Annotated in this window: 62 protein-coding genes, 1 tRNA gene, 1 pseudogene and 1 CRISPR repeat array (2 of these 65 cut by a window edge); of the genes and pseudogenes, 53 read left to right on the top strand and 11 right to left on the bottom strand. The window is 32.2% G+C overall.

What is annotated here, in order from left to right; genetic code table 11:
* From fusA to ES044_RS00410, 34 genes are all read left to right on the top strand, one after another.
* A protein-coding gene (fusA, locus tag ES044_RS00575) for an elongation factor G (protein ID WP_147117351.1) crosses the window boundary here: on the top strand, positions 1-1,597 show its 3' portion. 521 nt of this gene lie to the left of the window's left edge; only the last 1,597 of its 2,118 coding nucleotides appear in the window; its start codon lies beyond the left edge, outside the window; its stop codon occupies positions 1,595-1,597.
* Positions 1,598-1,615: 18 nt separating this feature from the next.
* A complete protein-coding gene (gene rpsJ, locus ES044_RS00570; RefSeq protein WP_004568745.1) occupies positions 1,616-1,921 on the top strand; it encodes a 30S ribosomal protein S10 in 306 nt (101 codons plus the stop codon).
* Between the two features lie 342 nt (positions 1,922-2,263).
* Entirely contained in the window at positions 2,264-2,881 is a 618-nt protein-coding gene (gene rplC / locus ES044_RS00565; protein ID WP_147117352.1) for a 50S ribosomal protein L3, read from the top strand.
* Complete coding sequence (gene rplD, locus ES044_RS00560; RefSeq protein WP_147117353.1) at positions 2,881-3,510, top strand: 50S ribosomal protein L4; 630 nt, start codon at positions 2,881-2,883, stop codon at positions 3,508-3,510. Before rplC ends, rplD begins: the two co-directional genes overlap by 1 nt.
* 9 nt (positions 3,511-3,519) lie before the next feature.
* Positions 3,520-3,810 (top strand): 50S ribosomal protein L23, encoded by a 291-nt coding sequence (gene rplW / locus ES044_RS00555; RefSeq protein ID WP_147117354.1) that lies wholly within the window; start codon positions 3,520-3,522, stop codon positions 3,808-3,810.
* Positions 3,811-3,821: 11 nt separating this feature from the next.
* A complete protein-coding gene (gene rplB / locus ES044_RS00550; RefSeq protein WP_147117355.1) occupies positions 3,822-4,646 on the top strand; it encodes a 50S ribosomal protein L2 in 825 nt (274 codons plus the stop codon).
* Between the two features lie 6 nt (positions 4,647-4,652).
* Positions 4,653-4,931 carry a 30S ribosomal protein S19 gene (rpsS, locus tag ES044_RS00545; RefSeq protein ID WP_015482224.1) on the top strand — a complete coding sequence of 93 codons (279 nt, stop codon included), beginning with the start codon at positions 4,653-4,655 and terminating at the stop codon, positions 4,929-4,931.
* 6 nt (positions 4,932-4,937) lie between these two features.
* A complete protein-coding gene (gene rplV / locus ES044_RS00540) occupies positions 4,938-5,342 on the top strand; it encodes a 50S ribosomal protein L22 (RefSeq protein ID WP_147117356.1) in 405 nt (134 codons plus the stop codon).
* Between the two features lie 11 nt (positions 5,343-5,353).
* The gene (gene rpsC, locus ES044_RS00535; protein ID WP_147117357.1) at positions 5,354-6,079 is read left to right on the top strand and encodes a 30S ribosomal protein S3; all 726 of its coding nucleotides are present in this window, start codon (positions 5,354-5,356) and stop codon (positions 6,077-6,079) included.
* Positions 6,080-6,101: 22 nt separating this feature from the next.
* Complete coding sequence (gene rplP / locus ES044_RS00530) at positions 6,102-6,533, top strand: 50S ribosomal protein L16 (RefSeq protein WP_147117358.1); 432 nt, start codon at positions 6,102-6,104, stop codon at positions 6,531-6,533.
* 11 nt (positions 6,534-6,544) lie between these two features.
* The gene (rpmC, locus tag ES044_RS00525) at positions 6,545-6,736 is read left to right on the top strand and encodes a 50S ribosomal protein L29 (RefSeq protein WP_147117359.1); all 192 of its coding nucleotides are present in this window, start codon (positions 6,545-6,547) and stop codon (positions 6,734-6,736) included.
* A 20-nt stretch (positions 6,737-6,756) separates the two neighbouring features.
* Entirely contained in the window at positions 6,757-7,014 is a 258-nt protein-coding gene (rpsQ, locus tag ES044_RS00520) for a 30S ribosomal protein S17 (RefSeq protein WP_018943599.1), read from the top strand.
* A gap of 1 nt (position 7,015) precedes the next feature.
* Entirely contained in the window at positions 7,016-7,384 is a 369-nt protein-coding gene (gene rplN, locus ES044_RS00515; RefSeq protein ID WP_018943600.1) for a 50S ribosomal protein L14, read from the top strand.
* 13 nt (positions 7,385-7,397) lie between these two features.
* Positions 7,398-7,700, top strand: coding sequence for a 50S ribosomal protein L24 (gene rplX, locus ES044_RS00510; protein ID WP_147117360.1), 303 nt, complete (start codon positions 7,398-7,400; stop codon positions 7,698-7,700).
* Between the two features lie 8 nt (positions 7,701-7,708).
* Positions 7,709-8,260: a 50S ribosomal protein L5 gene (gene rplE / locus ES044_RS00505; protein WP_147117361.1), complete on the top strand. Its 552-nt coding sequence runs from the start codon at positions 7,709-7,711 to the stop codon at positions 8,258-8,260.
* 3 nt (positions 8,261-8,263) lie between these two features.
* Positions 8,264-8,533 carry a 30S ribosomal protein S14 gene (gene rpsN / locus ES044_RS00500; RefSeq protein ID WP_018943603.1) on the top strand — a complete coding sequence of 90 codons (270 nt, stop codon included), beginning with the start codon at positions 8,264-8,266 and terminating at the stop codon, positions 8,531-8,533.
* Positions 8,534-8,693: 160 nt separating this feature from the next.
* A complete protein-coding gene (gene rpsH, locus ES044_RS00495; RefSeq protein ID WP_147117362.1) occupies positions 8,694-9,092 on the top strand; it encodes a 30S ribosomal protein S8 in 399 nt (132 codons plus the stop codon).
* 10 nt (positions 9,093-9,102) lie between these two features.
* Positions 9,103-9,648 carry a 50S ribosomal protein L6 gene (rplF, locus tag ES044_RS00490; RefSeq protein ID WP_147117363.1) on the top strand — a complete coding sequence of 182 codons (546 nt, stop codon included), beginning with the start codon at positions 9,103-9,105 and terminating at the stop codon, positions 9,646-9,648.
* An 11-nt stretch (positions 9,649-9,659) separates the two neighbouring features.
* Positions 9,660-10,010, top strand: coding sequence for a 50S ribosomal protein L18 (gene rplR, locus ES044_RS00485; RefSeq protein ID WP_147117364.1), 351 nt, complete (start codon positions 9,660-9,662; stop codon positions 10,008-10,010).
* A 6-nt stretch (positions 10,011-10,016) separates the two neighbouring features.
* The gene (rpsE, locus tag ES044_RS00480) at positions 10,017-10,538 is read left to right on the top strand and encodes a 30S ribosomal protein S5 (protein ID WP_147117365.1); all 522 of its coding nucleotides are present in this window, start codon (positions 10,017-10,019) and stop codon (positions 10,536-10,538) included.
* Between the two features lie 11 nt (positions 10,539-10,549).
* Entirely contained in the window at positions 10,550-10,732 is a 183-nt protein-coding gene (gene rpmD / locus ES044_RS00475) for a 50S ribosomal protein L30 (protein ID WP_147117366.1), read from the top strand.
* A gap of 13 nt (positions 10,733-10,745) precedes the next feature.
* Positions 10,746-11,195 carry a 50S ribosomal protein L15 gene (gene rplO / locus ES044_RS00470; RefSeq protein WP_147117367.1) on the top strand — a complete coding sequence of 150 codons (450 nt, stop codon included), beginning with the start codon at positions 10,746-10,748 and terminating at the stop codon, positions 11,193-11,195.
* Between the two features lie 11 nt (positions 11,196-11,206).
* The gene (secY, locus tag ES044_RS00465) at positions 11,207-12,529 is read left to right on the top strand and encodes a preprotein translocase subunit SecY (protein WP_147117514.1); all 1,323 of its coding nucleotides are present in this window, start codon (positions 11,207-11,209) and stop codon (positions 12,527-12,529) included.
* A 1-nt stretch (position 12,530) separates the two neighbouring features.
* Positions 12,531-12,746, top strand: coding sequence for a translation initiation factor IF-1 (infA, locus tag ES044_RS00460; RefSeq protein WP_004568721.1), 216 nt, complete (start codon positions 12,531-12,533; stop codon positions 12,744-12,746).
* A 16-nt stretch (positions 12,747-12,762) separates the two neighbouring features.
* On the top strand, positions 12,763-12,879 hold the full coding sequence (gene ykgO / locus ES044_RS00455; RefSeq protein ID WP_004568720.1) for a type B 50S ribosomal protein L36: 117 nt from the start codon (positions 12,763-12,765) through the stop codon (positions 12,877-12,879).
* Complete coding sequence (gene rpsM / locus ES044_RS00450) at positions 12,879-13,244, top strand: 30S ribosomal protein S13 (protein WP_147117368.1); 366 nt, start codon at positions 12,879-12,881, stop codon at positions 13,242-13,244. Before ykgO ends, rpsM begins: the two co-directional genes overlap by 1 nt.
* A gap of 76 nt (positions 13,245-13,320) precedes the next feature.
* Positions 13,321-13,704, top strand: coding sequence for a 30S ribosomal protein S11 (gene rpsK, locus ES044_RS00445; RefSeq protein WP_147117369.1), 384 nt, complete (start codon positions 13,321-13,323; stop codon positions 13,702-13,704).
* 102 nt (positions 13,705-13,806) lie between these two features.
* On the top strand, positions 13,807-14,412 hold the full coding sequence (gene rpsD, locus ES044_RS00440) for a 30S ribosomal protein S4 (RefSeq protein ID WP_147117370.1): 606 nt from the start codon (positions 13,807-13,809) through the stop codon (positions 14,410-14,412).
* A 16-nt stretch (positions 14,413-14,428) separates the two neighbouring features.
* Positions 14,429-15,421, top strand: coding sequence for a DNA-directed RNA polymerase subunit alpha (locus ES044_RS00435; RefSeq protein ID WP_147117371.1), 993 nt, complete (start codon positions 14,429-14,431; stop codon positions 15,419-15,421).
* A 60-nt stretch (positions 15,422-15,481) separates the two neighbouring features.
* On the top strand, positions 15,482-15,955 hold the full coding sequence (gene rplQ / locus ES044_RS00430) for a 50S ribosomal protein L17 (protein ID WP_147117372.1): 474 nt from the start codon (positions 15,482-15,484) through the stop codon (positions 15,953-15,955).
* 103 nt (positions 15,956-16,058) lie between these two features.
* Positions 16,059-17,171 carry a glutamine-hydrolyzing carbamoyl-phosphate synthase small subunit gene (carA, locus tag ES044_RS00425; RefSeq protein WP_147117373.1) on the top strand — a complete coding sequence of 371 codons (1,113 nt, stop codon included), beginning with the start codon at positions 16,059-16,061 and terminating at the stop codon, positions 17,169-17,171.
* Between the two features lie 273 nt (positions 17,172-17,444).
* Positions 17,445-18,734 carry a phosphopyruvate hydratase gene (gene eno, locus ES044_RS00420; protein ID WP_147186838.1) on the top strand — a complete coding sequence of 430 codons (1,290 nt, stop codon included), beginning with the start codon at positions 17,445-17,447 and terminating at the stop codon, positions 18,732-18,734.
* A 182-nt stretch (positions 18,735-18,916) separates the two neighbouring features.
* Complete coding sequence (locus ES044_RS00415) at positions 18,917-20,203, top strand: citrate synthase (RefSeq protein WP_147117375.1); 1,287 nt, start codon at positions 18,917-18,919, stop codon at positions 20,201-20,203.
* Positions 20,204-20,275: 72 nt separating this feature from the next.
* Complete coding sequence (locus ES044_RS00410; RefSeq protein WP_147117376.1) at positions 20,276-21,187, top strand: dimethylarginine dimethylaminohydrolase family protein; 912 nt, start codon at positions 20,276-20,278, stop codon at positions 21,185-21,187.
* Positions 21,188-21,632: 445 nt separating this feature from the next.
* Here the strand turns inward: ES044_RS00410 and ES044_RS00405 are convergent, their stop codons facing one another.
* Positions 21,633-22,580, bottom strand: a complete 948-nt coding sequence (locus ES044_RS00405) for a fasciclin domain-containing protein (protein ID WP_147117377.1) — start codon at positions 22,578-22,580, stop codon at positions 21,633-21,635.
* Between the two features lie 399 nt (positions 22,581-22,979).
* Between ES044_RS00405 and ctlX the strand changes: the two genes are divergently transcribed.
* Complete coding sequence (gene ctlX, locus ES044_RS00400; RefSeq protein ID WP_147117378.1) at positions 22,980-23,918, top strand: citrulline utilization hydrolase CtlX; 939 nt, start codon at positions 22,980-22,982, stop codon at positions 23,916-23,918.
* 151 nt (positions 23,919-24,069) lie between these two features.
* Here the strand turns inward: ctlX and ES044_RS00395 are convergent, their stop codons facing one another.
* Positions 24,070-25,227: a T9SS type A sorting domain-containing protein gene (locus ES044_RS00395; protein WP_147117379.1), complete on the bottom strand. Its 1,158-nt coding sequence runs from the start codon at positions 25,225-25,227 to the stop codon at positions 24,070-24,072.
* A 240-nt stretch (positions 25,228-25,467) separates the two neighbouring features.
* Positions 25,468-25,698: a hypothetical protein gene (locus ES044_RS00390; protein WP_147117380.1), complete on the bottom strand. Its 231-nt coding sequence runs from the start codon at positions 25,696-25,698 to the stop codon at positions 25,468-25,470.
* A 191-nt stretch (positions 25,699-25,889) separates the two neighbouring features.
* Between ES044_RS00390 and ES044_RS00385 the strand changes: the two genes are divergently transcribed.
* From ES044_RS00385 to ES044_RS00365, 5 genes are all read left to right on the top strand, one after another.
* Positions 25,890-26,630 carry an MlaE family ABC transporter permease gene (locus ES044_RS00385; RefSeq protein WP_147117381.1) on the top strand — a complete coding sequence of 247 codons (741 nt, stop codon included), beginning with the start codon at positions 25,890-25,892 and terminating at the stop codon, positions 26,628-26,630.
* Positions 26,631-27,398 carry an ABC transporter ATP-binding protein gene (locus ES044_RS00380; RefSeq protein WP_147117382.1) on the top strand — a complete coding sequence of 256 codons (768 nt, stop codon included), beginning with the start codon at positions 26,631-26,633 and terminating at the stop codon, positions 27,396-27,398.
* Positions 27,399-27,457: 59 nt separating this feature from the next.
* Positions 27,458-27,530 (top strand) — tRNA-Lys (locus ES044_RS00375).
* A gap of 140 nt (positions 27,531-27,670) precedes the next feature.
* Positions 27,671-28,168, top strand: coding sequence for a CIA30 family protein (locus ES044_RS00370; RefSeq protein ID WP_147117383.1), 498 nt, complete (start codon positions 27,671-27,673; stop codon positions 28,166-28,168).
* A 57-nt stretch (positions 28,169-28,225) separates the two neighbouring features.
* Complete coding sequence (locus tag ES044_RS00365; RefSeq protein WP_147117515.1) at positions 28,226-29,692, top strand: DUF389 domain-containing protein; 1,467 nt, start codon at positions 28,226-28,228, stop codon at positions 29,690-29,692.
* Between the two features lie 48 nt (positions 29,693-29,740).
* On the opposite strand, the gene ES044_RS00360 is transcribed toward ES044_RS00365, so the two are convergent.
* Entirely contained in the window at positions 29,741-30,307 is a 567-nt protein-coding gene (locus tag ES044_RS00360; RefSeq protein ID WP_147117384.1) for a SprT-like domain-containing protein, read from the bottom strand.
* Between the two features lie 157 nt (positions 30,308-30,464).
* The gene (locus ES044_RS00355) at positions 30,465-31,145 is read right to left on the bottom strand and encodes an SDR family NAD(P)-dependent oxidoreductase (RefSeq protein WP_147117385.1); all 681 of its coding nucleotides are present in this window, start codon (positions 31,143-31,145) and stop codon (positions 30,465-30,467) included.
* Between the two features lie 68 nt (positions 31,146-31,213).
* On the opposite strand from ES044_RS00355, the gene ES044_RS00350 reads away from it, so the two are divergent.
* Complete coding sequence (locus ES044_RS00350) at positions 31,214-32,488, top strand: metal-dependent hydrolase family protein (protein ID WP_147117386.1); 1,275 nt, start codon at positions 31,214-31,216, stop codon at positions 32,486-32,488.
* Positions 32,489-32,896: 408 nt separating this feature from the next.
* Here ES044_RS00350 and ES044_RS00345 read toward each other — a convergent pair whose 3' ends face one another.
* Positions 32,897-34,405: a hypothetical protein gene (locus ES044_RS00345; protein WP_147117387.1), complete on the bottom strand. Its 1,509-nt coding sequence runs from the start codon at positions 34,403-34,405 to the stop codon at positions 32,897-32,899.
* Between the two features lie 103 nt (positions 34,406-34,508).
* The gene (locus tag ES044_RS00340) at positions 34,509-35,546 is read right to left on the bottom strand and encodes a glutaminyl-peptide cyclotransferase (protein WP_147117388.1); all 1,038 of its coding nucleotides are present in this window, start codon (positions 35,544-35,546) and stop codon (positions 34,509-34,511) included.
* Positions 35,547-35,789: 243 nt separating this feature from the next.
* Here ES044_RS00340 and ES044_RS00335 point away from each other — a divergent pair, with 243 nt between their 5' ends.
* The 12 genes from ES044_RS00335 (at position 35,790) to cas2 (ending at position 45,794) form a co-directional block, all read left to right on the top strand.
* Positions 35,790-36,044 carry a type B 50S ribosomal protein L31 gene (locus tag ES044_RS00335; RefSeq protein ID WP_147117389.1) on the top strand — a complete coding sequence of 85 codons (255 nt, stop codon included), beginning with the start codon at positions 35,790-35,792 and terminating at the stop codon, positions 36,042-36,044.
* Positions 36,045-36,224: 180 nt separating this feature from the next.
* Complete coding sequence (locus ES044_RS00330) at positions 36,225-36,581, top strand: hypothetical protein (protein ID WP_147117390.1); 357 nt, start codon at positions 36,225-36,227, stop codon at positions 36,579-36,581.
* A 57-nt stretch (positions 36,582-36,638) separates the two neighbouring features.
* Positions 36,639-36,770: a hypothetical protein gene (locus ES044_RS19150; protein ID WP_262712356.1), complete on the top strand. Its 132-nt coding sequence runs from the start codon at positions 36,639-36,641 to the stop codon at positions 36,768-36,770.
* 48 nt (positions 36,771-36,818) lie between these two features.
* On the top strand, positions 36,819-36,956 hold the full coding sequence (locus ES044_RS00325; RefSeq protein WP_147117391.1) for a glutamate synthase-related protein: 138 nt from the start codon (positions 36,819-36,821) through the stop codon (positions 36,954-36,956).
* A gap of 363 nt (positions 36,957-37,319) precedes the next feature.
* Positions 37,320-37,442, top strand: a complete 123-nt coding sequence (locus ES044_RS19145; RefSeq protein WP_262712357.1) for a hypothetical protein — start codon at positions 37,320-37,322, stop codon at positions 37,440-37,442.
* 131 nt (positions 37,443-37,573) lie between these two features.
* Complete coding sequence (locus ES044_RS19405) at positions 37,574-37,672, top strand: glutamate synthase-related protein (RefSeq protein WP_147117392.1); 99 nt, start codon at positions 37,574-37,576, stop codon at positions 37,670-37,672.
* 59 nt (positions 37,673-37,731) lie between these two features.
* Positions 37,732-37,857: a hypothetical protein gene (locus tag ES044_RS19140; RefSeq protein WP_262712358.1), complete on the top strand. Its 126-nt coding sequence runs from the start codon at positions 37,732-37,734 to the stop codon at positions 37,855-37,857.
* Positions 37,858-37,865: 8 nt separating this feature from the next.
* The gene (locus ES044_RS00315; RefSeq protein ID WP_147117393.1) at positions 37,866-38,828 is read left to right on the top strand and encodes a YpdA family putative bacillithiol disulfide reductase; all 963 of its coding nucleotides are present in this window, start codon (positions 37,866-37,868) and stop codon (positions 38,826-38,828) included.
* 276 nt (positions 38,829-39,104) lie between these two features.
* Positions 39,105-39,773: a class I SAM-dependent methyltransferase gene (locus tag ES044_RS00310; RefSeq protein WP_147117394.1), complete on the top strand. Its 669-nt coding sequence runs from the start codon at positions 39,105-39,107 to the stop codon at positions 39,771-39,773.
* Positions 39,774-40,351: 578 nt separating this feature from the next.
* Positions 40,352-44,557 (top strand): type II CRISPR RNA-guided endonuclease Cas9, encoded by a 4,206-nt coding sequence (gene cas9 / locus ES044_RS00305; RefSeq protein WP_147117395.1) that lies wholly within the window; start codon positions 40,352-40,354, stop codon positions 44,555-44,557.
* An 11-nt stretch (positions 44,558-44,568) separates the two neighbouring features.
* Positions 44,569-45,456 (top strand): type II CRISPR-associated endonuclease Cas1, encoded by an 888-nt coding sequence (cas1, locus tag ES044_RS00300; protein ID WP_147117396.1) that lies wholly within the window; start codon positions 44,569-44,571, stop codon positions 45,454-45,456.
* Entirely contained in the window at positions 45,456-45,794 is a 339-nt protein-coding gene (gene cas2 / locus ES044_RS00295; RefSeq protein ID WP_147117397.1) for a CRISPR-associated endonuclease Cas2, read from the top strand. Before cas1 ends, cas2 begins: the two co-directional genes overlap by 1 nt.
* A gap of 123 nt (positions 45,795-45,917) precedes the next feature.
* A CRISPR array of direct repeats spans positions 45,918-51,662; the repeat unit is 46 nt; unit sequence CTTGTGAATTCTCACTAAAAATACAATTTTGAAATCAATTCACAAC.
* A 56-nt stretch (positions 51,663-51,718) separates the two neighbouring features.
* On the opposite strand, the pseudogene ES044_RS19315 reads toward cas2, so the two are convergent.
* The 4 genes and pseudogenes from ES044_RS19315 to gcvP all read right to left on the bottom strand — a co-directional run.
* Positions 51,719-52,447 (bottom strand): annotated as a pseudogene (locus ES044_RS19315) (type IIL restriction-modification enzyme MmeI); the annotation flags it as partial.
* Positions 52,447-53,250, bottom strand: coding sequence for a nucleotidyl transferase AbiEii/AbiGii toxin family protein (locus ES044_RS00285; protein WP_147117398.1), 804 nt, complete (start codon positions 53,248-53,250; stop codon positions 52,447-52,449). The gene ES044_RS00285 and the pseudogene ES044_RS19315, both read right to left, overlap by 1 nt.
* Positions 53,247-54,068: a type IV toxin-antitoxin system AbiEi family antitoxin gene (locus ES044_RS00280; protein ID WP_147117399.1), complete on the bottom strand. Its 822-nt coding sequence runs from the start codon at positions 54,066-54,068 to the stop codon at positions 53,247-53,249. Before ES044_RS00280 ends, ES044_RS00285 begins: the two co-directional genes overlap by 4 nt.
* Positions 54,069-55,104: 1,036 nt before the next feature.
* Positions 55,105-57,671, bottom strand: partial view of an aminomethyl-transferring glycine dehydrogenase gene (gene gcvP / locus ES044_RS00275; RefSeq protein WP_147117400.1) — the 3' portion only. It continues 277 nt past the right edge of the window; 2,567 of the gene's 2,844 nt are visible here — the last part of the coding sequence; the start codon falls outside the window, past its right edge; the stop codon is at positions 55,105-55,107.

Genomic DNA, 57,671 nt, shown 5'->3' with positions numbered 1-57,671 from the left:
ATTAAATATTGGTGATGAAGAGAATTTTAAAGGTATTGTAGATCTGGTTAAAAACAGGGCTATTATATGGCATGATGAAGGTATGGGAGCAACATTTGATGTTGTTGCGATTCCTGAAGAATTAAAAGAAGAAGCAAAAATTCTTCGTGGTAAACTTATTGAAGAGGTTGCTGCTTACGATGAAAATTTGTTAGAAAAATACATGGAGGATGAAGATTCTATAACAGAAGATGAAGTGCATGCTGCATTGAGAGCTGCTGTTATGGACATGTCTATAATTCCTATGATTTGTGGTTCTGCATTTAAAAATAAAGGGGTTCAGTTTCTTTTAGATGCTGTTTGTCGTTATTTACCTTCTCCTATGGATAAAGAGGGTATTATCGGTATAAATCCAGATACAGATGAAAAAGAATTACGTAAGCCAAGTGTAGATGAGCCGTTTGCTGCTTTAGCATTTAAGATTGCTACCGATCCTTTTGTTGGTCGTTTAGCGTTTTTTAGAGCATATTCTGGTCGTTTAGATGCTGGTTCTTATGTTTTAAATAATCGTTCTGGTAAAAAAGAACGTATTTCACGTATTTATCAAATGCATGCCAACAAGCAAAATGCTATCGATTTTATTGAAGCAGGAGATATTGGTGCGGCTGTAGGATTTAAGTCGATTAAGACAGGAGATACATTAACTGCAGAAAAATTTCCTTTGGTGTTAGAATCAATGGATTTTCCTGATCCAGTAATTGGTATCGCTGTTGAGCCTAAAACGAAAGCAGATGTTGATAAATTAGGGATTGGTTTAGCTAAATTAGCGGAAGAAGATCCTACATTTACAGTGCGTTCTGACGAAGCTTCAGGTCAAACTATTATTTCTGGAATGGGAGAATTGCATTTAGATGTAATTGTAGACCGTTTAAGACGTGAGTTTAATGTGGAAGTTAATCAAGGTCAACCACAAGTAGAATATAAAGAAGCTATTACAGCGGAAACAGATCACAGAGAAGTTTATAAAAAACAATCTGGTGGACGTGGTAAGTTTGCAGATATTGCATTTACCATCGGACCAGCTGATGAAGGTGTTCAAGGTTTACAGTTTGCATCCGTGATAAAAGGTGGTAATGTTCCTAGAGAATTTGTTCCTTCGGTAGAGAAGGGTTTCAAAGAAGCTATGAAGAATGGTCCTTTAGCCGGTTACGAAATGGATTCAATGAAAGTTACTTTAAGAGATGGATCTTTTCACGCAGTGGATTCTGATGCATTATCTTTTGAATTAGCGGCAAGAATGGGGTATAAAGCTTCTGCAAAATCTGCAAAAGCAAAAATTATGGAACCTTTAATGAAGGTAGAAGTAATTACTCCTGAAGCTAACATGGGTGATATTGTTGGAGATTTAAACAGAAGAAGGGGTCAGGTTAATGATATGTCAGATAGAGCAGGTTCTAAAGTTGTAAAAGCTATAGTACCATTATCAGAAATGTTTGGTTATGTTACAGCATTAAGAACAATGTCATCAGGTAGAGCAACTTCTACGATGGAATTTTCACATTATGCAGAAACTCCATCAAATATTTCAGAAGAAGTAATCGCAAAATCAAAAGGATAACCTACTAAATAATACAAGATGAGTCAAAAAATTAGAATTAAATTAAAGTCTTACGATTACAATTTAGTAGATAAATCTGCTGAAAAAATTGTAAAGACGGTAAAAAGTACTGGTGCTGTAGTAAATGGACCAATACCATTACCAACACATAAAAAGATTTTTACTGTATTGCGTTCACCACACGTAAATAAAAAGTCTAGAGAGCAATTTCAATTAGCTTCGTACAAAAGATTATTAGACATTTATAGTTCTTCTTCGAAAACTATTGATGCTTTAATGAAGCTTGAGTTACCAAGCGGTGTTGAAGTAGAAATAAAAGTTTAGTAAAATTTTTAGTGAATATCCTGAAATTGTTTTAGGATCTCTTAAAAATAAAGCAAATAGTATATTAACTTTCGGTTTAATTTTGTTAAACCGAAAGTTTTTAATACTTTTGCAACCCGAATTAGAGTAGGGTAAAGCTTTTTTGAAGTTATATTCAAGAATAGTAACATGTCCCAAGCGTTTCGCAAAGGAAAAACGGAAAAAACAAAATCAGCGTTGACTTTGTTTGCGCTGTTTTTTTTGGTCGGAATTCAAAGGAATAAACGAAACATTTGTTTCAAACACGTAATTATTAATAGACGCGCTGAATGCTATTATTTAATCGTCTAAAAAATTAACAAAATGTCTGGGTTAATAGGAAGAAAAATTGGAATGACCAGTTTATTTGATGAAAACGGGAAGAATATTCCTTGTACAGTAATCGAAGCGGGTCCTTGCGTTGTTACCCAAGTCAGAACCGAAGAGGTTGACGGCTACAATGCGTTGCAGCTTGGTTTCGATGACAAAAAAGCAAAGAGTTCTAACAAAGCGTTAGATGGTCACTTTAAAAAGGCTGGCTCTACTGCTAAAAAGAAAGTCGTTGAATTTCAAGGATTTGAACAAGAGTATAAATTAGGAGATTCAATTACAGTAAATCACTTTGCTGAAGGAGAATTTGTTGATGTATCTGGTGTTTCAAAAGGTAAAGGATTTCAAGGTGTTGTAAAACGTCATGGTTTTGCGGGTGTAGGTCAAGCTACTCACGGTCAACACAATCGTTTAAGAGCTCCTGGTTCTATTGGTGCTGCATCTTATCCAGCTAGAGTATTCAAAGGAATGCGAATGGCAGGTAGAATGGGTGGAGATAAAGTGAAAGTACAAAACTTAAAAGTGTTAAAAGTGGTTGCTGAAAAGAACTTACTTGTTGTTAAAGGAGCAATTCCTGGTCACAAAAATGCTTTTGTAACTATTCAGAAATAATGAAAGTAGCAGTTTTAGATATTACAGGAAAAGATACAGGAAGGGAAGTTGAACTTTCTAAAGATGTATTCGGAATAGAGCCTAATGACCACGCTATTTATTTAGATGTAAAGCAATACTTGGCTAATCAGCGTCAAGGGACTCATAAGTCTAAAGAAAGAGCAGAAATCTCTGGTTCTACAAGAAAAATAAAAAAACAAAAAGGAACTGGTACTGCAAGAGCAGGTTCTATCAAGTCTGGTGTTTTTAGAGGTGGAGGGCGTATGTTCGGACCAAGACCAAGAAGTTATTCTTTTAAGTTGAATAAAAACTTAAAACGTTTAGCACGTTTATCAGCTTTGAGTATTCAAGCAAATGATAAAAATTTAGTAGTAATAGAAGATTTTAATTTCGAGAGTCCAAAGACTAAAAACTTTGTAGATTTATTGAAGGCATTAGAATTAGATACTAGAAAATCTTTATTTGTTTTAGATAATGAAAACACTAATGTGTATTTGTCATCACGTAACTTGAAAAACTCGAGAGTAGTTAAAGCTTCAGAATTAAATACTTATGGCGTTTTAAACGCTAGTAAGATTGTAATTACTGAAAGCTCTTTACAAGGTATTAATACAAACTTAAGCAAATAGGGATTCAAAATGAGTATTTTAATAAAACCTATTATTACGGAAAAAGCTACAAACGATAGTGAATTATTTAATCGTTTTACATTCGTTGTAGATAAAAAAGCTAATAAGATAGAAATTAAATCTGCTGTAGAAGCGGCTTATGGGGTTTCTATCTTAAGTGTGAAAACTTTAAATTATCCAATTCAGAGAAATACAAAATTTACTAAAAAAGGTTTAGTAACGGGTATTAAAAGTGGGTATAAGAAGGCAATCGTACAAGTAGCCGAAGGAGAAAGTATTGATTTTTATAACAATCTTTAAGAAAAGACCAAATGTCAGTTAGAAAATTAAAACCAATAACACCAGGTCAGCGTTTTAGAGTTGTAAATGGGTTCGACGCCATTACAACTGATAAGCCGGAGAAAAGTTTACTTGCTCCGAAAAAAAGATCTGGAGGTCGAAATAGTCAAGGAAGAATGACCACCCGAAATATAGGGGGAGGTCATAAACAGAGATATCGTATTATCGATTTTAAAAGAGATAAAAGTGGTATTCCTGCAACAGTAAAAACTATAGAATACGATCCAAATCGTACTGCATTTATTGCACTATTAAGTTATGCTGATGGTGAGAAGCGTTATGTTATTGCACAAAACGGTTTAACAGTAGGTCAAACGGTTATGTCAGGAACAGGTATTGCTCCAGAGATTGGAAATACTATGGCTTTAAGCGAAATTCCTTTAGGAACAACAATTTCTTGTATTGAATTACGTCCAGGTCAAGGTGCTGTTATGGCTCGTTCAGCTGGTTCTTTTGCACAATTAATGGCAAGAGCAGGTAAATATGCAACAGTTAAAATGCCATCTGGTGAAACAAGATTAATTTTGTTAACATGTTTGGCTACTATTGGTGTTGTTTCTAATTCAGATCATCAACTTTTAGTTTCGGGTAAAGCCGGTAGAAGAAGATGGTTAGGTAGAAGACCTAGAGTAAATGCTGTAAGAATGAACCCTGTAGATCACCCAATGGGTGGTGGTGAAGGACGTGCTTCTGGTGGTCATCCAAGGTCTAGAAATGGTATTCCTGCTAAAGGATTTAAGACTAGATCTAAAACCAAAGCAAGTAATAAGTACATCATAGAACGCAGAAAGAAATAATAAGTTATGGCAAGATCACTAAAAAAAGGACCTTACGTTCACTATAAATTAGAGAAAAAAGTTTTAGCTAATGTAGAGGCTGGAAACAAAACTGTTATCAAAACTTGGTCAAGAGCAAGTATGATTACTCCAGATTTTGTTGGACAAACAATTGCTGTTCATAACGGACGTCAGTTTGTACCTGTTTACGTTACTGAAAACATGGTAGGGCATAAATTAGGCGAATTTTCACCAACTCGTTCTTTTAGAGGGCATGCTGGTGCAAAAAATAAAGGTAAAAAATAGTAGGCAATGGGAGTTCGTAAAAAAAATATGGCAGATCAGTTAAAAGCAGACAGAAAGCAACGTGCTTTCGCGAAGCTGACTAACTGTCCTACGTCACCGAGAAAAATGCGTTTAGTCGCGGATCAAATTAGAGGAGTGGAAGTTGAAAAAGCTTTACAAATCTTAAAGTTCAGTCCTAAAGAAGCATCTATAAATTTAGAAAAGTTATTGTTGTCTGCAATTGCAAACTGGCAAGCTAAAAATGAAGATGCATCTATTGAGGATGCTGGGTTATTCGTGAAGTCTATTTGTGTAGATAGCGCAGGAATGTTAAAAAGATTAAGACCAGCTCCGCAGGGGCGTGCTCACAGAATTCGCAAGCGTTCTAATCACGTTACTTTAGAGTTAGGTAGTAAAAATTTAAGTAATTAATCGAAGTAGAAATGGGACAAAAAACAAATCCAATAGGAAATCGTTTAGGAATCATCAGAGGTTGGGAATCTAACTGGTATGGTGGTAATGACTACGGAGATAAAATTGCCGAAGATTATAAGATAAGAGAATACATTCATGCAAGATTAACAAAAGCAAGTGTATCAAGAGTAATTATCGAGCGTACTTTAAAACTTGTAACTGTTACTATAACTACTGCTAGACCGGGTATAATTATCGGAAAAGGTGGTCAAGAAGTAGACAAGTTAAAAGAAGAGCTTAAGAAAATTACAGGGAAAGAGGTTCAAATTAATATTTTTGAAATTAAGCGTCCTGAATTGGATTCTAAATTAGTGGCAACAAGTGTTGCACGTCAAATTGAAAATAGAATTTCTTATAAGAGAGCTATTAAAATGGCTATTCAAGCTACAATGAGAATGAATGCTGAAGGGATTAAAATCCAAATTTCAGGTCGTTTAAATGGAGCAGAAATGGCGCGTTCAGAGCACTTTAAAGAAGGAAGAATTCCATTATCTACTTTCAGAGCAGATATTGATTATTCACTTGTTGAGGCTCATACTACCTATGGAAGATTAGGTATTAAAGTATGGATCATGAAAGGTGAGGTTTATGGCAAGAGAGAATTATCGCCATTAGTTGGTTTGTCTAAAAAACAATCGGGTAGTAAAGGTGGTAATGATAGAGCGAAACGTCCACAACCTCGTAGAAGAAAATAATTTTTAAACCAGAAAATTAAAAATGTTACAGCCAAAAAGAGTAAAATACCGTAAGGTACAGAAGTCGAAAGGAAATATGACAGGGATCTCTGGTAGGGGAAATCAACTTTCTAATGGAATGTTTGGTATCAAATCTATAGATCAAAACTTGTTGACTTCTCGTCAAATAGAAGCAGCTCGTATCGCGGCTACTCGTCACATGAAAAGAGAGGGGCAGCTTTGGATAAAAATATTTCCAGACAAACCTATCACCAAGAAACCTTTAGAGGTTCGTATGGGTAAAGGTAAAGGAGCACCAGATCATTTTGTTGCAGTTATTAAACCAGGTAGAATTCTGTTTGAAGTTGGTGGAGTACCCTTAAACGTTGCGAAAGAGGCTTTACGTTTAGCAGCACAAAAACTTCCAGTAAGAACGAAGTTTGTAGTAGCAAGAGATTTTGATATTAACGTATAATTCGATATAAAATGAAACAATCAGAGATTAAAGAATTATCTATTGCAGATCTTAATGAAAAGCATGGAGCGTTGCAAAAGAATTATACTGATCTTAAAATGGCTCATGCGATAACTCCTTTAGAGAATCCATTGCAATTGAGAGGTTTAAGAAGAACTGTAGCAAGAATTGCAACAGAATTAACAAAAAGAGAATTACAATAATTCTATAGTCAGTTTTAAAGATGGAAAAAAGAAATCTTAGAAAAGAGAGAATTGGTGTTGTATCTAGTAATAAAATGGAGAAATCTATTGTTGTTGCAGAAACTAAAAGAGTAAAGCACCCAATGTACGGAAAATTCGTATTAAAGACGAAAAAGTACGTTGCACACGACGAAAAGAATGATTGCAACGAAGGAGATACTGTTAGGATCATGGAAACAAGACCTATGAGTAAATCTAAACGTTGGAGATTAGTAGAAATCTTAGAAAGAGCTAAATAATATGTTACAGACAGAATCAAGATTAAAAGTCGCAGATAATACTGGAGCAAAAGAGGTTTTAGTAATTAGAGTTTTAGGAGGTACAAGAAAACGGTACGCAAGTATTGGTGATAAGATTGTTGTATCTATTAAATCTGCAACTCCTAACGGAACTGTAAAGAAAGGTCAAGTATCGAGAGCAGTTGTTGTAAGAACAAAGAAAGAAGTGAGACGGAAGGACGGATCTTATATTAGATTTGATGATAATGCATGTGTGCTTTTAAATCCTACAGAGGAAATGAGAGGAACACGTGTTTTTGGACCTGTAGCGCGTGAGCTTCGTGAGAAACAATTCATGAAAATAGTATCATTAGCACCTGAAGTGCTTTAAATCATTATAAAGGATGAAGAAGTTCAAAATTAAGGCAGGAGATACTGTAAAGGTAATTGCGGGTACAAGCAAAAATTCTGAAGGTAAAGTTTTACAAATCATTAAGGAAAAGGATAGAGTGTTGGTAGAAGGGGTGAATTTAGTTTCAAAACACACCAAACCAAGTGCTCAAAGTCCTCAAGGTGGTATTGTAAAGAAAGAAGCTTCGATTCATATCTCTAATGTTATGTTAGTAGAAGATGGTATCGCAGTAAGAGTAGGTTATAAAGTTGATGGAGACACTAAAACTAGGATCTCTAAAAAAACTAAAAAATAATAATAATCATGAGTTACGTACCAAGATTAAAATCGGAATACAAAGAAAGAGTGGTTAAAGCTCTTACGGAAGAATTCAGTTATAAAAATGTAATGCAGGTACCGAAGTTAGAAAAGATAGTTCTTTCTAAAGGTGTCGGTGCTGCAATAGCAGATAAGAAGTTAATAGATTACGCTTTAGAAGAGTTGACTAAAATTACAGGTCAAAAAGCTATTTCTACAATGTCTAAAAAAGATGTTGCAGCGTTTAAATTACGTAAGGGAATGCCGATTGGTGTTAAAGTTACTTTACGTGGCGATAAAATGTATGAGTTTTTAGATCGTTTAGTTACAGCTTCATTACCCCGTGTAAGAGATTTTAACGGAATTAAGGCTAATGGTTTTGATGGTAGAGGTAATTACAATTTAGGAATTACTGAACAAATCATATATCCAGAAATTAATATTGATCAAGTTAAAAAAATTAACGGTATGGACATTACATTTGTAACATCTGCAAATACTGATAAAGAAGCGAAGTCATTGTTAGGAGAATTAGGTTTACCATTCAAAAAAAATTAAGATATGGCTAAAGAATCAATGAAAGCGCGAGAGCGCAAAAGAGAACGTATTGTGGCAAAGTATGCTGATAAAAGAAAAGCTTTAAAAGAAGCTGGAGATTATGATGCTTTGCAAAAATTACCAAAAAATGCTTCACCAGTTAGGTTACATAATAGATGTAAATTAACAGGTCGTCCAAAAGGTTATATGCGTCAGTTCGGTTTGTCACGTGTTACTTTTCGCGAAATGGCTAATCAGGGATTGATTCCAGGGGTTAAAAAGGCAAGTTGGTAGTCTAAAATAATTTATGTAATTAATAAAAATAGAATGTGTATCTTTGCACGCTCTATTTTTTTGAATAGTAGAATTTTAACTGATTATAGGTTCAAGTATCACAGAAAAATCTGTAGGTAAATAGAGGTATTTGAAAACCATAATCGCAATATAAATAAATATGTATACAGATCCAATCGCCGATTATCTTACGAGAGTAAGAAATGCAATCGCAGCAGGACACAGAGTAGTGGAAATTCCAGCTTCAAACTTGAAGAAGGAAATGACTAAAATTTTGTTTGATCAGGGATATATTTTAAGTTATCAGTTCAATGACGATAAAGTTCAGGGAACTATTAAGATAGCCTTAAAGTACGATAGAGAAACAAAAGAATCAGTAATTAGAAAAATTCAACGGATTAGCACACCAGGTTTACGTAAATATGTGGGGTCTACAGAGATGCCTAGGGTATTAAACGGTCTTGGAATTGCTATTGTGTCTACATCAAGAGGTGTTATGACAAACAAAAAGGCTCGTCAAGAGAATGTTGGAGGAGAAGTTTTGTGTTACGTTTATTAAATCTTAAGAAATGAGTAGAATAGGAAAAAATCCCGTTAGCATTTCACAAGGTGTAGATGTAAACGTAAAAGACAATGTTGTAACTGTTAAAGGTAAGTTGGGTGAATTAACTCAAACTATTTCAAACGGAATTACAGTTGAAATTAAAGATGGCATTATCACATTAGATAGAGCATCAGAAAGTAAAGACCATAAAGCACAACATGGTTTAATGAGAGCTTTAATCGCTAATATGATTGAAGGTGTAAGTAAAGGTTGGACGAAAGATTTAGAATTAGTTGGTGTTGGTTATAGAGCATCTAATCAAGGACAAAAACTAGACTTAGCTTTAGGTTTCTCTCATAATATTGTTTTGGAAATTGCTCCAGAAGTAAAAGTTGAAACAGTATCAGAGAAAGGGAAAAACCCGATCATTAAATTATCTTCATTTGACAAGCAGTTAGTTGGTCAAATTGCTGCAAAGATTCGTTCTTTCAGAGCCCCAGAGCCTTATAAAGGTAAAGGTGTTAAGTTTGTTGGTGAAATATTAAGAAGAAAAGCAGGTAAATCTGCATAATATATAGTATTATGGCATTATCAAGGCTACAAAGAAGAACAAGAATTAAGCGTAGAATTAGAAAAATTATTTCTGGTACTGCTACCAAACCAAGGTTATCGGTTTTTAGAAGTAATAAAGAAATATACGCTCAATTAGTTGATGACGTTACAGGAGTAACATTAGCTTCAGTTTCATCAAGAGATAAAGATATAAAAGCAGCTACAAACTTAGAGGCAGCAGCAGCAGTTGGAAAATCAATTGCAGAAAAAGCTGTTAAAGCGGGTGTAGAAGTAATTGCTTTCGATAGAAATGGTTATTTATACCATGGTAGAGTTAAAGTATTAGCAGAGGCTGCAAGAGAAGCTGGTTTAAAATTTTAAGAAGTTATGCAAGGTTATAAAAACGTAGAAAGAGTTAAACCAAGTGGGTTAGAGCTTGTCGACAAATTAGTAGGTGTACAACGTGTTACAAAAGTAACAAAAGGTGGTAGAGCATTTGGTTTCTCTGCTATTGTAGTTGTTGGAGATGGTAATGGTGTTGTAGGTCATGGTTTAGGAAAATCTAAAGATGTATCATCAGCAATTGCAAAAGCTGTTGAAGATGCGAAGAAAAATTTGGTCAGAATTCCAATTTTGGATGGTACTTTACCTCACGAGCAAAAAGGGAAATTTGGTGGTGCTAAAATATTCATCAAGCCTGCATCTGCTGGTACTGGAGTTATTGCCGGTGGGGCAGTTCGTGTGGTATTAGAGTCTGTTGGTATACATGATGTATTATCAAAATCACAAGGTTCTTCGAATCCTCACAACGCAGTAAAGGCTACATTTAATGCATTATTACAATTACGTAGTGCAGCTTCAATAGCGAAGCAAAGAGGTGTGTCTTTAGAAAAAGTTTTTAACGGATAAATCTAAAAACGATGGCAAAAATTAAAGTTACACAGGTAAAGAGTCAAATCGGACGTCTTCAAAGTCAAAAAAGAACTTTAGAAGCATTGGGTTTACGTAAAATGAACCAAACCGTAGAGCATGAGGCAACTCCTGCAATTATTGGGATGGTAAATACAATTAAACACTTAGTTTCTTTCGAAGAAGTTAAATAAGATATTTAGAAAAATGAGTTTACATAATTTAACACCAGCAGAAGGTTCCATTAAAAAGGGAAAAAGAATTGCACGTGGTGAAGGTTCTGGGAAAGGTGGTACTGCTACAAGAGGTCACAACGGACAGAAGTCTCGTTCAGGATATTCAAAGAAAATTGGTTTTGAAGGGGGTCAAATGCCACTTCAAAGACGTGTACCAAAATTTGGTTTCACAAACATCAATCGTAAAGAATATCAAGGCATCAATTTAGATAAATTACAATCTTTAGTTGACAGCGGAAAAATAACGGATACAGTTAGTTTAGACATTTTGGTTGCTAATAGATTAGCAGGTAAAAACGATCTAGTTAAGATTTTAGGTAACGGAGAGTTAAAGGCTAAGTTAAATATAACTGTACATAAATTTACTGCAACTGCAAAAGCGGCTATTGAAGCTGTTGGTGGAGAGGTAGTTACTTTATAAGAACGTAAATGATGAAGTTAATTAATAAGTTAAAAGAGGTTTTTAGCATAGAAGAATTGAAAAATAAAATTCTTCTTACTATCGGTTTAATTGCTGTATATCGATTTATGGCGGCTGTTCCTTTACCTGGAATAGATCCATTAGAGTTAGCAGCTTTAAAAGAAAGTACGGGGACTGGTATTTTAGCATTATTAAACGCATTTACAGGAGGAGCATTTTCTAGAGCGTCAGTAATGGCACTTGGGATTATGCCATATATTTCTGCATCTATTGTGGTTCAGTTAATGGGAATTGCGGTTCCTTATTTACAAAAATTACAAAAGGATGGAGAAAGTGGACGAAAGAAAATTACTCAAATCACAAGATGGTTAACTATTGGTATTACTTTGGTGCAGGCACCAACATATATCACAGCTATTAAAACGCAATTTGGTTTAGGACCAGAGGCTTTTTTAGTGAGTGGACCAACATTTTGGATTTCATCAATCATTATTTTAACTGCAGGTACAATTTTTGCAATGTGGTTAGGAGAGCGTATTACAGATAAAGGTGTTGGTAATGGTATCTCATTATTAATTACTGTAGGTATTATCGCTAATTTTCCATCAGCTTTTTTACAAGAGTTTCTTGCAAAAACAACAAATGCTGGTGCTGGAGGTTTGATGATGGTTTTAATTGAAATTATTGTTTGGTTTGTCGTAATTTTATTAACTGTGTTATTAGTTACTGCTGTTCGAAAGATAGCAGTACAATATGCCAGAAGAACGGTTGCAGGAAATGTGCAAAATGTTGCGGGTTCAAGAGATTATATACCTTTGAAATTAAATGCAGCAGGAGTAATGCCAATCATTTTTGCGCAAGCAATTATGTTTTTACCAGTGGCGTTAGCGCAAAAATTTCCAGTGATTGCAGGTTTACAAGACATTAATGGTTTAGGTTATAATGTTATTTTTGCATTGCTTATTATTGTTTTTAGTTTTTTCTACACCGCAATTACCATTCCTACTAATAAAATGGCCGATGATCTTAAAAGAAGCGGTGGCTTTATTCCAGGAATTAGACCAGGAAAAGATACAGCAGATAGGTTAGATTCTGTGCTATCGAGAATAACGTTCCCAGGATCGGTGTTTTTAGCAGCTTTATCTATCTTACCAGCCATTGTAGTTCAGTTCGGAGTGCAACAAAGTTGGGCTATGTTTTACGGAGGTACATCATTAATAATTATGGTTGGAGTTGCAATTGATACGTTGCAACAAATTAACTCGTATTTGCTAAATCGTCATTATGATGGATTAATGAAAGCGGGTAACAGCAACAGAAAATCGAATAAATAATATGGCTAAACAATCAGCAATTCAACAAGACGGAACGATTACAGAGGCATTATCAAATGCAATGTTTCGTGTGGAATTAGAAAACGGACATATTGTTACGGCACACATTTCGGGTAAAATGCGCATGCATTATATCAAACTATTACCGGGTGATAAGGTGAAATTAGAGATGAGCCCATACGATTTATCAAAAGCAAGAATTACTTACAGATACTAAAAAAAAGACAGAGCAGATGAAAGTTAGAGCATCAGTTAAAAAGAGAAGTGCCGACTGCAAAATAGTGCGCAGGAAAGGTAGATTATATGTGATTAATAAACAAAATCCTAGATTTAAACAAAGACAAGGGTAATGGCAAGAATAGCAGGTATTGATATTCCAAAGAATAAAAGAGGGGTTATTGCTTTAACTTACATCTTTGGTATTGGAGGCAGCAGAGCTAAAAAAGTTTTAGCAGAAGCAAAGGTTGACGAAAGTGTTAAAGTTCAAGATTGGACTGATGACCAAATCGCAGCAATTAGAGAGCAAGTAGGATCTTTCACAATTGAAGGTGAATTACGTTCGGAGGTACAAATAAACATCAAACGTTTGATGGATATTGGTTGCCAAAGAGGAATTCGTCATAGACTGGGGCTCCCTTTAAGAGGACAAAGAACCAAAAACAATTCTCGTACTAGAAAAGGTAAGAGAAAAACTGTGGCTAACAAGAAAAAATAAGTTAGATAAAGTAATAAAGATCTAGCAATAGTTTTGCTATTAGGCTAGAAAACTAAATTACTAAAACTGAAAAATTATGGCGAAAGCAAGTGCAAAAAAACGTAAAGTAATTATTGATGCTGTAGGAGAGGCGCATGTAACTGCATCTTTTAACAATATCATTATTTCTTTAACAAATAAAAAAGGTGACGTTATTTCTTGGTCATCTGCAGGTAAAATGGGTTTTAGAGGTTCTAAAAAGAATACTCCATACGCAGCTCAATTAGCGGCAGAAGATTGTTCAAACGTGGCTAAAGAGGCAGGTTTACGTAAAGTAAAGGTATATGTTAAAGGTCCAGGTAATGGTAGAGAATCTGCTATTAGATCTATTCATAATGCAGGTATCGAGGTTACAGAAATTATTGATGTGACGCCAATTCCGCACAACGGATGTCGTCCTCCAAAAAGAAGAAGAGTATAATCTTATTGATACTCAATTTAATTAATTATTTTAACTTGATAGGATTAAGATTATCGAAGGAGAAAGCCTTAATTCATAATCCCTATTTACAATATAAAAGAAATGGCAAGATATACAGGACCAAAAACTAAAATTGCTCGTAAATTTGGCGAGGCAATTTTTGGAGAAGATAAAAACTTCGAAAAAAGAAATTTTCCACCAGGACAGCACGGAAATGCTAGAAGAAGAGGAAAAAAATCAGAATATGCAACTCAATTAATGGAGAAGCAAAAAGCAAAATACACGTATGGTATATTAGAGCGTCAGTTTAGTAACTTGTTTAAGCAAGCACAATCTGCATCTGGTATTACTGGTGAAATTTTATTACAATTATGTGAAGCACGTTTAGATAATGTGGTTTACAGAATGGGAGTTTCTAATTCAAGAAGTGGAGCACGTCAACTAGTTTCTCATAGGCACATTACTGTGAATGGAGAGATTGTTAACATACCTTCATATAGCCTTCAAGAAGGTGATGTTGTTGGTGTTAGAGAAAAGTCTAAATCATTAATAGCAATTGAAGATGCTTTAGCTGCTAATAGCAATGTTTACGAATGGTTAACATGGAATTCTGACAAAAAAGAAGGAACTTTTGTTAAAATACCGGAAAGATTACAAATTCCAGAAAACTTCAAAGAGCAATTAATCGTAGAATTATATTCTAAATAATACTTATATACCTATTATGGCAATATTAAATTTTCAAAAGCCCGATAAAGTAATAATGATTGAATCTACAGATTTTACTGGTAGATTTGAATTCAGACCTTTAGAGCCAGGTTTCGGTTTAACCGTTGGTAATGCCTTAAGAAGAGTACTTTTATCTTCTTTAGAAGGTTTTGCTATTACTTCTTTAAGAATAGACGGTGTAGAGCATGAGTTTTCTACCATTAGTGGTATTGTAGAAGATGTTACAGAAATAATTTTAAATCTAAAACAAGTTCGTTTTAAGAAGCAAATTGAGGAGACGGATAGAGAAACCGTTTCGGTTTCAGTATCAGGTCAAGATCAATTTACTGCAGGAGATTTACAGAAGTTTATTTCAGGTTTTCAGGTGTTAAATCCTGATTTAGTAATCTGTAATATGGACAAATCAGTAAAGTTAAATGCAGAGATTACCATAGAAAAAGGAAGAGGATTTGTACCTGCTGAAGAGAATAAAAAATCTTCGGCACCAATAGGAACCATTTTCACTGACTCCATTTACACGCCTATTAAGAATGTGAAATATGCAATCGAAAATTTTCGTGTAGAGCAAAAAACGGATTACGAAAAATTAGTGTTCGATATCGATACTGATGGATCAATTAATCCTAAAGAAGCATTGACTGAAGCAGCAAAAATTTTAATTCACCACTTTATGTTATTCTCTGACGAGCGTATCACTTTAGAGGCAGATGAAATTGCACAAACAGAAACGTATGATGAAGAATCATTACACATGCGTCAGTTATTAAAAACGAGATTAATCGACATGGATTTATCTGTTAGAGCTTTAAATTGTTTAAAGGCGGCAGAAGTAGATACTTTAGGAGATTTAGTTTCGTTTAACAAAAGCGATTTGATGAAGTTTAGAAACTTTGGTAAAAAATCATTAACAGAGCTAGAGGAATTAGTAATTGTTAAAGGTTTAAGTTTTGGAATGGATTTAACAAAATACAAATTAGATAGAGATTAACCTTTCATAATTTGCTCCTCAAAATGAGTTGATGCAAGATGAGAGTAAACAACAAACTTCATGAGACACGGAAAGAAATTTAATCATTTAGGAAGAAAGACAGCGCACAGAAAAGCAATGTTAGCAAATATGTCTTGTTCTTTAATAGAGCACAAGCGTATTAATACGACTGTAGCAAAGGCAAAAGCTTTAAGAGTTTTTGTAGAGCCTTTAATAACAAAGTCGAAAGCAGATACTACGCACAATAGACGTATCGTATTTTCTTATTTACGTGATAAATTTGCAGTTACAGAATTATTTAAAGAGATATCTGTAAAGGTTGCAGACAGACCAGGTGGTTATGTTCGTATAATTAAATTAGGAAATCGTCAAGGGGATAATGCTCCGATGGCAATGGTAGAGTTAGTTGATTACAACGAGCTTTACAATCCTAAAGGAACAAAAGCGAAGAAAACTACGAGAAGAGGAAGAAGCAAAAAAGCGGAAACTAGTCAAGTAGAAGAAACAACCACAGAAGAGAAATCTGAAGAATAAAGAATGAAAATTTTTTAATCATATAAAAAAGGGATAGGCGTTTACGTTTATCCCTTTTTTTATATTTTTACAGTAGTATTAGGAATCGTAAATTGAATTAGGGATGAAATATCAAACACGTAAAAAGGCTTTAGTTTTATTAGAAGATGGAACAATTTTCTATGGCAAATCTGTTGGAATAGAAGGAACATCAACCGGAGAAATTTGTTTTAACACAGGTATGACTGGTTATCAGGAGATTTTTACGGATCCTTCTTATTTTGGTCAGTTAATGATTGCTACAAACGCCCATATTGGTAATTATGGTGTAAATGATGAGGAAGTAGAATCTGATGGAATAAAAATAGCTGGTTTAATTTGTAGGAATTTTAGTTTTACACACTCTCGGGCAGACTCTGATGGCAACTTAAAAGATTGGTTTGTAAAGCATAATCTGGTGGCAATATCGGATGTAGATACCAGAGCTTTAGTTGCTTATATTAGAGATCATGGGGCTATGAATGCCATTATTTCTACACAAACTGATAATATAGAGTTGTTAAAGAAACAATTGTCAGAGGTACCTTGTATGGAAGGTTTAGAACTGGCTTCTAAAGTATCAACTACAGCACCTTATTTTGTGGGTGATGAAAATTCTAAAATCAGGATTTCTGCATTAGATATCGGAATAAAAAAAAATATTTTAAGGAATTTTGTGAAAAGAGGTGCGTACGTTAAAGTATATCCCTACAATGCTACATTTGAGGAGTTATCAGATTTCAATCCTGACGGATATTTTTTCTCAAATGGCCCTGGAGACCCAGAACCTTTATTAGATGCGCAGTTATTAGCAAAAGAAATTATTAAAAGAGATTTGCCTTTATTTGGTATTTGTTTAGGGCATCAAGTTATTGCGTTAGCAAACGGAATCTCTACGTATAAAATGCATAATGGTCATAGAGGAATTAACCATCCTGTAAAAAATCTATTAACAGGTAAGGGAGAAATAACGTCACAAAATCATGGTTTTGCTATCAACAAAGAAGAAACAGAAGCAAATAAAGATATAGAAATAACACATGTACATTTAAATGACCACACTGTTGCAGGGATTCGTATGAAACATAAGAATGTTTTTTCTGTACAATATCATCCAGAAGCAAGTCCTGGGCCCCATGACGCGGAATACTTATTCGATCAGTTTATATCGAATATTATGACTTCAAAGAGGGTTTAGTCGTAAGCTTTTTACTATTAAGCGTTTCTTTTACGTTATTCGTCTAAAAGCTAAAAAAATAACAAAGGATTAGTTGTATATTTGTAGGGTGGTTGAGAAATCACATTCTTTTTCATAGCAATTTTCCCACTCAATTTATTGAGTGGGTTTTTTTATGCGATACAGTAATCGTTTTCGTAATTAATTTAAGACATATTCTTAAAATCTTTATACATTTTGTAAATTAGCAGAACTAATAAAGGATAGAAATTAATTAAATAAACAGAAAATACAATGAGTATTATTATAAACGTTCATGCCCGTCAAATTTTTGATTCAAGAGGAAATCCAACGGTAGAAGTAGATGTAACAACTGAAAATGGTATTTTAGGTAGAGCGGCAGTTCCTTCTGGCGCATCTACAGGAGAGCATGAGGCAGTAGAATTGAGAGATGGTGGAGATGCTTATATGGGAAAAGGAGTTCTAAAGGCAGTAAAGAACGTAAATACTCTAATTGCTGAAGAACTTTTAGGTGTTTCTGTTTTTGAACAAAATGCTATTGATAAATTAATGATTGATTTAGATGGTACACCGAACAAATCTAAATTAGGAGCCAACGCAATTTTAGGGGTTTCTTTGGCCGTAGCAAAAGCTGCAGCAAATGAGTTAGGAATGCCTTTATATAGATATGTTGGTGGGGTTTCAGCAAACACTTTACCTTTACCAATGATGAATATTATCAACGGAGGGTCTCATTCTGATGCGCCTATTGCATTTCAAGAATTTATGGTAATGCCAGTAAAAGCCAAAACTTTTTCTCATGCAATGCAAATGGGATCTGAAATTTTTCATAATTTAAAGAAAGTTTTACACGATAGAAAGTTATCAACTGCGGTTGGTGATGAAGGAGGTTTTGCACCAAATTTAGCTGGTGGAACGGAAGATGCGTTAGAAACTATTGCTTTGGCGGTTAGCAATGCAGGTTATAAATTAGGAGACGATATTATGATTGCTTTAGATTGTGCGGCGGCGGAATTTTATGTGAACGGAAAGTATGATTATTCAAAATTTGAAGGAGAAACAGGAAAAATAAGATCAAGTCAAGAACAAGCAGATTATTTAGCAGAATTATCGGCTAATTATCCAATTATCTCTATTGAAGATGGTATGGACGAAAATGATTGGGAAGGATGGAAGTATTTAACTGAAAAAATAGGAGATAAAGTTCAATTAGTGGGGGATGATTTATTCGTTACAAATGTTGAACGCTTATCTAGAGGAATTCAAAATGGAATTGCGAATTCAATTTTAATAAAAGTAAATCAGATAGGTACTTTAACAGAAACAATTGCAGCTGTAAATATGGCGAAAAATGCCGGTTATACGTCAGTAATGTCGCATAGATCTGGTGAAACGGAAGATAATACAATTGCAGATTTAGCGGTCGCTTTAAATTGCGGACAGATAAAAACAGGTTCTGCTTCTCGTTCTGATAGAATGGCAAAATATAACCAGTTATTAAGAATAGAAGAACAATTAGGAGAAACTGCTTATTTTCCAAAAGAGAAAGCGTTTAACTTATAAAGTGATTATATCGTATAAAAAAAGAGCCTTACAATTTTGTAAGGCTCTTTTTTGTTTATTAAAGAGTTGTTAAATCAATCCTACTTATTTTTCAATATCAAAAATCTATACATACCTCTTTCAGAATCCTGTAAAAATTGGTATCTTCGTAAGTACATAATTCTAATAAAATATCATCATAAATGTCAGATATAGCTAAATTACAGATTGGAGAGAATTCATACGAATTTCCTCTAGTAAAAGGAACGGAAAATGAAGTTGCCATTAATATTAAAGATTTAAGAGGTGCAACAAATGGAGTAATCACAATAGATCCAGGATTTAAAAATACAGGCTCTTGTGAAAGTGCTATTACATTTTTAGATGGTGAAAAAGGGATATTGAGATACAGAGGATATCCTATAGAAGAATTAGCTGAAAAAGCAGATTTTTTAGAAGTTGCATTCGCTTTAATTTTTGGAAATTTGCCAACCAACGAGCAATTAAAAAAGTTTAAACAAGATATATGTGAGCAATCAATCGTTGACGAAGATATTAGGAAAATTGTAGATGCATTTCCTAAATCTGCGCATCCGATGGGCGTTATTTCATCATTAACGTCGGCGTTAACATCATTCAATCCTTCTGTGGTTAATGTAGATTCTGAAGAAGAAATGTACAGAGCTATTGTTAAAATATTAGGTAAATTTCCTGTCTTAGTAGCATGGACCATGCGTAAGAAACAAGGTTTACCATTAGATTACGGAGATTGTAGTTTAGGGTATGTAGAAAACACTTATAAAATGATGTTTAAGCAGCCAAACAAAGAATATGTTACAAATAATATTGTTGTAGATGCTTTAAATAAATTACTAATCTTACATGCAGATCACGAGCAAAATTGCTCTACGTCTACCGTAAGAATTGCTGGCTCTTCGCATGCAGGATTATTTGCATCTTTATCTGCAGGAATTTCTGCTTTATGGGGGCCACTTCATGGTGGTGCAAATCAAGCTGTTTTAGAAATGTTAGAAGCAATTAAGGCAGATGGTGGAGACACTAAAAAATATATGGCCAAAGCCAAAGACAAAGATGATCCTTTTAGATTGATGGGTTTTGGTCACAGAGTTTATAAAAACTTTGATCCAAGAGCTAAAATTATTAAAAAAGCAGCAGATGAAGTTTTAAACGATTTAGGTGTAGACGATCCTATATTAGAAATTGCTAAAGGTTTAGAGCAAGAAGCATTAAATGATCCTTATTTTGTAGAAAGAAAACTATATCCAAACGTCGATTTTTATTCAGGAATTATTTACAGAGCTATGGGAATTCCGGTAGAAATGTTTACCGTAATGTTTGCTTTAGGACGTTTACCAGGTTGGATTGCACAGTGGAAAGAAATGAGATTGAATAAAGAACCAATAGGTAGACCACGCCAAATTTATACAGGAGAAACAGTAAGACCTTTTGTAAATATAGAGAAAAGATAAAAAATAGTATTATTTTTACATAATAATTAAAAGCTTCATATTTTATGAGGCTTTTTTTATAAATTTAAGAATATGTTAGAACTTAATGTTAAAAATGAGACAGCTAGATTAAGGGCTGTAATTTTGGGAATAGCGAATAGCAATGGAGCAGTTCCGCAACCAAAAGAATGCTATGACCCTAAAAGCTTACAACATGTTTTGGCAGGCACCTATCCGAAGGAAGAAGATATGATTCCTGAAATGGAAGCAGTCGCTAAAATTTTCGAAAAATATGACATCAGTGTTTTTAGACCTGAAATTATTGAGAACTATAATCAAATATTTTCTAGGGATATTGCTTTTGTAATTGAAGATAAATTAATCAAAGCAAATATTTTACCTGATAGAGAAAAAGAGTACCTGGCAATACATCATGTTTTAGAGCAAATTCATCCAGAAAACCTAATTCAATTACCAGAAGAATGCCACGTAGAAGGTGGGGATATAATGCCTTGGAATGAGTATATTTTTATAGGTACTTACACAGGTGAAGACTATTCTAACTATATTACAGCGCGCACAAATATAGAAGCTGTAAAAGCGATACAAAAATTATTTCCTCATAAAATAGTGAAGCCCTTTGAGTTAAGGAAGTCTAAAATGCCTAAAGAGAACGCCTTACATTTAGATTGCTGTTTTCAGCCGATAGGGAAAGATAAAGCTATTTTGCATAAAAACGGATTTCTTATTGAAAGTGAGTATGAGTGGTTGTTAAATTTCTTCGGAAAAGAAAATGTATTTGAAATTACAAAAGATGAAATGTATAACATGAATAGTAATGTGTTTTCAATTTCTGAAAGCGTAATTATTTCAGAAAAAAGCTTTACCAGGTTAAACACTTGGTTGCGTACAAATGGTTTTACAGTAGAAGAAGTTTCTTATACACAAATTGCAAAACAAGAGGGTTTGTTGCGCTGCTCTACAATGCCTTTAATTAGAGATTAAAAACACTTTATGCAGTGAAACGCAATTTTAAAAATAGCGAAGCTTTCAATTCAAAAAGTTGAGTTAAACTAATCTTTTTTGTTATGGTGAACTTGTTTTGGTCTTTAGCAGAGTTTAGGTTTAGTATTCAGATTCGCTGCGTTAAAATATTAAAAATATATTCTTTTTTGACGCCTCGATAGTTTCCTTTGAGGATGTTTAGGAAAAAAAAAGCTGCGATAAACAGCTTTTTTTTTTCTTATTTATTAGTGCAACTTAATTTGGAAAAATAGCCAAGCTATAATTTCAAAATTGTAAGTTGAACTGCTCGCCAGGTAAGTAGGCTTGTGTCAGTATTTAGAAGGATTTTGGGATTAATACCTCGACGTTCTGTGTCGAAATATTAAAAGATTATTCTTTTTTGATACCTCAACGGCTCTGCCTCGAGGTTGTTCATTTAAGTTTATTACGGTAATAGAACCGTATTAATAACGTGAATTACTCCATTAGTTCCTTGTACATCTGTAAGAGCAATCGTTACGGTTTGATCACTAGAAGTTACTATTTGAGCTCCGTTTGTTATATCAATCGTAATTTTGCCTCCAAGTGTTGCAACAGGTCCGTTAAATAACTGATCTGCTTGCACATTGCCGCCACTAATAACGTGGTATAAAAGTACGGCTTCTAAAGTTTCTGCAGGAATATCTGCCAAAGTAGTCCAAGCAGTATTAGACGCTAACAATTTGTTAAAAGCGTCATTTGTTGGTGCAAATATTGTGTACGGTCCGGGTTGCGATAATACATTTAAAAAATCAGTAGTTAAATCTGCTCTGGTTAGTGCGGCAACCAAACTTGTGAAATTATTATTGCTTAACGCTAACGTTACAACACTTGGTGGCATCATTACCTTATTAATAACGTGTACAATACCATTACTAGCTTCAACATCAACAGTAACCGGTGTCGCTTCTGCATCTCCATTAAATTGAACACCACCTGTTACTTGTACTTTTAAAGATAAAGGCTCTGCATTGGGTCCTGTAGATAAAGTGTTTACATACGTATTGGTTAAACTTCCCGACATCACTTTAGCGTTTAAAGTATGAAAAAGCAACACAGATTTTAAAGTTTCCACAGGTACATCGTTAATAGTAGTCCATCTTGTATCAGACTCTAAAAATTTATTAAAAGCAGCGTTAGTTGGGGCAAAAACAGTATAATTTCCTTCTTCAGATAGCGTAGTTGCTAAACCCGCCCTTGTTACGGCAGTAGCTAAAATTGTTAAGTTGTTATTAATGGCTACATCTACAATCGTGTTTGTTTGAAGAACAACTGCATTGTCATCATCGTTATTACATGACTGAAAAAAAAAAGTTAAAATTAAAATGGGTAATAGTTTTTTTATAATTTTCATTTGATTCATTTTAAAGGGTTTATTACAACAAATTTAGATTTTTAAAAAACAGTATTTTGTTAAGTAAAACTTAAAAGAACTTAAACAAAGTTAATTTTAACGAAAATAATTTTACGCACACTGGCTCTAGGTTTCCATTAAAAGAGCCTTTATCAGAATGTTTATTTGTCATTAAAAATTTAAAAGTCAGGTTTTGGCTTTTAAACATTTAAATAGCGTGCTGTTATTTTAGCAGTATACGAGTAAAATCGTTTAGCTGAAAGGGTATAAGATTTTGAACATAGTATTATGAATACATTTTTTTAAAAAATATTTATTTTAGTAAGAACGAATTATCTTTTACGGTTAATTATGAATATGATCATAAAAAGCGATAATTTTGTCATATATAAATAATTTATGCAACAAACCACTAATACAATTTTAATGATTCGTCCTATAAACTTTAGGATGAATGAGCAAACTGCCGTAAATAATTATTATCAAGGAAATTTGGAGCTTAAAAATTCTGAAATAAATGAAAAGGCGCAAAAAGAGTTTGATACGTATGTAGAAAAATTGCGAAGTTTCGATATTAACGTAGTCGTTATTTCTGATACAACTGAATTTGATACACCAGATTCCATTTTTCCTAATAATTGGATTTCTTTTCATCAAGATGGTACTGTCGGAATTTATCCAATGTTTGCAGAAAATAGACGCTCAGAGCGAAGAGATGATATCTTACAAACGCTAGAAAAGCATGGTTTTCTTATCGATAATGTTGTTGATTATACTTCTGCAGAAGAAGAAAATATCTTTTTAGAAGCTACAGGAAGTATGATTTTAGATAGAGTGCATAAAAAAGCATATTGTGCCTTATCTCCTAGAGCAGACGAAGATTTATTTATAGAGTTTTGCGAAGATTTTGAGTACACGCCTGTTGTTTTTACGGCAAATCAAACAGTAAAGAATAAAAGAGTAGCTATATACCATACCAACGTAATGATGTGCGTTGCAGAAACTTTTGCAGTAGTTTGTTTGTCTTCTATAGACGATAAAAAAGACCGTAAAAATCTGTTAAAACATTTAAAAGAAGATGGTAAAAAAGTAATCGATATCACAGAAGAGCAGGTAAATAATTTTGCTGGCAATATGTTACAAGTTCGTAATAATAAAGACGAGTTGTTTTTAATTATGAGTCAAACGGCTCTTGATAGTTTAACTTTAAGTCAAAAAGCACAAATTAACAATCACTGTAAAATTATTTCTAGTTCTTTAAATACCATAGAAACTTGTGGCGGAGGAAGTGCACGTTGCATGATGGCAGAAGTGTTTTTGCCAAAAGTTAGTGTATAATCTGCTTTTAAAGGCACATAATTATTTTTTAAAGTTTTAAAAAGTAATTATGTGCTGCTTAAAACTGTCATTAAAAGAAGCTTTAAAATAGTTGTTCAAGCATACAATAAAAACAAAGTTTTTTGCGTTTTCTATATACAAATCTGCTGTTTTAAATCTTAACTATCTTCTTGAAAAAGCTTTTTGTGGCATTTATTTCTACTCGAATAAAATAAATTCCTTTAGTTAAATAAGAAATATCAATTTGATGCTCGTTTGCAGTGCTTTTAAAAACTTCTTTGCCTATTTGATTAATGATACTGATGGCTTTTAAGGGCGCTGTTGTATCGATTGTAATGGTGTTTTTTGTTGGGTTTGGATACATAGAAATGTCTGTAAAAGTATTTTCTATAGCAGATAAAATAGGATTTGATTCATCATAAAATTGAAATAACTTTTGTTGAAATCTAGACTGATTATCTCCAGTAGTATCGTTAGAAAATTCTCTAGATAAATAATAATTACCGCCGCCATTAAAATTCGTAATGCCTTCAATTTGGCTACCTTGACCAAGTTCATTTTGTAACGATATTTTTAAAAAACCATCAGAAAAAATAGCGTCACCAGCGGCCCTGTTTTCGTTAATATATATTAAAAACGGAATTGTATTTGAACTATAACCACATAGAAAAAAACTATTGTCTTCTTTGTTATAGGTAGCACCTGTAATTAACCCTCTAACATTTGCAGAGCTAATTTTTTTAGCAGAATAGCCACCTGATTCTTTTGGTATTTTATAAACATTTGTTTTAAAATCTTTTCTGTTTTTTGTAAAAATTAAAAGATCATTATTGTAAACAACGAGTGCTTCAGCATCAAAATTGTGATTATTTGTTTGGTTCGAGAAATTAATTTGATCTTCATACCCAAACGAAATTCTTTTGGCAGTAACAGCTGTACTATTTTTAAAGTCTGATTTTAAAATCTTATAAATTCTTAAATTTGTTCTGTTGCCGTTATTGTTACCAAAATCGCCAATATAAATATGCTCTTCATCTTCTGCAAGATCTTCCCAATCTTCATTTGTAGCATTTGTAATCTGAATAGTCCTTAGCAGTTTACCTGTTAAACTATCAATTTCATATAAGTTTGCAGCATCACCTTTATCATTGTGCGTTATTATTTTGCCATTTATCATCAATAGTCCAGAGGTTTCTTTTACTGCTGACGGAAGCTCAAATTTTTCTTTAAAATCTTTAATTTGTGATTGTCCTAAAAAAGGGCTGAACGTAAAAATGATACAACAAAAAATTCCTATAAATTTTACCATAAGTTTTTTTTAAAGCTTGGTCAATAATTTTTTGGTTGATGAATTTGTTGGCTCTATTTGCAAGGTATTTGCCATGGTTGGCGCAATATAACTATTATTATAACATTTTAAGAAATCCTTTTTTTAAACTTTAATACCATAAAATAACATAGGAATATGAGTGCCATAAGGATAAACAGCGCTTAGAGAGGTCGCGGTTCTAACAATTATTAAAGCTATAAGTTAGGGCGTAAAGGCACATCACCAGAAATTTTGATGGTATCCGTTTTGTAAAGAGTTCATAATACCATCTGTAAATTTTGTAGTTTGCAGAGCTCTGGCAGTTATCGCTTTACTTACCGGACTATTGTTGTAGTTTTTGTTTTCAATTGAAAACTCATCATTTATCAATCTTTTAAAACCGTTTTCTGCATCCCTGTCAGAAAATAGAGTTAAATAATCACAGCGCATTTGGTCAATAATAATACCCATTACACGTGTTTGCTTTATTTTTTGAGGAGTGCAGCCTAAAGTACAAAAGGAAGCAAGAATGCGTAAAACAAACTATTTTTTATGAGCGTATTATGATGCTAATTGCATTAAAAGTAATTAATTTTTATTTTGATTGCGCTTATTTTACATTGTGTAAATGTTATTTATTAATTTAGCCGAAAATACAGCTATTGAATTACATAGAACACGTAGGTAAATATTTTATAATGTTAAAGGAGGTTTTTAAAAGACCTCAAAAAGGAAAAGTTTTTTACGAAGCATTATTCAGAGAAATCGAAGAGCTTGGTTTAAAGTCTTTAGGCATTATCATGTTTATTTCCTTTTTTATAGGTGGCGTCATCGCTTTGCAAACAGCTTTAAATTTAGATGGTGCATTTATTCCGAAATCATTGATTGGGTTTGCTGCAAAAAGATCCATTATACTCGAGTTTGCACCAACATTTTGTTCCATTATTTTAGCTGGTAAAGTAGGCTCTTATATTACCTCTAGTATTGGTACGATGAAGGTTACAGAACAAATTGATGCATTAGATGTTATGGGTATAAATTCTCTAAATTATTTAGTGTTACCAAAAGTAATTGCTACAGTTTTCTTTTATCCTTTTCTAATTATACTTGGTATGTGTATTGGTATTTTTGGAGGCTGGTTGGCCGGTGTTTTTTCTGGTCTATTTAGTGGTGTAGATTATATAGAAGGTTTACGAACAGATTTTAAGCCCTTTTTTGTAGTATATGCAGTGATTAAAACACTCGTTTTTGCTTTTTTAATCTCTACGGTGCCTTCATATCACGGGTATTATGTAAAAGGAGGTTCTATTGCGGTTGGTAAAGCAAGTACACAAGCAGTAGTTTGGACCACCATTTTAATTGTAATTGCCAATTATTTATTAACTCAAATGTTGCTAACATAGATGATAGAAGTAAAAGATTTACGCAAAGGTTTTGGTGATGTTCAAGTTTTAAAAGGAATTTCAACTACATTTCATGCCGGTAAAACAAACCTAATTATTGGGCAAAGTGGTGCCGGAAAAACTGTTTTTTTAAAATCTTTAATAGGTTTGCATAAGCCAGAAGGAGGCAGTATTTCTTTTGATGGAAAAATAAATACAGAATTTTCAATAGAACAGAAAAGACAATGGAGGCAAGAAATTGGCATGGTTTTTCAGGGCAGCGCTTTATTTGATTCGCAAACCGTAGAAGAAAATGTGATGTTTCCTTTAAAAATGTTTACCGAGCAATCTTATCAAACAATGTTAGAGCGCGTAAATTTCGTTTTAAATCGAGTAAATCTAGAAGACTCGAATGACAAACTGCCAGCAGAGTTATCTGGCGGAATGCAAAAAAGAGTAGCAATTGCTCGGGCAATTGTTATGAAACCTAAATATTTGTTTTGTGATGAGCCAAATTCGGGTTTAGACCCACAAACAGCAACCGTAATTGATAATCTAATTCAAGAAATTACAGACGAATATCAAATTACAACGGTAATAAATACCCATGATATGAATTCTGTAATGGAAATTGGAGAAAAAATTATTTTTTTAAAAGATGGAAGAAAAGAATGGGAAGGTAGTAGTGAAGATATGTTTAAGACTGATAATGAAGCTGTTGTCGATTTTGTGTATTCATCTAATTTATTTAAAAAAGTAAGAGAGGCATATTTAAATGAAACTAAATAAAAAAATGTTTGGTTTATTGTAAATAAGGTGTATATTTGCAGCCCGTAAGGAAAAAGATTGACCTGGTAGCTCAGTTGGTAGAGCATCTCCCTTTTAAGGAGAGGGTCCTGGGTTCGAGCCCCAGCCCGGTCACATTGAATGAGAAAACTCTGCATATTTTGCAGAGTTTTTTCGTTTTTAACAAAGCTTCAGAAAAAATATTTTACTTTTGTTTTAATCTATTTTTAAAATAAATGAACATCGTATCTTATTTCATCTTAATTCTATTTTTTATGAATACTCCTAATCATACAATTTTTGATTTTTCTAAAGACTCTAATATTTCTTCGTGGAAGGTGGTAGATGATGTTGTTATGGGTGGAAGGTCTCAAGGTACTTTTAAAGTAAACGAAAACGGGAATGGTCTTTTTTCTGGAGAAGTTTCTCTAGAAAATAATGGAGGCTTTTCTTCTTTAAGATATCAATTTAAAGAAATAAAAGTTGCATCGTACACAAAAGTAGTTCTAAAGGTAAAAGGAGACGGAAATCCATATCAATTTAGAGTAAAAGATAGTTATAGAAATTTTTATTCTTATATAAAAACTTTTAATACCTCTAAAGAATGGGAGCTTATAGAGATTAATTTATCAGAAATGTATCCTGCTTTTAGAGGACGGAAGTTGGCCATGGATAATTTTTCATCAGAAATAATTGAAGAAATAGCAATTCTTATCGGCAATAAAAAAGAACAGCGCTTTATGTTAGAAATTGATGAAATTTATCTAGAGTAAAACTGCTAAAAATAGCAATACTTTTTTGTATCTTTCCATGGTTATTTATAAAAAATGATGGAGGAAGACGCGCAAAAAAATATAAGTTCTAAAGAAAATTCTAAACAAAATGTTCAGAAAGATGCTAGGGGGTTGTTTGAGAGTATTAAACAGTTTCTAATAGATCTCTTTGACTTTAGACATGATACAGATCACGAAGCTACTATAGAGGCCATAAAAGCAGATATTCCGTTTAAAGGAGCAACTGCTTGGATTTTAATTTTTGCTGTCTTTGTAGCCTCTATTGGTTTAAATGCAAATTCTACTGCAGTTGTTATTGGTGCCATGTTAATATCACCTTTAATGGGGCCAATTTTAGGAATCGGAATGTCTTTTGCTTTAAATGACATTGAAACATTTAAAAAGTCGTTAATAAACCTTGGTACCATGATTGGACTAAGTTTGTTTGCATCATTTTTATTCTTTTATTTCTTTCCGTTAAGTGAAGATAATTCAGAACTTTTAGGGCGCGTAAGTCCAGATATTAGAGACGTTTTAATTGCGTTCTTTGGTGGTTTAGCGCTTATGGTTGCTAGAACTAAAAAAGGGACCATAGCCTCGGTAATTTTTGGTGTGGCAATTGCAACGGCCTTAATGCCGCCATTGTGTACAGCGGGGTACGGATTGGCAAAAGGTAACTTTTCTTACTTTATAGGGGCCATGTATCTGTTCACAATCAACACTATATTTATTGCTTTAGCTACTTTTTTAGTTTTAAAATTATTGCGTTTTCCGATGCATAAATATGCAAACGCAGCAAAAAGAAAACGATATTCTACCATTGCAACGGTTGTAGGTTTCGCAGTAATGATTCCTGCAATTTTTACATTTATAAATGTTTTTAAAGAAAATCAAATAAAAAATGAAATTGAGAATTTTATAAAAACCGAAATTAAAACGAATCAATCGTTAACTTTAATCGATTACGATCCTAATATCGAAAGAAAAACATTAAAACTTAATTTCTTTAATGAAGTGACCGATGCAACTTATAACGATTTGAATAATGAGCTAACTCATAATGTTTTTTATAGCAGTTTAAAAGAATTTAAATTAGAGATTAAGGGAAGTGATACCAAAAGCTTTGAGATTATAACAACAGCTTATAAAGAGAAACGAGAGGAATTACAAGAGACTAAAAATACTATCGCAGATCTAGAAAAGCAAATTATAGATTTACAAGAAACAATATCTTCATTAAATAGAAGAATAGAGCAAGACGCTTTAAATAAAAATCAAAATATAATTGCTTTTAGTACAATTGCCAAAGATGCTAAAATTAGATATGCTGATATTCAGCAAATAGGATTTGCAAACTTTTTGTCTTCTAAAGATTTTATAAAAATTGATACGATTCCGGTGGCAACTATTAAATGGAATGCTAGAATGACAGATAGTATTATTGCCCCAAAAGAAAGAGAGTTAAGAGCTTGGTTGCAAAAAGAATTGAGTTTAGATACGCTCTTTATAAAGCGAGAAAAATAGCCAACTTATTTTTTAGGTTTATGAAAATGTGGAGGTGAGATGTCATAACTATTCTTGCTCAAATAACTTTACTTCCACATTTTGATTGAATAAATACACCTTTTTATTGTTCATATTCATACATTCTATTCTCGTTCTGCGTTTGTTTCCTCTTTTGTAAATAACATTTTTAAAGATAAATAAATTGCCAACATTCAGAGCGAAAATAAATTTTTTACCCTCTTCTGCGGTATTACCACGCAACGCTAAAGACAGCCTAACATCAGAATCTGTGCTTGCCTTTGGGTTTTTTAAATAATGTGCTAAATGCGAAATCATCTCTTTCGGGTAAATTTCAAGCTGTAAAAAAGGCAACATTAAATGCTGAAAAACAGCTTTCCATTCTTGGCCATGAGGTTGCACTCTTCCGAATTTTTGATGCGTTACATGATGTGCTATTTCATGCACCAAGGTTAATAAAAATTGATGTTTGTTGAGGTTGTTATTAACCGTTATTTGAAATCTGCCATTTGGTAATTTTCTAAAATCGCCATGTTTTGTTTGTCGCTGATTTACTATCAATAAATCAAAAGAATGTGCATCAATTAAATATTGAACAAACGGAATCGCTTTCATCGGGATGAAAGAAGCCCATTCTAAACCTTCCGAAGGGATAGAACTCTCACTCTTGTCTATATTATTTTTATTGTTTGAAATGATTATTGTTTTTTATTTATGTAATTTAAAGAGCATGCAATTCCTCCCTTTCGGGGAGGTTAAGAGGGTTTCTTTTTTACGGAGTCGTAGAGGAAACCTCTAAAACTTTACCGTTATAAAATTTATTTCCTGTTAAAGAAAAATCATAGATATAAGCGGCCATCTCTAAGGCAGAAAGTGGCGCTTTATAATCAGGAAAAGCTTCTGCTAACATTTCTGTTTGCACAGCCCCAAGTGCTAAAACATTAAATGCAATTTGTTGTGCTTTATATTCTTCTGCTAATAATTCTGATAACGTAATTACCGCGCCTTTGGCGGATGAATAGGCTGCTAAACCCGGAAACTTCATGCTTCCTTGAACACCGCCTATAGAACTAATAGTTACTACATGACTTCCTTTTTGTAAAAACGGAATTAAATTTTTTGTTAATTCTGCAACGCCAAAAACATTTACTTTATAGACCTCTAAAAAATCATCCGAAGTTAAATCTGTAAAAGGTTTGTTGATCAGTTTACCAGCATTATTGATTAAAATATCAACTTGTTTCCAATTTTTTTTAACAAAATCGGATACTTTTTTTATATCAGAATGATTAGAAAGATCTACAGAAAGCACAGAAATATTTGGGTGATTTACAGTCGTTAAGGGGGCAGTGTTTCTAGAAACTGCTAAAACTTGGTGCCCTGCATTTGCAAATAATTGTGCTAGTTCAAAGCCAATTCCTCTACTTGTTCCTGTAATAACAATGTTTTTCATTTAAATTAAGAATTTTGAAGAAGCAATCTACTTAAATTTTCATACATTTAAAAATTAAAACCCAACAAATGAAAAAAACAATATTACTTTTTTTAGCACTTTTTCTTTTTCAGAATTTAGCAGCGCAAACTACCTATATTTTATGCGGAAAATTGATTGATACAAAATCAGGAAACATTGATGTAGAGAAAACAATTTTAGTAAAAGAAAACAAAATCATTGATGTTATGGATGGCTACATCATGCCAAAAGGAGCAACTTTAATTGATTTACGAGACAAAGTTGTGATGGCAGGTTTAATTGACATGCATGTGCATATTGAGCAAGAATTTGATAGAAACACAAGATTAAATGAATATATTTTAAACGAGGCAGATGTTGCTTTTAACTCCGTTGGTTTTGCAAAAACCACGCTTTTAAATGGCTTTACAACGGTAAGAGATTTAGGCGGAACGGGTGTGAATATTTCGATTAGAAATGCTATTGACCAAGGGAAAATTCCTGGACCAAGAGTTTTTACCGCGGGGCAATCTCTGGCTACAACTGGGGGGCATGCAGATCCTACAAATGGAAGTAGCAGAAAGTTAATTGGGGATCCGGGGCCAAAAGAAGGGGTTGTGAATTCTGTTGAAGATGCAAAAAAAGCAGTAAGACAACGGTATAAAAATGGAGCGGATTGTATTAAAATTACGGCTACTGGTGGTGTTTTAAGTGTTGCCAAGTCTGGTGATAATCCGCAATTTACACTAGAGGAAATCAAAGCAATTTGTGATACCGCAAAAGATTACGGAATGCATGTTGCCGCACACGCGCATGGAGATGAAGGAATGCAAAGAGCTATTATTGGTGGTGTAAAAACAATAGAGCATGGTACGTATATGAGTGATGTAACCATGGAGTTGATGAAAAAGTACGATGCGTATTTAGTACCTACAATTACTGCAGGAAAAGAAGTGGAAGAGAAGGCGAAAATAGCCGGTTTTTATCCTGCTATTGTAGTTCCTAAAGCGTTGGCTGTTGGCCCACAAATTCAAGGAACCTTTGCCAAGGCGTATAAAAAAGGAGTCGGAATTGCATTTGGCACCGATGCTGGTGTTTTTAGACATGGCGATAATGGAAAAGAATTTGGCTTTATGGTGGAGGCAGGAATGCCAGTGATGGAAACCATTCAATCAGCAACCATTACGAATGCCATGTTGCTAAAAATGGAAAACGAAATCGGACAAGTTAAAAAAGGTTTTTTTGCAGATATTATTGCCGTAAATGACGATCCTACCAAAAATATTTCTACCATGGAAAACGTTGTCTTTGTGATGAAAAATGGGGTTGTTTATAAGAAGTAAGTTTGCTTCGTATATGTACGATTGCGCATGCAGAAATTCAAGTTGGGTTGTTTGATAGTTAAAAGTATTTTTGACCTCACAGGCTCCATGTCTGAACTTGTTTCAGTATCTAACCTGCGAGGTCTTTCTAAAGTTGTATTCAAAAGTAATACTTTGGTACACTCTAATATCAAGATTTGTATTTCTAACTATTTAATACACATCAAATATAAAACACTAAAATGCCCAAGGCTAGTGCTCGTTTTTAACGAGTACCGGTATAGTTTTGATGTTCTTGCTGGCAGACTGGTGTAAAAATAATCCGCTAGGAAATAAAGTCTTGTTTTAAACCTTATAAAAATTTCTAGACCTCACGGGTTCCATGTCTGAACTTGTTTCAGTATCTAACCTATGAGGTCTTTTTAGGTATTATTCAAAAGTAATATGTTGGTATGCACCAATATCAGGATTTGTAGTTCTATCAATTCCTAAAAGATCAAAAGAAAAAGAAGTAGGCGTTGCTTTGTTGATGGCATCTGAAGTTTCACCAATAATAAAATCTTCATTTCTAGAGTTTCTAAAAGCTAAAAATCCGTTTAAAATATTGTTTTTATAATTAGTATTGTTTTCAAAATCTAACTCAACATTACCTTCAAATGAATTATTTGAGTCGGTAAACGAAATCATACAATTGCTAATTTTATACTTGAATAGGCCGCCATCAACTTTATCTAAAATAAATTCAATGTTGTTGTTGCCATCAAAAATACAATTGGTAAAATTAGCTGCTTTTAAATCTCTAGTTTCTATAATTTCTTGTCCGTTTTCATCGTTATACACAAAGAAATTGTTTACTAAAACTGCAGGTAATTGTCGAATGCCACGATTCCAATAATTAGCAAAAGTACTATGTGTAAAATTATAAGTGCCGCCAATTGTTGCTGCCAAAGAGGCCTGACCCGCAGAACCAATCACTACATTATGGCCTTCAATATTGGTTTCTCTTGCTAAAATTCCGAAATTAGAATGATTGTAAATTTCTGTATTTTGCAGTTTTAAAGTAGGCGTAGAGGTAGACCCAATACTGTCAATAAGAATTCCTATAATTCCGTTTTTAATTTGTGCGTGATGCACTTCATTATTTTTACTTCCTGCACGCATCCAGATGGTTCCCCATTGTCCTGGAACATTCCTAAAACCATTTTCTAGTCGATCACCTTCAAAAGTAACTTTTTCGGTTAAAGTTCCGTTCACTTTTAAGGTAGCTTCTTTGTCGATAATTAAGCCAGAGTTGCTATGAAAATAAACTTTAGATCCTGCTTCAATCGTTAAAGTCTTATTGGCAGCTACCGCTGCATACCCATAAATTACAGTTGGTTTTGTGTTGGTAATAGTTAATTCTGCATCCGTTAAAAATCGACCTTTAATTGTGGTTGCCTGTCCGTTAATCGTTAAACTATCAATCTTCATGGTTATTGGGTCTTTGCCCGGAAAAATAAAATTAGCATCTTGTACCAAAGTTACCAAATCTACATTTTGCTGATTGCTACCTGTATCAAACAAAATGCGATCTGTGTATAAAGGATCTGCAATATTATTAGCATCAATGGTGGTTTCAACAAAAACAAAAATACTGTCTTTACCAAGAATATTAATGTCGTTAAAATCCTTACCCGGAATGCCATCAACATTTAATCTATATTTAGAAAGAGAGCCTTTTTCTAGCGCAATTTTAGGAATTGTAATGGCTTTAGTACCTCTATTGTACACTTTTAAATTATAAGTAGCAGAGCCAATATTGGTAAAAACGGTGTCTAAAAAAACGGTGTCTTTAGAGAACTCTAAACTCCCAAAATTAGGGATGGTAGAAAAATCTTTTCTGCAAGAACTTACCGAAATTAGAGCAATACAAATAAGAAAAGTAAGGAGGTAACGCATAATTTTGTTTTCTTTCTATGAGTGCGCAGTTCAGAAATTAATGAGTCTCGATTGCGCCCTGCTAGATATTTTATTTAACTAGAACTTTAAAATTAGAGGTTTATTATTTCTTAACCAATTCAATTTCAAAAAGTTTCCCCCAGTTTTTACCAGTAACAAACAATCTGTTATTTTCTTTGTCAAAAGCAATGCCGTTTAAAACTTCATCATCGGTAACTAGTTTTTGAGTTTTTTCCATTTCTTTTTTTAAACCTGATAAATTTACAATCCCTTCTACAACTCCAGTTTCAGGATTTATAATCGAAATGAGAGGCTTTAAGTAATAATTAGCATAGATTTTTCCGTTGATATATTCTAATTCATTCAGTTTCGGAATGCTTTGCTTGTGGGTGTAGGCTTGAATGTATTTTATTTCTTTTTTTGAATTAGAATCTAAAAACCAAATTTTTGTAGTTCCGTCAGACTTAATTAGCAAGCTACCATTGTTGGTTAAACCCCAACCTTGTTCGCTTTTATCATAATCAAAACTACTTTCTTGCTCAAAAGTTTCTAAATTATACACAAAACCTTTTTTGTTTTCCCAGGTTAACCAGTAAATTTTATTGTTTAAAATGGTCATTCCTTCCCCAAAATATTTTTTATCTAAATCTACAGATTTTAAAACTTTACCAGTCTTATAATCAACCTTTCTTAAGGTAGATTGGCCTCTTCTGCCGGTAGTTTCATAAAGAAACCCGTTATAATATTCTAAACCCTGTGTGTACGCTTTTGTATCATGCGGGTAGGTATTGATAATTTTATACGTGTAGGCTTGGTAAGGAACATCTGCAAAGACTTCAAAAAAATTATTGATTTTTTTTGTTTTTCCGGGGTAAAAAGCTAGTGCAGAAACTTGATGTTTACCAACGCCATAATCAGCTGTTTTAATAGTTACAGTATTGCCATCAGCGGTAATTTCTTGTCCGTTTATAAAAAACTGAATTTTATCTAAAGGTTTGTTATTTTTTTCGGTTAAACTAATGGTGATGCTTGTGTTTAAAGTCGTTTTTTTTGCAACCTCTAACGTAAATTTATAATTTTCATTACAACCAAAACAGACACATAAGGTTAAAATGGTTATAAAAAAGGCAATTTTCTTCATTATTTTTTAATTTAAATAGATATCAATAGTGCAATAAACCTATCATTTAAAGCAAATGTAAACCGTTTTTTAAAGAATATTTTTAGAATATCAAATAAAAGTAAAATAATTATTTTTAAATTAAAAAATATCGCTAGATTTGCATCCTCAAAATAGTAATATTTAGCTATTTAGAAGATTAAGTAAAATCTTACCAACTTTACTTATTGCAAACATAACATTAAAGATTTAAAATATTATAAAATGAAAAAAGGAATTCATCCAGAAAATTACAGAATGGTAGCATTTAAAGACATGTCTAACGAAGATGTTTTTTTAACACGTTCTACTGTAGACACTAAAGAAGTTTTAGATGTAGACGGTGTAGAGTATCCTTTAGTAAAATTAGAGATTTCAAGAACATCTCACCCGTTTTACACTGGTAAATCTAAATTAATTGATGCTGCAGGACGTATCGATAAATTTAAAACGAAATACGCAAAATTCAAAAAAGACTAACTCTTTTAGAATTTTCAATATATTTAAAACTCCAACATGTATTTGTTGGAGTTTTTTTTGTGCTGAATTTGTTTCATCATCTTTCCTTTTTGACATCCAATTTTTCTATAAGAATCATACTTTCTATGCAACAATGCTTTCTACAAAATATTTTGGGCGTTCCCTTGCAGGTCAGGCTTTTTGTTACAATCTTTTTGTTCATACTTCACAAAAAGGATTTTCACTGCAATCCTTAACGCAGCTATAAACAAAGGTAATTGCAAAACCTCAAGCGATAAGATTACTTTTAACCTTTTAAAATCAAGCTTAAAAAATGAGAAAGACGATACTTCTATCTTTATAATTGCAGCACTTTTAATAGGTGCATTCGTTTATTTTTTTCCAGAAACGGATGCTATTATTTTACGCTCTATTTCAGGATTGTTAACCATTATAACAATTCATGATAGCATACAAACCAGACATCCTTTATCAAGAAATTTTCCTTTAATTGCCCATTTGCTAAGTTTGCTTGAAGGTAATCGAGAAAAAATTTAGCAATATTTTATTGAAGATAATTTAAACGTAAGCCCTATCAAAAGAGAAAAAAGAAGTATGGTATACCAACGTTCAAAATTAGAGAAAGATACAGTTCCTTTTGCTACGCAACATAATGTGTATAAAAAAGGATATGAGTTTGTAAAACACGCGTTGTTCTCTAAAGATCATCATTTGGTTGGTTGGTGAGCGCATTATTTTTGGTTCTGATAAATGGCCCAAAAATAGAATGGTTCTATGAGTAATATTTCTGCAATGTTTTTTGGTTCTTTGAGTAAAAACGCGATTATGGCATTAAATAAAGGTGCAAAAATGAGCGGTTTTGCGCAAAATACAGGTGAGGGCAGAATTTCTCCATACTATTTGCAAGGATGAGATGTCATTTTTTAAGTAGGTATAGGTTCTTTTGGATCAAGAAAATCTGTAAACCGAAAACGTGTTTTTGATGATGAGGTTTTTAGACAAAATGCCATTTTTCCATCGGTAAAAATGATTGAGATTAAGTTTTTTCAAGACGCAAAACCTGGGTACAGAGGTATTTTACCTGCCGTAAAATACACTAGAAATTGCAAAAATGAGCGCTGTTGAACCTGAATACAAGTAGATTCTCCGCCAAGTCACGCAGCATTTTCTAATTATGAAGAAACGGTTATTTTTATTCAAAAAGTCAGAGATGCATCCGAAGGAAAACTTGAAGGAATTAAATTTTGTCTCGGTAATAATGAATAAATAGAAGATATGTTTAAAGCTTTTAAAGCGGCAAATAATTATTCTTATTTTATTTCTATAGATGGTTGCGCAGAAGTAATTGGCGTTGCACCAATAGAATTAGCAAATTATATAGGAACGCCTTTAATTTAAGGCTTGGTTTTTGTGAATATGGTATTCCTAAAGTACAAGTTAAAAAATGAAATTAGATGGATAGTTTCTGGTAAAGCAGTTGCTGCTTTTAATAGTGTAAAACTCTTGGCTTTAGCAGCAATGCTATCGGAATGGTAAGAAGTTTTATGGTAAGTTTAAGTTGTATACAAGCCAGAGAATGCCATTTAGACAGCTGTAAGGTTGGGTTGCCACATAAGATGGCGATTTAGTAAAGGTGCTAGTTTTAGCGAATAAAAACATACGTGTTAAAAATTACCATCATAAAACAATGGCATCTGTAAAAGAAACGGTTGCTGCTATGAGCATTAGTTCTATGGCAGATAGTAAGCCAAATCATATTTACAGACGTAAAAAGAATGAGATGGCGAGTTATCAAGAAATTTATAAATATTAAAGTTTTACATGCAAAAATTAGATATCGTAATTATTGGGGGTGGTCCTATTGGCATTGCTTGCGGATTAGAAGCTAAAAAGAAAGGGCTTACGTATGTAATTTTAGAAAAAGGCCCTATTGTCAATTCACTCTTTAAATATCCTGTAAACATGCAGTTTTTCTCTTCTTCAGAAAAATTAGAGATTGATGAAATTCCGTTTATTAGCAGAGAAGCAAAACCAAGTAGAGGAGAGGCTCTAGAATATTATAGAAGAATAATAACGTCTAACCAATTGAATATTCACTTGTTCGAAAAAGTAATTTCGGTTGAAAATAACGAGGGTATATTCGATGTAAAAACTAGTAAAAATAACTACCAAGCAAAAAATATTGTGGTGGCAACGGGGTTTTATGACATTCCGAATACCCTAAAAGTTACTGGAGAAGATTTAGAGAAAGTTTCTCATTATTACAACGATCCACATTTTTATGCAGGTCAAAAAGTTGCCATTATTGGCGCAAGTAATTCTGCGATTGATGCTGCTTTAGAATGCTACAGAAAAGGAGCAGAAGTTTCTTTAATCATTAGAGGAGACGAAGTTGGGCAGCGTGTAAAATATTGGGTAAGACCAGATATTATCAACCGAATTAAAGAAGGAAGTATCAAGGCTTTTTACAAAAGTGAAGTGGTAGAAATTACGGAAGATAAAATCGAAATTAAAACTCCAGAAGGACATATTCGTATTAAAAACGACTTTGTATTGGCGTTAACAGGATACAAACCTAATTTTTTGTTTTTAGAAAATATGGGAGTTCACTTGTCTAAAGACGATAAAAAAAGACCTGTTTACAATGAAGAAACTATGGAAACCAATGTGAAAGGAATTTATTTAGCGGGCGTTATCTGTGGCGGAATGGAAACGCATAAATGGTTTATAGAAAACTCTAGAGTGCACGCAAAAATGATTGTTGAGAATATTACAGAAAGATGAATTTTTTAAAGAATACTAAAAAAAAATGCTCGATAGTGCTGCTGAACTTGATTCAGTGTAAAATTTCTAAAAAAGAAATTTCATTCGAAGTGACCGTGTATTTATGAATGCTAGGAGCACGTTTTGTCAGTTCGAGTGATTTCGATTTTTTTATCGAAATTGTATCGAGAACATTTCGAAATTAACAAGTTGCATAACTTATATTCTAAAACTTTTTCATGTTTAAATAGTTCATATCGCATAAGTAATCAAACAGAAATTTTACACTAGCAATTGATGAAAAATAAACCTAAAAAAAGCAAAATACCTTGGCCAACAAAAAAAGCCATGGAACAGGTGTATGAGTTAAACTTGTGGGGGAATAATACTGCTGATTTTTATTCAGGTTTTGGTTCTCACAATCCAGAAATTGTAAAACCTTATGTAGCCATTGTTAAAGAGTTTTTAACTTCTTTTAAAAACCCTTTAATAGTTTGCGATTTAGGTTGCGGAGATTTTAATACAGGAAAAGAACTTGTAAAATATGCTGAAAAGTATATTGGAGTAGATATTGTACCAGAACTTATAGCGCATCACAAAAAAGCATTTATTGCAGAAAATTTAGAATTTAGATGTTTAGATATTGCAGTAGATGATTTACCCGTGGGAGATTGTGCTTTAATACGGCAAGTTTTGCAACATCTATCTAATGCAGAGGTTGAAAGTATTGCAAATAAATTAGCTGCTTTTAAATATGTTATTTTAACAGAACACGTGCCTAATGAGAATTTTACACCCAATAAAGACATTATTTCTGGGCAAGGAATTCGGCTTAAAAAACAAAGCGGACTCCATTTAACAAAACCTCCTTTTAACTTTAAAGTAAAAGAAGAAAAAGAGTTGTTGTCTTTTAATTTAGATCTAGGTAAAGGTGTTATTGTGACTACTTTATATGAGGTGTTTTAGTGATGTTTATTAAGTTTATTAGATATCATGAATTGTAGCCGTCTTGTTCTCAATGTAAAAAAAAGCATTTACTTTTAGTTGATGACAAGAATTTAGCACAGACTAATTGTATTTTTTACTGATTTTAAAACTTGTATTTCCTGTATTTTAAGTCTAAAAGTAGCCTACTCTTTAGCTTCTTACTTTTTTATGATTTGCTATTTTAAATAAAAAAAGCGACATTTTCATGCCGCTTTAAATGTTTTCACAACGGAATAATCCTTATTGTGAATTGATTTCAATAATTGTACTGCAAATATAGCATAAAAAAAGATAGCGTATTTACTGGTTTCCGTTGGTTTGTGTTCTTTTTTTTGTTTTATTTTTAAAAAATGGAAAGGAAATAATATATACAATAAAAAAAGCGACATTTTCATGCCGCTTTAAATGTTTTCACAACGGAATAATCCTTATTGTGAATTGATTTCAATAATTGTACTGCAAATATAATATAAAAAAAGATAGCCTTTTTACGGATTCCCGCAAGTATGTGTTGTTTTTTTGTTTTATTTTTATAGTTGTGAATAAAAAAATAAATTATGAAGAATATTTTAGGGTTAGATTTAGGGACTACTTCAATTGGTTGGGCTTTAGTAAATGAAGCAGAAACTAAAATTGAAAAATCAGAAATTATAAAATTGGGAGTAAGAATTATACAATACGATAATTTTAGTAAGGTAGATAAAAGCGGAAAGGTTTCAGAATCTAAAAATCCGGAAAGTGATTTTTTAGCTGGAAAGGGTTTATCCCCAAATGCCGGCAGAACTTTAAAAAGAGGTGCAAGAAGAAATTTACAGCGATTTAAATTACGTAGAACAAACCTAATTGAAATCTTAATAAAAAATAAAATTATTTCAAAAAGTACAGCTTTAACAGAAGTTGGAGAATCTACAACGCATCAAACTTTAAATTTAAGGGCAAAAAGTGCAAAAGAAAAAATTGAGTTAACAGAGTTTGCTCGTGTATTACTTGCTATCAATAAAAAAAGAGGATACAAAAGTAGCAGAAAAGCAAATAGTGAAGAGGAGGGGAATTCAATTGATGGAATGAAAATTGCCAAAGAATTGTATGATAATAATTTAACTGTAGGACAATATGTAAGCAATTTACTTGAAAGTGGTAAAAAGTTTATTCCAGATTTTTATCGATCTGATTTACAACAAGAGTTTAATTTAGTTTGGAATTTTCAAAAGCAATTTTATATTGATGTTTTAGATGATGAATTTTACAAAATAATTGAAGGACAAGGACAACAGACAAGTAGAAAAGTTTTTTTAAAATATAAAGGAATATATACAGCTGAAAATAAAGGAAAAAGAGAAGAAGTTAAAAAACAACATTATTTATGGAGAAGTGAGGCTATTTCTAAACAATTAAAAATTGAAGAGGTTGCCTATGTTTTGGTTGAAATAAATAACAATCTAAATCAATCTAGTGGTTATTTAGGGGCAATTAGTGATAGAAGTAAAGAGTTGTATTTTAATAAAGAAACTGTTGGGGAGAATTTATACAATCAAATTAAAGAGAATAAACATACTTCGTTAAGAAATCAGGTTTTTTATAGACAAGATTATTTAGACGAATTTGAGCAAATTTGGGAAACACAAGTAAAATTTCATTCCGAATTAACATTAGAATTGAAAAAAGAGATTCGCGATATTGTGATTTTCTATCAGCGAAAACTAAAATCCCAAAAGCATTTAATTTCAGACTGCCAGTTTGAGAGATATCATAAAGCAATTCCAAAATCGTCTCCTTTATTTCAGGAGTTTAAAATATGGTCTATTCTAAACAACCTTGAATTTGAGAATATAGAAACTAAAGAAAAGAAGATTTTAGGGGAAGAAATTAAACAAGACTTATTTGAGAAATTAAACGGCTCTAAAAAATTAACCGAAAAAGAAATTCTAAAATTTGTTGATTTATCAGACAAATTATGGAAAACGAATTTTTCTGAAGGTGTTGAGGGAAATAAAACCAACGAGAAAATCTACGAAGTTTATAAAACTATTGCAGAAAATGAAGGTTATGGTTTTGACTGGGATAAAAAATCTTCTAAAGAAATTGAAAACGAATTAAAGGCTATTTTTAAAATGGTAAGAATTAAAGAATCTATTTTAGACTTTAATTCAGATTTAGAAGGAAACGACTTTGATAAACAAGATAGTTATCAGTTTTGGCATTTATTGTATTCCGCTCAAGATGATGATAAAATTTCTGAAGTTGATAAAATTACTTACGGGAATTCTAATGTTGCTTTAAAGAAAAAACTACATCAAAAATATGGCTTTAAACCAGACTTTGGTAACTTATTGGCAAACGTGCCTTTACAGCAAGATTATGGTAAGTTAAGTGCAAAAGCCATTAAGAAAATATTACCTTATTTAAAAAGTGGTCAAGAATATTCTGAAGCAAGCAGATTGGCAGGGTATAATCATTCTAATTCGCTAACTAAAGAAGAGTTAGAGAATAGAGTTTTAAAAGATAATTTAGAGCTGCTACCAAAAAATAGTTTGAGAAACCCTGTTGTAGAGAAAATTCTTAATCAGATGGTAAATGTTATCAATGGGATTATTGCAGAATATGGCAAGCCTAAAGAAATACGAATTGAGTTGGCAAGAGATTTAAAAAAATCTGCAAAAGAAAGGGCCGATACAACGCAATATATCAACAAAGCGACTTTAGAGAACGAAGCGGTAAGAAAGGTTTTGCAAGATGAATTTCGCATTAAAAATCCTACAAGAAATGATGTTATAAAGTATAAATTGTATCAAGAGTTGAAAAATAATGGTTACCGAACACTATTTACAAACACTTATATTCCTACGGAAAAATTATTTTCAAAGGAAATAGATATTGAACACATTATACCAAAAGCAAAGTTATTCGATGATTCTTTTTCAAATAAAACATTGGCTTATAGGAAAGTTAATTTAGAAAAGGCAGATACTTTGGCCTTTGATTTTATTGATAATAAATACAATTCAGATTTAGAAAACTATAAATTAAGAGTAGAAAGTACTTTCAAATCTGGAGCAATTACCAAAGGAAAATATAAAAAATTATTACTTTCAGAGAAAAATTTACCAGACGGATTTATTGATAGGGATTTAAGAAATAGCCAATATATTGCTAAAAAAGCAAAGCAAATTTTAGAAGAAGTTTTTGAAAAAGTAACACCAACAATAGGTAATATTACTGACAAATTACGTGAAGATTGGGATTTGATAAACGTAATGAAAGAATTAAATCTCTCAAAATATAGAGAGTTGGGCTTAACTGAATGGGAGGAGCGTAAATACGACCAAAAAGTTGAAAAAATTATTGATTGGACAAAAAGAAACGATCATAGGCATCATGCAATGGACGCTTTAACGGTTGCTTTTACAACCCATAACCATATTCAATATTTGAATAATCTAGGTGCTATTAATAGTAGTTTTAAAAATAAAAGAGACCTTGATAAAAGTTACTTATTTGGTATAAAACAAAAAATAACAAAAGTATATAAAGATAAACAAGGCAGAGGAAAAAGAAAGTTTATTCCGCCTTCAGAGAACTTTAGAAGTGAAGCAAAAGACCAGATTGGAGACATTTTAATTTCTTTTAAAGCAAAGAATAAAGTAGTTACAAATAATAAAAATAAGATAAAAGTAGCAGGAAAAGACAATTATATTATTAAAACGCAACTTACGCCAAGAGGTCAACTCCATAAAGAAACTGTTTACGGTAGAAGTAAAGATGAAATTATTAAAATTGAGAAAATTAATGCAAATTTTGATCTCCAAAAAATTAATGAAGTTACAAAACCAAAATATAAAGAAGCACTTTTAAAACGTTTTCAAGAATTTGAAAATGATGGGAAAAAAGCATTTGCGGGTAAAAATGCGCTCTCTAAAAACCCTCTTTATACAATAGAAGGTAAATTAGTGCCAATCGAGATAAAGACGAGAACTTTTGAAGATAGCTATACCATTAGAAAAGAGGTAAATCCAGATAATTTTAAAAATTTAAAATCTTTACAAAAAGTAATTGATGTTGGTATTCGTAGAATTTTAGAAGAAAGATTAGCGCAGTATAACGGCAAGCCTAAAGAAGCTTTTTCAGATTTAATTAAAAATCCTATTTGGTTACATAAACAAAAAGGGATTTCAATTAAAAGAGTAGCAATAAGTGGCGTTAAAAATGCTGAAAATCTCCACGTGAAGAAAAATCATTTTGGTGACGATCATTTAGATGAAACAAATAAAAAGGTTAAAAATGATTTTGTAAGCACAGGTAATAATCATCACATGGCGATCTATATTGATGAAAAAGGAAAGTTACATGATAATGTTGTTTCCTTTTATAAAGCTGTTGCAAGAATGAATTCAGGTTTACCTGCAATAGATAAGGAATTAAATGCTAATAATGGTTGGGAGTTTTTATTTACAATGAAGCAAAATGAGATGTTTCTTATTCCATCGGAAGGTTTTAATCCTTTAGAATCTGATTTATCTGATAAATCGAATTTAAAGATAATTAGTAAAAATTTATTTAGAGTTCAAAAGTTTTCAAAAGTAGATTATGGTAATTCCTCTATAAGAGATTATGTATTTAGACATCATCTAGAAACAGAGCTAATTGATAAAAAAGAAACAAAAAATATAACCTATAAAGTTTTTAAAAGTATTGGGGATTTTGATCAAATATTAAAAGTAAGAATAAATCATATTGGAAAAATAGTTCATGTTGGTGAATATTAAGGTGTAAACTTATGATAAAAAGTACTATTTACATCGGAAATCCATCTTATCTAAAATTAAAGCAAAAACAATTAGTAGTACAAGAGCCAGAAACGAAAGAAATTAAAGGAACTGTGCCTATTGAAGATATCGCTTTGTTAATGCTAGACCATTATCAAATAACAATCTCTAATCAATTATTGTTAAAATTGCAGGGCAATAATGTTGCGGTCATAACTTGTGATGAGCATCATTTGCCTTTTGGATTGATGTTGCCTTTGTATGGACATTCTGAATATTCTGAAAGAATTAAACACCAATTAGCAGCATCAGAACCTCTAAGAAAACAATTATGGAAACAAACCGTTGAGCAAAAAATAGAAAATCAAAAAGCATTGTTAACTTTAAACAATAAAGTTTCAGAACCTTTAGCCGAGTATAAATTAAACGTAAAAAGTGGCGATACCACGAATAGAGAAGGAATGGCGGCTCAATTTTATTGGAAACATTTATTTGACAATTTCTCTAGAGAACGATTTGGAGACGAACCCAATAATTTATTGAATTTTGGGTATGCGGTTTTAAGAAGTATTGTGGCCAGAGCTTTGGTCAGTAGCGGTTTATTGCCTGTTTTAGGTATTTTTCATAGAAATAAATACAATCCGTATTGTTTGGCAGATGATATTATGGAGCCTTACAGACCTTTTGTGGACAAGCTTGTTTACAATTATGTTACAAACAGCAATAACAATGAACTAACGAAAGAGGCAAAAGCCCATGTTTTAACAATTGCAACGCAAGATGTTTTTATAGATGGTGTTGTAAGACCTCTATTCGTGGCGGTAACCACCACAACGGCAAGTTTGTATAAATGTTTTACTGGCGAATTACGTCAGATAAAATATCCTGAATTAGATTAATGTCTGCTAACAGATATAGCGCTTATAAAATTATGTGGATTTTAGTGTTTTTTGATTTGCCAACAGAAACCAAGAGAGAACGAAAGGCCGCAAGCCAGTTTCGTAAAAAATTAATTGATGATGGTTTTACAATGTTTCAATTTTCTATTTATTTAAGGCACTGCCCAAGTAGAGAAAATGCAAAAGTACATACCAAAAGAGTAAAAAGGAGTTTGCCAAAACATGGTAAAGTTTGTATTTTAGAAATTACAGACAAGCAGTTTGGAAATATGGAATTATTTCACGGAGTAAAAGAAGTAGATGTACCGAAACCAACACAACAACTACAATTATTTTAGAGTTGATCAATTAGGAATAGAAAAATAAGTGTTTCGATCTCCGAAAAATAAAATTAAGTGGCTTTTTAGTATTTAAAAAAGGAATCCCAAAGTATTGATATTACTCAATATTTTGGGATTGACCTTGTGAATTCTCACTAAAAATACAATTTTGAAATCAATTCACAACATACGCTCGAGATAATAAATTTAAATACAACTTGTGAATTCTCACTAAAAATACAATTTTGAAATCAATTCACAACCCACAACCGTGGCGGGTTTTTAGCAGTATACTTGTGAATTCTCACTAAAAATACAATTTTGAAATCAATTCACAACTAGCCAACAATTATTAGAACATTCAAAGTACTTGTGAATTCTCACTAAAAATACAATTTTGAAATCAATTCACAACACACCCGCATCTAATTCTTTGTAAGGTTCTCTTGTGAATTCTCACTAAAAATACAATTTTGAAATCAATTCACAACTTACATTAACTCCTTCTTTATTGGTCCTAACTTGTGAATTCTCACTAAAAATACAATTTTGAAATCAATTCACAACAAGTAATTGATTCAGTAAAAGAAACTAAAACTTGTGAATTCTCACTAAAAATACAATTTTGAAATCAATTCACAACTTCAGCTCTTTTATATTGTCGGCTCGTTTCCTTGTGAATTCTCACTAAAAATACAATTTTGAAATCAATTCACAACACAGTAGCAAAAAGTTACAACGAAACACTACTTGTGAATTCTCACTAAAAATACAATTTTGAAATCAATTCACAACATGTCCGACGCAAGTAATGTTCAGCTTTCGCTTGTGAATTCTCACTAAAAATACAATTTTGAAATCAATTCACAACAAAGAACTACCGTTTAATTGTATTGAACTTCTTGTGAATTCTCACTAAAAATACAATTTTGAAATCAATTCACAACACTAAAGTCATTAACCCAAAAAATATATAACTTGTGAATTCTCACTAAAAATACAATTTTGAAATCAATTCACAACCGAAACTTTCGACCAAAACAATCAGGAGAACTTGTGAATTCTCACTAAAAATACAATTTTGAAATCAATTCACAACAAAGAACTACCGTTTAATTGTATTGAACTTCTTGTGAATTCTCACTAAAAATACAATTTTGAAATCAATTCACAACACTAAAGTCATTAACCCAAAAAATATATAACTTGTGAATTCTCACTAAAAATACAATTTTGAAATCAATTCACAACAGATAGTGTTGCTGGTGGTTTTAGACTACTCTTGTGAATTCTCACTAAAAATACAATTTTGAAATCAATTCACAACTCCCCACTAACAGCGAATGCATCTTTAAAGCTTGTGAATTCTCACTAAAAATACAATTTTGAAATCAATTCACAACACAAAAGACATTTTCTTGAAAATGACGAAACTTGTGAATTCTCACTAAAAATACAATTTTGAAATCAATTCACAACATGCAGTTTTAAACAGATTTTGGACTAAATCTTGTGAATTCTCACTAAAAATACAATTTTGAAATCAATTCACAACTCACACAATGTACTTAAAATTAAGTTAGAACTTGTGAATTCTCACTAAAAATACAATTTTGAAATCAATTCACAACTCGCCCGTGTCTTCATAATTGTATTTAAATCTTGTGAATTCTCACTAAAAATACAATTTTGAAATCAATTCACAACCTGGCGTAAAAACACCCTCTGCAAAAACACCTTGTGAATTCTCACTAAAAATACAATTTTGAAATCAATTCACAACTTTTCGCTCATTTATAAAAGTATGTTCTGTCTTGTGAATTCTCACTAAAAATACAATTTTGAAATCAATTCACAACCCTTATCTAGTAAAGCACTTACATTATTGTCTTGTGAATTCTCACTAAAAATACAATTTTGAAATCAATTCACAACTCGGCTGATATTGCAAAGAATTGCGATACGCTTGTGAATTCTCACTAAAAATACAATTTTGAAATCAATTCACAACTTTGCACGCCAAGCGTTTGGCAGTAGATTTCTTGTGAATTCTCACTAAAAATACAATTTTGAAATCAATTCACAACTAAAGACAGTAGACGGAATTGATTATAATTCTTGTGAATTCTCACTAAAAATACAATTTTGAAATCAATTCACAACTAAAGATTCATAAGTAATTTCTTTTTTAAACTTGTGAATTCTCACTAAAAATACAATTTTGAAATCAATTCACAACAGGTTGCGATTATGTCAAAGAATTTTTGTTCTTGTGAATTCTCACTAAAAATACAATTTTGAAATCAATTCACAACCAATAACAAACATGAAAATACTTAATCTATCTTGTGAATTCTCACTAAAAATACAATTTTGAAATCAATTCACAACATAAAAAAAGAAGTAAAAAAGCAATTGAGTCTTGTGAATTCTCACTAAAAATACAATTTTGAAATCAATTCACAACAATGACGACAAAACAATAAATGGTCTTAAGCTTGTGAATTCTCACTAAAAATACAATTTTGAAATCAATTCACAACTTTTGTTGGAAACTCGTATTTTTCTATGACTTGTGAATTCTCACTAAAAATACAATTTTGAAATCAATTCACAACTTCAGACAAAGACTTGTAATCGTTGTTATACTTGTGAATTCTCACTAAAAATACAATTTTGAAATCAATTCACAACATACCTTGTACAATAGAGTGTTTTTTTTCACTTGTGAATTCTCACTAAAAATACAATTTTGAAATCAATTCACAACAGCCAAGGCAACATAAACTTGACAGGATTTCTTGTGAATTCTCACTAAAAATACAATTTTGAAATCAATTCACAACTACGCTGTTGACTAACTGTAAAGTATATGTCTTGTGAATTCTCACTAAAAATACAATTTTGAAATCAATTCACAACCTTTAGCACCTCATTACTATCTCCAACATACTTGTGAATTCTCACTAAAAATACAATTTTGAAATCAATTCACAACCCGCCTTGTAAAACAAAGTGATCTGTATTTCTTGTGAATTCTCACTAAAAATACAATTTTGAAATCAATTCACAACTCATCTGCTGCTAATGCTTGTGCTGCATAACTTGTGAATTCTCACTAAAAATACAATTTTGAAATCAATTCACAACACCTTTACTTCTTGTCCCTCTTTTTGGTACCTTGTGAATTCTCACTAAAAATACAATTTTGAAATCAATTCACAACCTTGGTAAGCTAGCTAAAGAATGGAACACTCTTGTGAATTCTCACTAAAAATACAATTTTGAAATCAATTCACAACTTAGAAGGTATATATTTAATTTCCTTTTGACTTGTGAATTCTCACTAAAAATACAATTTTGAAATCAATTCACAACACTATGCAACAACTAAAACGGCATTTAATGCTTGTGAATTCTCACTAAAAATACAATTTTGAAATCAATTCACAACTGAATTATTATGATCCCAAACCGTTTCTACCTTGTGAATTCTCACTAAAAATACAATTTTGAAATCAATTCACAACTGGGTAATTATTATCTAGTTCCGCTTGGTACTTGTGAATTCTCACTAAAAATACAATTTTGAAATCAATTCACAACTGCTAAATTGTGGAGCAATATAACCTAGAGCTTGTGAATTCTCACTAAAAATACAATTTTGAAATCAATTCACAACTCTGTAATTGGTAATCCACAAAATGAGGAACTTGTGAATTCTCACTAAAAATACAATTTTGAAATCAATTCACAACTAGCAGCAAACAACGTGTCTGCTCGATTTGCTTGTGAATTCTCACTAAAAATACAATTTTGAAATCAATTCACAACTCTTGTTTTGGTGATATAATTCTTTTTAAACTTGTGAATTCTCACTAAAAATACAATTTTGAAATCAATTCACAACTACCCATTAGTAGGCCACATGCCTCTAAAACTTGTGAATTCTCACTAAAAATACAATTTTGAAATCAATTCACAACTCTCGACAGCTATTGCATAAATTGCAGAAACTTGTGAATTCTCACTAAAAATACAATTTTGAAATCAATTCACAACTTGCGTAAATAATTCGTTTAGTAAGTTAATCTTGTGAATTCTCACTAAAAATACAATTTTGAAATCAATTCACAACATACAGAGGGTTTAACGTTGGAGTTTTCTGCTTGTGAATTCTCACTAAAAATACAATTTTGAAATCAATTCACAACAAGGAGATCTATTACTATTAAAACATTAGACTTGTGAATTCTCACTAAAAATACAATTTTGAAATCAATTCACAACAGTGAAACTGTAGATATTCAATCCTCTTATCTTGTGAATTCTCACTAAAAATACAATTTTGAAATCAATTCACAACATACGTGATGCAATTAAGGAGAAGATAGAACTTGTGAATTCTCACTAAAAATACAATTTTGAAATCAATTCACAACTTAACTGGACTTGATGTCTTTGTGTATTCTCTTGTGAATTCTCACTAAAAATACAATTTTGAAATCAATTCACAACTTACGAATAGATGAATATAATAAAATAGTACTTGTGAATTCTCACTAAAAATACAATTTTGAAATCAATTCACAACAGGCTAACGGGTTTAAATGACAGTGTAAATCTTGTGAATTCTCACTAAAAATACAATTTTGAAATCAATTCACAACTACCTAATGCGTTAAAATTTTCAGAAGATTCTTGTGAATTCTCACTAAAAATACAATTTTGAAATCAATTCACAACTCCTGTTTGTGGAGCTTTGCAAGAGGAGATCTTGTGAATTCTCACTAAAAATACAATTTTGAAATCAATTCACAACTAGATCGTTTCGAGGTTTCAAATGGTGCAACTTGTGAATTCTCACTAAAAATACAATTTTGAAATCAATTCACAACGACTACAAAGTTTACTATGAACGATTTGTACTTGTGAATTCTCACTAAAAATACAATTTTGAAATCAATTCACAACAAGACAGAAAAACAGGCGTCTACCAACTAGCTTGTGAATTCTCACTAAAAATACAATTTTGAAATCAATTCACAACAGCTGTTTGTACTTTGCTACCAAATCAACTCTTGTGAATTCTCACTAAAAATACAATTTTGAAATCAATTCACAACATTGACATCGGTATTATATACTATTTTTTCCTTGTGAATTCTCACTAAAAATACAATTTTGAAATCAATTCACAACAGATGCTTTGGCATTAGATAATTCTAGTCACTTGTGAATTCTCACTAAAAATACAATTTTGAAATCAATTCACAACATTGTTGTTGTTTTTCCTTGTTTTGCCATTCTTGTGAATTCTCACTAAAAATACAATTTTGAAATCAATTCACAACGCATCATTTCATCATAATTATAACCAGCCTCTTGTGAATTCTCACTAAAAATACAATTTTGAAATCAATTCACAACCCCACTCTCAAAAATGTATGCGTTAAAGTACTTGTGAATTCTCACTAAAAATACAATTTTGAAATCAATTCACAACCATCTAGCGGGTTAGTCGCATCAATTGCTTCTTGTGAATTCTCACTAAAAATACAATTTTGAAATCAATTCACAACTATAATAATCTTACCAAAATCATTTGCTAACTTGTGAATTCTCACTAAAAATACAATTTTGAAATCAATTCACAACACAATTTCACTAAATTCTTGGGCAATAGTTCTTGTGAATTCTCACTAAAAATACAATTTTGAAATCAATTCACAACCCCTCCACTTCCCAACCTATTTGATTGAATCTTGTGAATTCTCACTAAAAATACAATTTTGAAATCAATTCACAACCTATCCACGCTTTTAAAACATTAAACATCTCTTGTGAATTCTCACTAAAAATACAATTTTGAAATCAATTCACAACAAGCATTGCATGAATGGAAATACAGGCGAACTTATGCTGTCATTAAATAATCCTCCATTTACGTAAGGGAACTTTGCTAAATAATCTTGATATTTATCTGTTTTTTTATCGTTTAATCTGTCGAATAAATTATCTAAAAAAGTATGAGTGTCTTTTCCGTTTTCTGCTGTATGTTGAGCTAACGTATTTGTGAAAATATTCTCTTTAAAAATTCCTGTATCTTCTGAAAAATAGCAGAATAATAAACGAGATAGAAAAATATTAAGATGATGAATACTAGCTTTTGATTTGTAAATCTGTGGATTTTCTTCAATTAGCAAATCATATAAATCTGCCATTTTGTATGAAGCGTTTCTATCAGCTTCATCGTCATTTTTGGCAGTATAAATTTCACTTCCAGCTAATGGCAAAAAGAAATCGAAATAGTTGGGTAATTCTTTTAGTTTAATATCTAAAGACAGTTTATTTACTTTTAAATCTTTTGCTACTATTTGTTTGTAGTCTGTAAGAATTACAAATCTTGGTTTGTGCTTTAAAATTTGTTCATCTTTGGAAATTTCTTCAATGCTACTCAATAGTTTATCAGTCGCTTCTACTTTAAAGAATATTTTCTTTTTGTATAAGATTTCGCCATCTGCTTTGGCAAAATTGTAATCGCCTTTTTTAAGTCGAGTTACAGAGGTTTTTGAAATTCCGTAAGCGATTAACAAATCATAGATAAATTCTTCTTTTGAGAAGGTATCTATTAAGTTCTGAACATTAGTTTTTATTTCGGTTGATTTCATTAGAGTTCTAATTTCTTTAAATGACGCATTAATGCACGTAAAACGGTTTCAAAGTCTGGTAAATCTTGGATTTGGTCCGCCATAGATTTTTGCCAACGTCCTTTGTATTGTGGCAACCTTTGTTCTAGTTTAGCGTGAAACTCTGTTGGGTCAATTTCTTTGCTTTCACATTTCTGTCTAAATTCTACTATGTAAAAATCAATATCCATATTGTGTATTTCCAATAAATACCAAATGTCATAAAAATCTCTAGCTTGCATTCGTTGCATTACACAACGTAGCTTTTCAACCAACACCTCTTCTAGAGAATAGCAGAGTAGTTGGTGTTCTTCTTGGTCTGAATAGCCAATAAATACATTATTCAAAACAGGCTCTAACACTAATTTTTCACTTCTTGAAATATCAACTTTCACTTTTTTATTTGCACCTAAACCACCAAGCGGACCAACATAACTGATATAGAAATTAATTCCGCCATCTTGATGTTCGTTATCGTCAATGATTTCAAGCGGAATATTTGCTTCTTCTTTTATATATTCAAAGACTTCTGTAAACCATTCAAAAATTTGTTCATTGGTTATTGAATCATCCAATAACGTAAAGTCAAGGTCTTCTGAAAATCGGTAATCTTCAAAATAGATTTTCTTTAAAACTGTTCCACCTTTAAAAACTATTTTTTTTGAAACCGTAGAATGTTGTGCTATTCCTTGAAGAATCCAAGAAAGTATATAATCCTTTTCAATTTGTTGGTCTCGTACACCAACTGCACGAGCTTTGTTTTGTATTTCTCCTGGTTTTATCACGTGTAAATGGCAGATTTAATAGTTTCTGTTTCTAAATTTTGTTGAATACTCCAACGACTAATCATTTTACCTGATTTTGGTAATTCGGTATCTAAAAGCACGTAAGATGTTGTTTTTAGCTTGTTAAGTTTAGGAATAATATATGTCTCTATTTCTAATATTTCTAATAAAAACCCTAAACGTTTAATAACTGCTTGCGATTTGAAACGTTCTGTATATTCAAGAAGTCTGTCAAACTTAATTTTGTCTTTTGAGGTATAAATTGCTCTAGCTATTTCAACAATTCCTCCTGCATAATCAGGTTTGAATAAGCAGTCAATAAATGTTTTTTCTAAATCAGAACAAAGGACTTTGTGAAAGCTATCAACCCATATTTTTTTAGCTCCAAAAAAATGGTTTTTGTTATGGTAAACGAATTGAAAATCAACATTCTTTATTTTAATTATTGAAGGTCGAACTTGTTTTGAAACAACAATTTGTTCTTTTAGTGATGGTTGAGTAATCAAATTGTGTATTTGCAAGGCCGAGTAATAACCAATATAGTGGTTTTCTCCTTTTGTAAGATGTCCAGCAATGAGGTGCCAATCAGGCATAAAAGATTCTGCATCTTTTTCATAGGGAATGATATAGTATAACCCTTTTTTTAAACGCATCAAAAGTCCTCTTTTTACCATATCGCTCAATAATTCCTTTAAGGCACTATTGCTAGAATTTGGTAAAGCGTCTATTGCTTCTGCATAAGCAAAACAATCTTGGTCTAACTTATTAAAGTAAGTCAGAATGTTATTTGATTGTGTTGATATGTTTTTTGTTCTCATAGTTTATGCGTCAGCTTAAAACTGACTACAAGGATACAAATAATTATTTAAATAATTTACTTTTCAATGTAGTTAAGTCAGCTTGTTACTGACTAAATAGATATAAAAGATAAGTTTCGGTATGTGGTAGCGTTGGAAAAAGGCAAGCTCTTTTTATTTTTTGAGGTACGAAAAAAATGAAATGTGCTTGACTGTGCAACTGGCTTTAGCTTGTGTACAAGTCTGGTTATAGCAAACTAATCTTGTGAATTATCACTAAAAATACAATTTTGAAATCAATTCCCAACAAATTTTATAAAACACACTTTACTTTTTTGACAAACATAGGTAAGTTTTTTGTTTCGGATACGTTTGTTTTTTCTAAAAATACTAGTATATTTTACAGAAAGTACTAGTATTTATGAATAAATATACTAGTATAAATTATAAAAAGAAGTAGTGTTTTTATAAAATGTAAGTAGAGGTACCTGGTTGTTAACCAGATTTCTATACGTATAAAGATAAGAAAAAGAGGAACAAACAGATAAATTTTTACGTTAATTAATTTTTTAGCAACAAAAAATTGTTCTCTATCTGCCAAATAATATTCAGTAAATGAAAACCAAGCATTGATAACACTTTTAAAACAGTTTTGTCATTTTTTATGAGTGAAACTCAATTTTGAAAAATAGCGCAACTATGAATTCAAAATTGTTACTAGAACTAATCCTGTTCCATATGCTGCACTTGTTTTAGTATCTAGCGGAATCTTGGGCTTAATACCTACCATGTTATGCGTCTAAATAGTATAAGAGGATTCCTTTTTGATACCTCGAAGGCGCTCTTCGAAGCTGTTCCTTTAAATTAGGAATTCAGAAAAACCTTTCTAACAGATTTTCTATTGATCTGTAGTTTAAAATAAGTGAATAAATTGCAACTACTTTTTAGCTACTATTGTAGTTTTTTTGACGTACAAACAAAAAAAACCGTTTCTAATTTACTAAATCAAGTTTAGTAAAAAAAAACGGTTTTAAAATCTTAAAAAATATTGTGTGTGTTACATATATGCCTCCATAGGAGCACAAGAACAAATTAAGTTTCGATCTCCGTATGCATCATCAACTCTTCTAACAGAAGGCCAGAATTTATTATCAGAAACAAAATCTAAAGGAAAAGCGGCTTGCTCTCTTGTGTATGGAAAATCCCATTCATCTGCCGTTAGCATTTCTAGTGTATGCGGTGCATTTTTGAGCAAATTATTAGTTTCGTCTTGCGTAGCCTCTACAATTTCTTTGCGAATAGAAATCATCGCATCACAAAAACGGTCTAATTCTGCAATAGATTCAGATTCTGTAGGCTCAATCATCATGGTGCCATTTACAGGAAAAGAAACTGTTGGCGCATGAAAACCATAATCCATTAAACGTTTTGCAATATCTACAACTTCAATACCACGTTCTTTAAAATCTCTACAATCGATAATCATTTCGTGTGCAGCACGGCCTTTTTCGCCTGTATATAAAGTAGGATAATGCCCATCTAAACGCTCTTTAATATAGTTGGCGTTTAAAATTGCAATTTTTGTAGCATCTGTTAATCCTTTAGAACCTAACATGGTAATATAGCCGTAAGAAATTAAGCAAGCCAAAGCAGAACCCCAAGGTGCGCCAGAAATTGCTGTAATTGCTTGTTCTCCGCCAGTAGGAATGATAGGGTTTGATGGTAAAAATGGTACCAATTGTGGCGCTACGCAAATAGGACCCACGCCTGGGCCACCACCACCATGCGGAATTGCAAATGTTTTGTGCAAGTTTAAGTGACAAACATCTGCACCAATCGTTGCCGGATTTGTTAACCCAACTTGCGCATTCATATTTGCGCCATCCATATATACTTGACCTCCGTGATCATGAATAATTTGAGTAATTTCTTGAATTTCACTTTCAAAAACTCCGTGTGTTGATGGGTAGGTTACCATCAATGCCGCTAAATTATCAGAATGAAGCAATACTTTTTCGCGCAAATCATTCAAATCGATGTTACCGTTTTCCGCAGCTTTTGTTACAATTACTTTCATACCTGCCATTACCGCAGAAGCAGGATTTGTACCATGTGCCGAAGCCGGAATAATACAAATATTTCTGTGCCCATCATTTCTTGATAAATGATATGCTCTTATGGTCATTAACCCAGCAAATTCTCCTTGTGCGCCAGAGTTTGGTTGCAAAGAAGTACCTGCAAAACCAGTTACAATGTTTAATTGATGTTCTAATTTTCTTAAAACTTCGTGATACCCATCTGCCTGATTTAAAGGTACAAAGGGATGAATGTTTCCCCATTGCGGATTGCTTAAAGGCAACATTTCAGACGCTGCATTCAATTTCATGGTGCAAGATCCCAAAGAAATCATCGAATGATTTAAGGCTAAATCTTTACGTTCTAATCTTTTAATATAGCGCATCATATCCGTTTCCGATTGATACTTGTTAAAGATTTCATTGTCTAAAAATGACGTAGTTCTTTGTGCGTTGATAAGAATATTATTTCCTTGAGAAATAGAGTAAATAGTGTCTGCAGTTAAGTGCAAAGCTTCTGTAAAAACAGTAACAATTGCATTTAGTTCTTTTAAACCAACAGTTTCATTTAAAGAAATAGACAACGTATTATCATCTATATAATTAAAGTTTATTTTATGTGCTTCTGCAACAACTTTAATTTTTTTAGCATCCGTTTTTACGGTAAGTGTATCAAAGTAAGAAGTGTTTATTTGTTCAATACCTAAATTTGATAAAGCATTTGCTAGCGTACTTGTCTTGTCATGCAATGAGTCTGCTATAAACTGAATTCCGCTTTTTCCATGAAAAACAGCATACATTCCTGCCATAACCGCTAATAAAACTTGTGCAGTACAAATGTTAGAGGTTGCTTTTTCTCGTTTAATATGTTGTTCTCTAGTTTGCAATGCCATTCTTAAGGCACGCTTTCCGTTCATGTCTTTGGTAACACCAATAATTCGTCCAGGAATACTTCTTTTGTATGCTTCTTTAGTTGCAAAAAATGCTGCATGAGGCCCTCCATATCCTAACGGAATTCCTAATCGTTGCGTAGTTCCTACTACAACAGATGCTCCGAATTCTCCGGGTGCTCTTAATTTTACTAATGATAAAATATCTGCGGCAATAGCAACTTTTATATCGTTGTCATTTGCTTTTGCAACAAAAGTTTCATAATCAAAAATTTGTCCGAATTTACCAGGGTATTGTAAAATTGCACCGAAAAAATCATCTGCAAAATCGAAATCTTCATGGTTTCCTATTACCAACTCAATGCCTATTGGCGTAGAGCGAGTTTGTAATAAAGACAATGTTTGTGGCAAAATTTCATCAGAAACAAAAAACTTATTAGCGCCTGCTTTTTTCTTTGCACGTTCTCTAACATCAAACAATAAAGCCATTGCTTCTGCAGCAGCAGTACTTTCATCTAAAAGCGAAGCGTTTGCCAATTCCATGCCTGTTAAATCGCAAATCATGGTTTGATAATTTAACAACGCTTCTAATCTACCTTGAGCAATTTCTGCCTGATAAGGAGTGTACGCTGTATACCAACCCGGATTTTCTAATATAT

This window comes from Polaribacter sp. IC066 (assembly GCF_007997085.1).
Taxonomy (GTDB): Bacteria; Bacteroidota; Bacteroidia; order Flavobacteriales; family Flavobacteriaceae; genus Polaribacter.
This window is presented reverse-complemented; position numbering and strand designations above follow the sequence as displayed.

What these genes read in the sequence shown, in the direction of transcription:
- rpsJ (WP_004568745.1), top strand. Translation starts at nt 1,616, where the DNA reads ATGAGTCAAAAAATTAGAATTAAATTAAAGTCTTACGATTACAATTTA.
- rplC (WP_147117352.1), top strand. Translation starts at nt 2,264, where the DNA reads ATGTCTGGGTTAATAGGAAGAAAAATTGGAATGACCAGTTTATTTGAT.
- rplD (WP_147117353.1), top strand. Translation starts at nt 2,881, where the DNA reads ATGAAAGTAGCAGTTTTAGATATTACAGGAAAAGATACAGGAAGGGAA.
- rplW (WP_147117354.1), top strand. Translation starts at nt 3,520, where the DNA reads ATGAGTATTTTAATAAAACCTATTATTACGGAAAAAGCTACAAACGAT.
- rplB (WP_147117355.1), top strand. Translation starts at nt 3,822, where the DNA reads ATGTCAGTTAGAAAATTAAAACCAATAACACCAGGTCAGCGTTTTAGA.
- rpsS (WP_015482224.1), top strand. Translation starts at nt 4,653, where the DNA reads ATGGCAAGATCACTAAAAAAAGGACCTTACGTTCACTATAAATTAGAG.
- rplV (WP_147117356.1), top strand. Translation starts at nt 4,938, where the DNA reads ATGGGAGTTCGTAAAAAAAATATGGCAGATCAGTTAAAAGCAGACAGA.
- rpsC (WP_147117357.1), top strand. Translation starts at nt 5,354, where the DNA reads ATGGGACAAAAAACAAATCCAATAGGAAATCGTTTAGGAATCATCAGA.
- rplP (WP_147117358.1), top strand. Translation starts at nt 6,102, where the DNA reads ATGTTACAGCCAAAAAGAGTAAAATACCGTAAGGTACAGAAGTCGAAA.
- rpmC (WP_147117359.1), top strand. Translation starts at nt 6,545, where the DNA reads ATGAAACAATCAGAGATTAAAGAATTATCTATTGCAGATCTTAATGAA.
- rpsQ (WP_018943599.1), top strand. Translation starts at nt 6,757, where the DNA reads ATGGAAAAAAGAAATCTTAGAAAAGAGAGAATTGGTGTTGTATCTAGT.
- rplN (WP_018943600.1), top strand. Translation starts at nt 7,016, where the DNA reads ATGTTACAGACAGAATCAAGATTAAAAGTCGCAGATAATACTGGAGCA.
- rplX (WP_147117360.1), top strand. Translation starts at nt 7,398, where the DNA reads ATGAAGAAGTTCAAAATTAAGGCAGGAGATACTGTAAAGGTAATTGCG.
- rplE (WP_147117361.1), top strand. Translation starts at nt 7,709, where the DNA reads ATGAGTTACGTACCAAGATTAAAATCGGAATACAAAGAAAGAGTGGTT.
- rpsN (WP_018943603.1), top strand. Translation starts at nt 8,264, where the DNA reads ATGGCTAAAGAATCAATGAAAGCGCGAGAGCGCAAAAGAGAACGTATT.
- rpsH (WP_147117362.1), top strand. Translation starts at nt 8,694, where the DNA reads ATGTATACAGATCCAATCGCCGATTATCTTACGAGAGTAAGAAATGCA.
- rplF (WP_147117363.1), top strand. Translation starts at nt 9,103, where the DNA reads ATGAGTAGAATAGGAAAAAATCCCGTTAGCATTTCACAAGGTGTAGAT.
- rplR (WP_147117364.1), top strand. Translation starts at nt 9,660, where the DNA reads ATGGCATTATCAAGGCTACAAAGAAGAACAAGAATTAAGCGTAGAATT.
- rpsE (WP_147117365.1), top strand. Translation starts at nt 10,017, where the DNA reads ATGCAAGGTTATAAAAACGTAGAAAGAGTTAAACCAAGTGGGTTAGAG.
- rpmD (WP_147117366.1), top strand. Translation starts at nt 10,550, where the DNA reads ATGGCAAAAATTAAAGTTACACAGGTAAAGAGTCAAATCGGACGTCTT.
- rplO (WP_147117367.1), top strand. Translation starts at nt 10,746, where the DNA reads ATGAGTTTACATAATTTAACACCAGCAGAAGGTTCCATTAAAAAGGGA.
- secY (WP_147117514.1), top strand. Translation starts at nt 11,207, where the DNA reads ATGAAGTTAATTAATAAGTTAAAAGAGGTTTTTAGCATAGAAGAATTG.
- infA (WP_004568721.1), top strand. Translation starts at nt 12,531, where the DNA reads ATGGCTAAACAATCAGCAATTCAACAAGACGGAACGATTACAGAGGCA.
- ykgO (WP_004568720.1), top strand. Translation starts at nt 12,763, where the DNA reads ATGAAAGTTAGAGCATCAGTTAAAAAGAGAAGTGCCGACTGCAAAATA.
- rpsM (WP_147117368.1), top strand. Translation starts at nt 12,879, where the DNA reads ATGGCAAGAATAGCAGGTATTGATATTCCAAAGAATAAAAGAGGGGTT.
- rpsK (WP_147117369.1), top strand. Translation starts at nt 13,321, where the DNA reads ATGGCGAAAGCAAGTGCAAAAAAACGTAAAGTAATTATTGATGCTGTA.
- rpsD (WP_147117370.1), top strand. Translation starts at nt 13,807, where the DNA reads ATGGCAAGATATACAGGACCAAAAACTAAAATTGCTCGTAAATTTGGC.
- ES044_RS00435 (WP_147117371.1), top strand. Translation starts at nt 14,429, where the DNA reads ATGGCAATATTAAATTTTCAAAAGCCCGATAAAGTAATAATGATTGAA.
- rplQ (WP_147117372.1), top strand. Translation starts at nt 15,482, where the DNA reads ATGAGACACGGAAAGAAATTTAATCATTTAGGAAGAAAGACAGCGCAC.
- carA (WP_147117373.1), top strand. Translation starts at nt 16,059, where the DNA reads ATGAAATATCAAACACGTAAAAAGGCTTTAGTTTTATTAGAAGATGGA.
- eno (WP_147186838.1), top strand. Translation starts at nt 17,445, where the DNA reads ATGAGTATTATTATAAACGTTCATGCCCGTCAAATTTTTGATTCAAGA.
- ES044_RS00415 (WP_147117375.1), top strand. Translation starts at nt 18,917, where the DNA reads ATGTCAGATATAGCTAAATTACAGATTGGAGAGAATTCATACGAATTT.
- ES044_RS00410 (WP_147117376.1), top strand. Translation starts at nt 20,276, where the DNA reads ATGTTAGAACTTAATGTTAAAAATGAGACAGCTAGATTAAGGGCTGTA.
- ES044_RS00405 (WP_147117377.1), bottom strand. Translation starts at nt 22,580, where the DNA reads ATGAAAATTATAAAAAAACTATTACCCATTTTAATTTTAACTTTTTTT.
- ctlX (WP_147117378.1), top strand. Translation starts at nt 22,980, where the DNA reads ATGCAACAAACCACTAATACAATTTTAATGATTCGTCCTATAAACTTT.
- ES044_RS00395 (WP_147117379.1), bottom strand. Translation starts at nt 25,227, where the DNA reads ATGGTAAAATTTATAGGAATTTTTTGTTGTATCATTTTTACGTTCAGC.
- ES044_RS00390 (WP_147117380.1), bottom strand. Translation starts at nt 25,698, where the DNA reads ATGGGTATTATTATTGACCAAATGCGCTGTGATTATTTAACTCTATTT.
- ES044_RS00380 (WP_147117382.1), top strand. Translation starts at nt 26,631, where the DNA reads ATGATAGAAGTAAAAGATTTACGCAAAGGTTTTGGTGATGTTCAAGTT.
- ES044_RS00370 (WP_147117383.1), top strand. Translation starts at nt 27,671, where the DNA reads ATGAATACTCCTAATCATACAATTTTTGATTTTTCTAAAGACTCTAAT.
- ES044_RS00365 (WP_147117515.1), top strand. Translation starts at nt 28,226, where the DNA reads ATGGAGGAAGACGCGCAAAAAAATATAAGTTCTAAAGAAAATTCTAAA.
- ES044_RS00360 (WP_147117384.1), bottom strand. Translation starts at nt 30,307, where the DNA reads ATGAAAGCGATTCCGTTTGTTCAATATTTAATTGATGCACATTCTTTT.
- ES044_RS00355 (WP_147117385.1), bottom strand. Translation starts at nt 31,145, where the DNA reads ATGAAAAACATTGTTATTACAGGAACAAGTAGAGGAATTGGCTTTGAA.
- ES044_RS00350 (WP_147117386.1), top strand. Translation starts at nt 31,214, where the DNA reads ATGAAAAAAACAATATTACTTTTTTTAGCACTTTTTCTTTTTCAGAAT.
- ES044_RS00345 (WP_147117387.1), bottom strand. Translation starts at nt 34,405, where the DNA reads ATGCGTTACCTCCTTACTTTTCTTATTTGTATTGCTCTAATTTCGGTA.
- ES044_RS00340 (WP_147117388.1), bottom strand. Translation starts at nt 35,546, where the DNA reads ATGAAGAAAATTGCCTTTTTTATAACCATTTTAACCTTATGTGTCTGT.
- ES044_RS00335 (WP_147117389.1), top strand. Translation starts at nt 35,790, where the DNA reads ATGAAAAAAGGAATTCATCCAGAAAATTACAGAATGGTAGCATTTAAA.
- ES044_RS19150 (WP_262712356.1), top strand. Translation starts at nt 36,639, where the DNA reads ATGGTATACCAACGTTCAAAATTAGAGAAAGATACAGTTCCTTTTGCT.
- ES044_RS00325 (WP_147117391.1), top strand. Translation starts at nt 36,819, where the DNA reads ATGAGTAATATTTCTGCAATGTTTTTTGGTTCTTTGAGTAAAAACGCG.
- ES044_RS19145 (WP_262712357.1), top strand. Translation starts at nt 37,320, where the DNA reads ATGTTTAAAGCTTTTAAAGCGGCAAATAATTATTCTTATTTTATTTCT.
- ES044_RS19405 (WP_147117392.1), top strand. Translation starts at nt 37,574, where the DNA reads ATGGTAAGAAGTTTTATGGTAAGTTTAAGTTGTATACAAGCCAGAGAA.
- ES044_RS19140 (WP_262712358.1), top strand. Translation starts at nt 37,732, where the DNA reads ATGGCATCTGTAAAAGAAACGGTTGCTGCTATGAGCATTAGTTCTATG.
- ES044_RS00315 (WP_147117393.1), top strand. Translation starts at nt 37,866, where the DNA reads ATGCAAAAATTAGATATCGTAATTATTGGGGGTGGTCCTATTGGCATT.
- ES044_RS00310 (WP_147117394.1), top strand. Translation starts at nt 39,105, where the DNA reads ATGAAAAATAAACCTAAAAAAAGCAAAATACCTTGGCCAACAAAAAAA.
- cas9 (WP_147117395.1), top strand. Translation starts at nt 40,352, where the DNA reads ATGAAGAATATTTTAGGGTTAGATTTAGGGACTACTTCAATTGGTTGG.
- cas1 (WP_147117396.1), top strand. Translation starts at nt 44,569, where the DNA reads ATGATAAAAAGTACTATTTACATCGGAAATCCATCTTATCTAAAATTA.
- cas2 (WP_147117397.1), top strand. Translation starts at nt 45,456, where the DNA reads ATGTCTGCTAACAGATATAGCGCTTATAAAATTATGTGGATTTTAGTG.
- ES044_RS00280 (WP_147117399.1), bottom strand. Translation starts at nt 54,068, where the DNA reads ATGAGAACAAAAAACATATCAACACAATCAAATAACATTCTGACTTAC.